Raw genomic sequence first — 57,671 nt, forward strand, 5'->3', positions numbered from 1 at the left:
TTCCGCGCAAGAATTTCTTCTTGTTCCTGAAAGAGTGCGAGTTCCGTTTCAACTATGGGACACCCCGTCAGCAGCTCAATACGCTGCGGGACTGGGTGGGGCTATAACTCTTATCTAGGACAGCCCCAAGGCAAAAGCCAAAACAAAGGCAAAAGCCAAAACAAAGGAAAAGACCAAAACAAAAGCCCGAGCCGTTTGAGGGCTCGGGCCTAATGCAGGCTGCTCAATCGCAACCGCGACCGCATGGTCGCTAGGGTATCGACTCAGGGCTGGACGAGTTCGACGAAACCCAGCATTTCGCCGGCGCGCGGCTGCAGACGCACGACGCGCAGCGAACCGGTGTCGAGCTTCAGTTCGCCGTCGCGGGCGATGTCGTGCCGGTGGACCTTGACGGCATCGACCACGTCGCGCGGATGCAGCTTCGGCCAGGTCTCGACGCTGACGCTGTCGCGGTCGAGCGCGACGATGCGCAGGGCCTGCTCGCCGATGACGAGTTCGCCGCCTTCGACGAGCACCAGCGACTTGCTCGCGGGTGCGTCGATGCCGGGCGCGCTGAATTCGACCAGCGACACGTTGTCGCGCTGGCCGTCGTTGCCGACGTCCTGCACGCGCAGGAAGCCGCCGGCCACCGGGAATACGTCGGAACGCTTGAGCCTGAGTTTGCCGAGCCAGCGCTTGTCCTCGCTCCACACGTCCAGGCGCACGTCCTGGCGGTCGAAGACGTTGACCAGGCCGAGTCGCGTATCGCTGTGGCTGGCGGTGCGGCCCTGGACGATCTGGATGCTGTCGCTCATGCTGGCTCCTGCCTTCTCGGCGGCGTGTGGATGGTCGTGCGCGTCGACGCGGGATAACAGCGCAAGACCCAGTATCGCGGCCGTGACGGCCAGGAAAAGTCTGTTGTTCATCTGCGTGATCGCCTGGATGGGAACGGCCAGGGCATGTAAACACCTGGCCCAGCAACGCGCAAGCCGCACGGGTGTGCGGCTTGCGTGGGGATTCAGCGGCGGCGCTTACTTGGTCGGCGTCGAATTCACTTCGTGGTACAGCTTCTGGTAATCGCTGTACGGCATGTCGACGTCGCTGTGGCCCCAGGGATTGTCGAGCTTGATGCGGGTATTGCCGTCGGCGTCGGTGTAGACGTCCTCGACCCGGTAAGCGTGACCGCCGACCGCACCGTAATCGGCGGCCAGCTTTTTCTGCTCGTCGTTCCAGCCTTCCGAGCCGGCGGTCCAGGCGACCACGGCCTCGCCGTTCTTCAGCTTGTCGCTGAGCTCGCCGGAATCGTATTCGGACGGACTTTCGGTGCTCGAGTCGCGGCCCAGGATGGCTTCTTGCACGTCGGCCGGGCTCTCGCCGTCGTCGTAAGTCTTGTAACCGCCGTCAGCGTACTGCGCGTAAGCCTTCTCGATGATCGCCGGCCACACTTCGCCTTGACCGTCCTTGCCCATGTCGCCGATGTCGGCGGCCTTGCCGTCGAACGGGCCGGCCACGGTCACTTCTTTCTTTTCCCAGCCCGAGCCGATGCCGAGGAAGCCGTTGTCGTACTCGTTGAAGGTGACGGTGTAGGTGCCGTCGCCGTTGTCGCGGATCATGTTCTTGAGCACGTCCGGGTTCTGCGCCGCGATCGACTTGATCGTCGACAGCACCGCGCAACTGCCGTACCCGTCCTGATTGACGTCGTTGGGATCGATGGCGTTGCCGTCGCCCTCGCCCTGCACGAACGGGGTTTCAGTGGCGTTGGCCTTGGCGGCTTTCTCGTGATCGATTTCGGCCGGCAGGTTGACCGGCTGATAGGCGTAGAAATTGGCGTTGCTCAGTTCCATGAGTCTGCTCCGGGGGAAGCTGTCGAGGATTCCGGCGCAGGTTACGTAATGATGAGGGCTCGCAAAACTAGGGCGTACCCCAGTAGGGATGGCCCCAGGATGCCCCGCCGAACGGCGATGAATCGGTGCGTCATGAAGCGATCGTTGCTCCTGCGAATCGCCCGCGCTGCTTGCGATTCGCGGTCGCGCGCCCGAGGCCGCGCGACCGCGTTGCGCATCGGCGAGCGCCGGCGGAACACCGATGCCCGCGATGGAAACTGCGGCCGAACAGGCGGTGTCACCCGTCCTGTCTGCCGCTGCCGATCAGCCGCCGCCCGACTGGCCGCGGCCCTTGGTGGCGGTGGCGACACCCCAAACGGCGTATCCCGATGCCAACAGCCAACCGCCGGCGATGTAGCCGACCACCGCCTCTTGCGTGGTGGCGAGCTTCTGCGCGCTCTGCAGCAGGTTGTTCCAGGAGTTGCTGGCCTTCACCAGCCGGCTCGACTCGCTGGTGATCGCGCTGTTGGCGGGGCTGAGGCTGGTGAAGCCGTTGTACATGCTCACCGCGGCGCCTTCGACCATGCCCTCGGCCGCGCTCAGCAGCACGTCGCTGGCGGTGATCTTCTTGCCGGTGACGGCATCGGTGATCACTTCCGAAACGGCCGAGCCGACGAAGCCGGACGCGGCGCGGGTCAGGGTGCGGAACGCGATCGTCTTGGCCGTGCCCCAGGCGGCGGCATCGCCCATCGCCGCCGGCATCGACGCCAGGCCGTTGAACCCGCCGGTCACCGCGCCGCTGAGCGCACCGACCCCCATCGCCGAGAAAAAGCCCTTGGCGGTGAAGTCGCGTCCGTGCAGGGCGTCGTACTCCAGCCCTTGCATGCCGGCCCCGGAGATGGCGCTGGAGGCCGAATTGACGACCACGCTGAGTGCGTTGCGCGCCACCGCGGTGGCGGTCTTGAGCGGCACCGAGGCATCGACGGCATCGGCGCCGGCGCCGGCGGCGACATCGCTGGCGCCACCGGCGCCGGCCAGGTCGATCTCGGCATCGATCGCTTCCGGCGCGGCGGCGCCGTCGGTCACCACGCTGAGCGCCAGTCCGCCCACGGCGACGGCGACCATGGCCACGCCGATGCCGACCTGGGCCCACAGCGAGATGTTGCCGGTCGGGTCGACGTAGTTGAGCGGGTTGTCGCTGGCGAACAGATAGGGGCTGGCGAACTGGCGCGCCGCGTCCGGGGCGAGGAAGCGCATCAGCGACGGGTCGTACAGCCGCGCGCCGAAGTCGTAGAGGCCGCTGTCGGCGTCGTACTCCTTGCCGGCGAACAACAGGTTCCAGTCGCCGGCACCCGCACTCGACAGCAGCGCCCCGAACGGTGCGTAGTCGAACGCATGTTGCGCGTTGCCGGCGTCGTCGAACACCGCCCAGATGCTTTGCTGATAATCGTTGACCGGATAACGCAGCGTGCCGTCGTGTACCGCCACCAGCCCGCCCGGCCCCCAGACGCAGACTTGCAGGGTGTCGCCGTTCCAGACCATCAGCGGGGCCGAGCCGGCGCCGTAGAAATAGATCCGGCGTGCATCGCCTTGTTGCCGCAGCGCGCAGTGGTTGTTCATGCCGCGTGCGTAGCGGATGGTGTCGAAACCCGGCGAGGCGATGGTCGCGGTCGAGAACAAGCAGGGGTCGTAGCCGATCTCCAGGCCGCGCCACTGCGAGGGCGCGCCGTCGGCGTGATACGCGAAGCTCGCGGCGGGACCGCTGCCGAAGGTCGCCGCGGCCAGCCGGTTATTGCCGGGGCTGCACGGTGTCGACAGCGTTACCACGTCGGCGGTGGAGGCCCAGATATTGCCGTTCGCGTCGATGCTGTCGATGCTCAGGTTGCCGGCGTCGCCCGAGACCACCGTGGCCGTCGCCAGGCGTTGCTGGTCGTCGTAGGCGTAGTTGCTCTGGCGCGTGCCCGTGGCGATCGCGGTGGCCAACTGCGTCGTGCGTTGTTGCACCAGGCGGTCCGGGGTATAGGTGAAGGATTGCGCGAAGGCGACCGCGCCGCCGACGCTGGCCTGGTGCAAGGTCACGCAACCGGGCGAATCGTAGTTCCACAGTTCCGACAGCGCGCCGCGTACGGACGTCTGCAACTGGCCGTTGGCGGTCCAGGTGTAACTGGCGATGGCGTCGGGCGCCTGCGGCGTGCCGATCGAGACGATGCGGCCCAGGTCGTCGTAGACGTAGACGATGGCCGGCAGCGGTGCGCCTTCGGGCAGGTCGATGCGCACCACTTCGTTGAGGTTGTTGTAGCTGAAGCCTACCGTCGCATCCTGGCTCGCGGCGCCGTCGATCTGCAGGCGCGCGGTGATCGCGCGACCGAGCCCGTCGTAGCTCCAGGACTCGACCACGGTGCAGGCGCCGAGGCCGTTGCCGGGGTCCTGATTGAGGGTGGTCGTTTCGACCAATTGCCCGAGTGCATTCGGGTCGCTGCCGTCGCCGTCGTAGCGGTACGTGCGTCCGGGCACGGCGCCGTCGGCCGCGGTGGGCCAAGCCGGGTCGTCCAGGTGCGGGCTCAGTGCAGCCGGGTCCCAGGCTGCTTCGAGCACGCCTTCTTCGAGCACCCGGCCGAGCGCGTCGTAGCGGCGATACAGCAAATACTGTTGGCCGGAATCGAGCGCGGGTTGGACGAAGCGCAGTTGGCCCTTGCCGTTGTAGAGCACCTGGGTCTGGCCGGTGTCGGAGTCCTGATAGCTCGCCACTTGTCCGAGCGGATCGACCACGGTGGTGCGCACATAAGCGCTCGGGTCCGATTGCGGCGCGGAGGTGAATGCGTTCGGCAGTTGCAGCGAGATCGTCGTGGCCGCGGCGCCGGCATCGGCGTAGCCGGGCAGCGCCAGGCTCTGCCCGGCCTGCTGGCCCGACTGCCCCGATTGCACCATCGCGGTCGCGCGTTGGCTGGTGTCGACCAGTTGCCGCGCGCTGTAGCCGCCGGGCGACAGGCTGGTGGTCGCATAGAAACTTCCCGGCGGGACCGGATCGGACGCGGTGCTGGCGCCGTAGGCGGTGCGTATGGTCTGGCGCTGCGATTCGGGAATGCTGAGGATGTCGTGGATGGCGAGTTGCAATCCCGGCTGGCCGCCCTCCACCGCGCGCGAAGTCGCGGCCGCTTCGTAGCGCGAGCCGTAGTAGGGATAGCCTTGATCGTTCGAGCGCACGCCGCCGTCGTCGCTTTGCCCGGCGTAATAATCGGCGACGTCGCCCTGCATGAGCCAACTGTCCGATGTCGCCGTCAGGAACGCGGCCACATCCAGGAACGCGGGGCGATAGGTCAGCATCGGCGCCTGCGCGCCGTTGCCGAAGCTGCCCGGTGCCGCCTTGGTGCCGGCGAGCAGGCGGTCCAGCCCGTCGTACACCGAGGCGGCGACCAGGCTGTCGCCTCCGTTGCGCTGCTGGGTCTGGCGCAGCCGCGCGGCGCCGTCGTTGTACGACAGCAAGGTGCGTGGATCGGCGCCGAATCCGAGTTGGCTGATGCGCAACGCATTGGGGCCGGTGTCGATGGCGAAGCCCTGCGCAGGCGTGGTGGTGGCGGCCGCGCTGAACACCACTTGGCCGTCGACGAAGAACAACGATTGGCCGCCGCCCAGCAGCAACAGCCATTGCCGGCCGAGGCCCGGCGCCGAGGCCAACGACGCGGGTCCGGCACTGCCGTCGGCCAGTGTCCAGGTCCAGCCCGAGACGGCGCTCCAGGCGATGCGTTCGCCGTCGCCGAATTGCAGCGCCGGGCTGCCGGCGGGCGCGGCCAGCGGCTTGAGTTCGATGAAGAGTGCGATCGAGTCGGCCTGGCTTCCGCCTTGCCAGGTCAGGGTCGCGGGCGTGGCGTTCTGTTTCAGCAGAGCGCCGTTGCTGCACTGCCAGTCGGCCGCATCGCTGGGCGCCCAGCGGGTCTGCCAATCGTCGCCGTTGCGGAAGGTTTCGGTAGTGCCGCCCTGGGCGAACTGCAAGGTGAGTTCGCAATTGGGGCTGGCGTCGTCGAACACGTCTTCGGCGTTGCCCAGGCGCGACAGGAAACGCAGGTCCAGTTCCTGCCATTGGCCGTCGGCGCCGACCGCGCCGAGGGTCTGGGCGAAGCGATCGTAGCGGATGAAATCGCAGGCCCCGGCGAGGTTCATGCTCGCGAGCAACAGGCGCGTGGAGGCCTGCCAGGACTGCACGGTAACGTCGCAGCCGACCGGAATCAGCAGCACGCCGTCGAGCAGCACCGTGCCGTTGCCCGGGTTGGCGATCGTCAGGCCGACGCTGTCGCAGTTCTCGGGCAGAACGACGATGTCGCTGACATAGCTCCACGCGCCCTGGGTATCGGGCAGATCGAAGGACGATGAAGTCGCGCCCGCGGTGACGGTGATCGCGCCGCTGCCGCCGTCGTAGCCGGGTGCGGTTAGATAGCGCAGCGCGAACCGGTAGGCGCTGCGGCCTGCGCTCGGCGTCACTGCGGTGGACACGCTGCCGGCGACCGCGAGCGACAGGCTTTGTTCGCCGAGCCAGGCCTGTTGCGGGTCGGCCTGGGTGCCGCTCAACTGCCAACCATCGGTGCCTTCGTAGGTCTGGAAGCCGCACCAGGCGCATTCGCCGGCGACGGCGCCGCGGAATACGGCGACCGGCAGGCCGCTGCCGTCGGCGGAATAAGTGGTGACGCAGGTGACGCCGGAGCCGTCGGCGTTCTGCAACACCGTGCCGTCGGCGGCGCGTGTCTGGATCAGGCTCAGCGACTGCCAGCCCGTCGGTATCTGCCCCGGCGTCCAATCGGCGAACGCAAACGCATCGGCGCCGGCGGTCCAGCCGAAATCGGCGGCTTCCGCGAACGTGCTCACCTCGTCCCACAAGGTCGGCCAGCTCGACAGCGCCATCGCCGAGACCGAAGTGGTGACGCCGGCCTGGGTGGTGCGTTGTTCGACCTTGGAGGTCAGGTCGTTGAGCGTGCAGCTGACTGCATAGGCGTCGCAGGCGTAGCGGTAGTCGATGGTATCGACCTCGCTGTTGCCGGAACCGTCGACGACGCTGGACTGGACGCTGACCGGCTGGCCGGAATACGGCGCGGACAGGCCTGCGGGCACGTACGACGTGATCCGACTGGAGGCCACGCCGTCGGCCAGTTTCTGCTGCGCGGTCTGCACCACGTAGGCGCCGTACAGGGTTCGCACCGGCACGCCCGGGTCGGTCGGGTCGCCGGCACGCTGCACATAGGCGGTCCATTGATTGGTGATCGAGCCGACCTCGCTGCCGTTCGCGTCGATCGCGGTGACGCTGTAGAGCAGGCCGTCGAGCATGCCGTACCAATCGTCGCCGGTGACGATCTGGTTGCCGTTCAAATAGCGGCTGACGACCGAGCCGTTGGCGTTGGCTTGCGCGCTGCCATCGGGATAGACCGTGGACTGGTAGTACTTGACGATGCTGCCGGTGGCGTCGCAGGCGGCGCTGGCCGCATCGAACACATAGGCGGTGGTCGAAGACTCGGACAGGCCGTCGTCGAGGGCGATGCTGCCGACCGGCCAATCCTGGATCGGGCCGAGAATGCCGTTGCCGGCATAGCGATTGAGGTTGACGCTGGTGGCGGCGTCGAGGCTGCCGGCGCTGCCCGGATAAGTGAAGAATGCCATCGGCCCGCCCGGCCAGGTGCCGGCGCCCTGGCCCTGCTGTTGCGCGGTCCACATCGCCTGTTCGCCGAGCACCTGGGCGCCGCCATAGACCGCGCCGTTGCGCAAGACGAAGGCCGAGGCGGCGCTCGCGCTGCCTCCGGGAATGCCCTGGTCGTACAGCGAGCAAGCGACGAAGGTCGGTCCCTGGTTGAGCAGCGACGCCGAATTGAGCACGTACGGGCCCTGGCCCGGCGCCGCGCTGTCGATCAGGGTCTGCAGGTCGGCGATGTTGGTGGCGACGGCGTCGCCCCAATCGGTGGCGACGCCGCGGAAGAACAGCTGGGTGCCGATCGCCAGATAATCCGGACTGCCGGCGCCGACCCAGTTGGCGGTGGCGGCATGGCTGTTCGGAATGCTGAGTCCGCTCACGCTGGCGGGCGTGCCGAACGCGTCGGAGGTGGGGTCGTAACCGAGCACCTGCGCCGAAGGCATGCCGTTGCTCTGCACCAGCACTTGCACCACGTAATCGGGGCCGTAGCCATAGCGCTGTTCGGCGTTGGTGGTGCCGACCGGCACCATCGCACTGTTGATCGCCCAACTGGAGCCGTCGAAGCGGGCCACGTTCGCGGCCACGCACACCATCGAATTGGCGACGGTGGTCGGCGCCCACGAGGTCGGGTGCTGCGCAGAAAAATTATCGGTGCACGAGAACTTGGTCGCCGGCTGGACTAACTGATACTGCTCGTTCCATTGCACCAGCCACAGGTCGTAGTTGTTGCGGGTGGCGCCGGCGACCAGCAGGTGCGAGATCGCCAGCAGCGACGCGTCGCCGGCCAGCGCGATCGAATCGGTGCCGGCGATGGAGAAGCCGAGCGCCAGCGGCGTGGCCGAGTGCCACTGGCCGCTGGCGTCGAGCCAATCCAGATTGACGTTGGCGCCGATGTCCAGGCTGGCGACGTAGTCTTGGCCGCTGGCGAACCAGCGGTAGCTCAAGCCGTTCTGCTGCTGGTAGTTCCAGTTCTGCCCCGGCCAGTACCAGCTGAACCTCACCGTATCGCAGGTCTGTTTGGCGGGGTTGGATTGCACTGCGAAGGCGAAGGAGTCGCCGGCCAGGATCTGCACGCTGCCGTTGCTGTTGTTCCAGCTCCAGGTCGGCGAGTTGAGGCCGCCCGAACCTTGGCCGCCCGTAGCGGCGATCCAGCGGCCGGGGCTCGCCATGTCCTGGCGGAACAAATGCAGATTGGTGGTGGTGCCGGTCAGGTACGAGACGGCGATGAAGTTCTGGCTCGCCTGCACCGACAATCGGTTCGAGGCGGTCTGGCCCTGGCTGCCGTCGAGCAGCAGCGGCGAGCTGCCCTCCGGCGGCCACACCGTCCACTGGCCGTTCCAGGTGTAGACCTGCATCGACAGACTGCCTTGGCCGTCGTTGCACCACAGCACCACGGCGTAGTCGGGGCCGAACCAGACCCGTGCGTTGGAGCCCTTCGGCATCTGCGCCGGCGGGCCGGCGGGCAGGGTGCGGTCGCAGATCGCCAGCGCTTGCTGGCTGTACTCGTAGGTCGCGCTGCCGCCGCTGGGCCAGACGATGCGGTTGAGCGCGCCGAGATTGCCGTCCGCTCCGCCGTCGAGCACGTAGCCGTAGCGATAGCCCGGCAACGAGTCGCCGTCGGCGTTGCTGAGCGTCATCGAGGTGAGCAGGCGCTTGCAGGTGTCGCCGGAGCTGCCGGCGAGGTTGGCCACCTGCGAGCCGGGCGCGGGCTGGTACTCGAACTCGACCGCGAACAACGGCGCACCGCCGGGCTGCAACACATCGATGGAGGCCAGATACAGCGTCTCGTAGCAGTCCTGGAAGCCGTTCGGTTGGTTATTGGGGACGGCCTTGTGCGGGTCGTCGTACTCGCGCGGGCTGGACGGCGTGGCGTCGCTCCACAGTTTCTGCCCGTAGTTGAACACCACGCTGCGGCCGAACACATCGTTGATCAGGCCGAGGTAGCAGGCCTTGGTATAGGGCTTGCCGCCCTCGGCCACGAGCTGTTCGACCTGGTCGAGCAAGCCCGCGGCGTTGCGCTCGAAACAGTTGTAGGCATAGCTGACCGACTCGCCGAAGATGCTGTAGACGCGTTGCAGGTGCCAAGCGCGGGCGAACTGGCTCTGGCCCTGGGCGAGGCTGCTGTTGCCCTGCCATAGCGCGCGGCCGTCGGCGTCGGTCCACTGCACGCCCCATTCGATGCTGTTGCCGGCGCTGGTCGCGTAGCCGGCGCCGGTCGCGGCGACGCCACCGCCGAACGACATGCGCTGGCCCGAATCGTTGGTAACGCACCAGCGCTCGTAGCGCGGGTAATACAGCACCTTCCAGAATCGGTAGCTGGCCAGTTGGTAGGCCTGGCCGCCGTCGGCGGCGACCAGGGCCTCGCCCAGGCTGAGTGCGAACTCCTGCTCCAGTGCATCGTCCTGCAAGGTCCACGCATCGCTGCCGTCGGCCACGACCACGGCCGTGGCGGACAAGGGCAACCCGCGCGAGACGAACTCGTTGCGGATCGCCGCCGGTACGGCCTGGCCGTCCTGGAGCTGCGAGGCCAAGGCCGGGTCCATGGAGAACAACGGCGGTGCGGTCGGGTCGAACACGATCGCGCTGGTATTGCCGCTCACCGACAAGGTGTAGTTGCGTTGGCCCGGGGTGGGGCAGTTGCCGTCGTCCATGCGGATCTGCGCCAACGGCAGCGTCCAGCCCATGCCGAGCACGCCGGTGGGCTGGTCGCGGTTCCAGGTCATCGCCTGTTGATTGACGTTGCTCTGGTACTGCATCGTCAGCTGGATCTGCAGGCCGTCGTTGCTGTTGCGCCCCGGCAGCGAGAACAGGTCCTGGGTGTAGTTCACGTCGCCGCGAAACAGGTTGACGCTGTTCTTGAGCACGCCGACGCTGCTGGCGTCCATCTGGAAGGTGCGGATGCTCGGTGCGCTGGTGCCGGACGGACTGGCCATGGTGTTCTCCCTGAAGGTGCGCGCGGCCAGCGTTCGCGGCGTGGCGCGAGACGGTTTCGGTTACTGCGTGGCGGGCGAGGCGACTGCCGGTGCGCCGCCGGACGGCGCCCTGCAGTGAGCAGGGCGCCCGCAGCGCCGGCCGTACGACAGGTCGTGGCGAACGGCCGCTCGGCGCGCGCGTGGCGCGCCGCGGTGCTTACGAGATGGTGCTGGTGTAGCCGATGATGATGCCGCTGGCGTAGCTGGTGCCGTCGTCCTGGTGATTGCCGCTGTTGTCCTGCATCCAGGCCGAACCGTTGACCTCGGCATAGCCCTGGCCGGTGTTGCCCAGGATCAGGCCGGCGCCGAACGAGCGGACGTTGTGATCGGTGTTGCCGTTGAACTGCACCTGGAAGCCGGTGAGCAGCAACAGGAAGCTGTTGTAGTTGCTGCCGAACGAAATCCGCGCATCGCTGGAGTTGTTCTGCAGGTTCGGCAGGGCGATCGCCTGGATGTTCAGCGAGGAGTCGCAATTGACGATCAGGCCGCCGTCGACGGTCGCGGTCGATACGTTGTTGCCGTGGCCGTCGTACATCGAGGCGGCGGCGGTCACCGATACGTTGCTGGAGGAGGTCGATACGCCGGCGCGCGCAGCGATGTGCAGGATCTGGTGATTCGAATTGCCGTACGACAGATCGAAGCCGGCCAGCGCCGCGGTGTCGATCAGTGTGGACGTGCCCGGGATCGGATAGGGTTGGCTGCTGCTGCCGTTGGCCACGCCGTCGACGTTGGTGAACAGCAGCTGCGAATCGGCCACGCCGGTCCAGGCCAGCGCCACCAGCTCGATATAGGAATCGTCGACGTTCATGCTGTTGCCGCTGGAGTCGACCAGGGTCGCGTCGACGTTGACCGACAACTGTTGTCCGCTGGCGCTCGGCGACAGGCTGATGCTGGCGGTGCGGATCCAGTGGTCGGTGCCGGTGCCGTAGCTGAGGTTGAACGAGCGGATGCCCACCACGTAGGCGGCGATGTTGTTGGCGAACTGGTGAGCGAAGGTCTTGCCTGGGCGCACGGTTCCGGAAGCGATCTCTAAAGCCATGGGACTCTCCTTGGCAGGGGCGGCCCTCTGCGAGGGCGGCGTTCGCGTTGTATGGAAAACAAGCGGTTTCCGCATCGGGATCGGATGCTGCCCGGGCGGCGGGAGACAGGCGCGATCTCCATGCATCGGAAATCGGCGCCGGACGACGGTTGCAACGGCGGTCGGCTGACGGGCCCTCCGCGGGCCGGCGATTGTCAAGGTCAAACGCCGCCGCAACGGCGACGCGGCCATCGTCGCGTTAGCGGGATTCAAAACTGCTGGCGACTGAGCAAAACGAACTTGCGTTCGGTCATGCATTGGACGAATCAGCGGGCCGTTAAGCGATGGAATTCGCGTTCGCAGCAGACGACGAACGGTCGAGTAATCGCAAACGCTCGCATCGATTCTGGTCGATGCGTTCGACGAAAGCAGCGAAAAATTCCGCTGATGCTGAGCGAATGAATCCGCTCGTCATCGGTGCTTCGTGCGCTCGTGTTTTTGGTGCTCGGGCGTACTTGAAGCGGTGTGAACCGAACCGCAGAAGCAAATCTCCGCGTTGAAGAAACGGCGGCCTCATACCTGCGCTGGGCGCTCGCCTCCTTCTGCAAGGGGAATGGGGTGAGCGCTCGTTGTTTGAATGATGCTCGCGCCATGGGTCGCGGCGTTCATGCGTCATGGGAAAGTTCGTCGGAGCGATGCGGGTGGGGCCGACGTCTGGCGTTACCGCAGAAGCACCCCCGCGCTGAAGCAGCGGTCGGCCTCGCGCTTGCGCTGGGCGCTCGCTGCCCCCCCCGTTTCCAAAGTGGGCGATCAAAGTGGGCGGTGGATTGCGCGCTCGTTCGTTGGATGAGCCCTTTGCAGGCATGAGTCGCACGCTGATGTCGCTGCCTATTCAGAGCCACTGCCTATTCAGAAACTTCGGGCTCTGGCTGCCGAGAGGCCTGCCGGCAAGCGCGCTCGCCGCGTCGACGCCGGTGCTTGGCCGGGCTGGGCTCGGTTTTGCGTAATTGAGGTCGTTCAGCTGTGGCCGGGACGTGCGCCCGGTTCGCGGCGCGGGCGCCGCGGCGCCTTCGACCAGGAGAGGCGAGATGGGCTTTCGATTAGAACAAAAGACGTTGAGCAACGGCGAAACGGTCACCTTGGTGCACTGGGAAAACGAGTCGCCGACCAAGCACGGCGAGACCTTGCAGAACCGGGACTGGAAGGACAGCGACACCCGGTCCAGCCTCGGCTTCTACGATTCGACCTCCGAGTACATGCACAACGACTGGGCGCAGCAGAACATGGCGCCGCAGGGCGTGACCGTGCCCGACGCCGGTTCGGTGATGCTGTATCACCATGCCGAGACCGACACCTGGCACAGCGCCGATGCGCTGGATATCGATCATATCGATCAATGGAAGGACCACTTCGATACTTTGAATGTGGCGAGCCACGCCGATGCGCACATGGCGTACAACGACACCAGCAACCTGCGTCTGCTGCCGGCGCCGGTCAACCGCGCGCGCGAAGCCGCTTTCCGTATCCTCGAGGAACACGGCGCCGATTCGAAGCAATGGCAGGGCTGGGTCGAGAAGCGCTTCGGTTTCGATGCCGACGCCGACCGCCCCGGTTTCGACCCCGATAACGACGGCGCCAAGCGCAAGCGCACGACGATGGAGCAGCCCTGGTCGGCCGACGACGGCCGCAAGGGCCTGAGTTTCGACGCTGCCGTGCTGGGCAAGTGGTACGAGTCGAAGCTGCAGGAGTCCCATGTCGATACGGTGAGCTTGAAGAGCCCGACCAGCGGCAAGGTGATCCCGGTGCCGCTGTTCTATTGCGCGGCCTCCGGCCAGTTGTGCACCCGCGACGCGCTCGACATCGACCACGAAGTGCCGTTCGAGCTGTTGGCCAAGAAGATGGAAGAGCACGGCGGGCCCGACGGGCTGAGCAAGGCCGATGCGCTGGATGGCTATAACGAGACCAGCAACCTGCGTCTGGTCGGCCGCAGCGTCAACAGCTCGCACGAATTCGAGATGGACGAGGAAGGCAATTACCGCGACGAGGAAGAGCCCGAGAAGCCGGGCGAGTTCGACGGCTTTCTCGCCAGCGACGACGACGAGGACGAGCTGTCGCCCGAGACGGTGCGCGAGCTGCACGCGTTGGGACGGGACTACAAGGTGCCGCAGACGCGGGTGGACCAGCCGGGCCATGGCGACAACAACCTGTACCAGCAGGCCCTGGGCTGCCTGGAGAATTCGGACGTGGGCCGCGGCATGAGCGAGTCCGAACGCAACAACGCCGCGGGCGCGCTCACCTTGGCGGCGAAGAACTTCAAACTCGCCTGCATCGACGCGGTGGCGACCGACAACCGGGACAAGTCCAAGCTGTTCGCGATCGAAGGCGACCCGCGCAACAGCAACTACGTGTGGATTCCGGTCGAGGGCGCGAAACAGCAGAGCCTGGAACAGAGCACCGTGGGCCTGAACCAGCTGGCCTATCAGCGCGAGCAGCAGGGCCAACAGCAGACCCCGCAGCGGACCCAGAACGCGATGACGATGTAATCGCGCGAGGGTGGGGCGGACCGGCGAGCCTCGATGCAGTCGCATCGAGGCCACGACGCCCCGGCACCCCCGGCAGGGCGCCCGACGGTGCCCTCCGATCCCGCGTTCGTCCCTTCCGCCCCCGCTTTCGTCGCCGGCGGGGCGGTTTCGTCGCATCGGCCGATTCGGACCCGGCGAGGTGCCCTATGCTCCAGCGCGTCGACGAGGGCTGGTCCGGGCAAAGCCCGGCGGCCGCACGAGAGTCTGGCCGGGGAGGCCGATCATCGACGCGAATGCCAGCGATATCCCTGGACGGAGCCGCCACGGCTCGGCCGGGTCGAAGGCCCAGGCCATCAACCGACTGCGAGGATCTGCGTGAGAACTATCGGAAAACTGATCGGCGCCTTCATGCTCGCCGCAACGACGACGCTGTCGGCGTCTGCAGCGTCGAACGACGCGCAGCCTGCGGACAGTCGTTTGCTCGCCACGATCATGGCCTTGGACTGGGCTGCATTCGACGCCTTCAATCACTGCAGCGCTCCGGATAAGCTGCGCAAGCATGGCGATTATTTCTCGCAGGACGTCGAGTTCTACCACGACACCGGAGGCGTCACGTGGTCCCGGCAGGAGATGCTCGCGAATACCGAAAAGTACGTCTGCGGAAAATTCCGGCGCGAACTCATTCCCGGTTCGGTGACGGTCTATCCGATCAAGGATTTCGGCGCCATTGAAATGGGCTCTCACCGGTTCTGCCAGTTTGCCAGCGGCAACTGCGACGGCCTGGCCGACTTCACCATCGTCTGGAGCAAGCAGGGCGGCGATTGGAAGATCACCCGCGTCCTCAGCTATGGCCATCGGTCCAGCAAGTAGCTCGGTTCCGATCCGGCGCCTGCCGCGCTGAGCGACAGCGCGCCTCGCCCTCGCGGTGGTCAGGCTCGCGGCGTCGCCGTTTTCCAGGCGGCGACTGCCGCGGTGGCTGCTTCGTAGCGGTGGTTTCAAGGTGAGAAGCAGCCCGGGTCGTGCGTCGGGCCGGTAGCGAACCAGACAGACGCGCAGGTCTCTCCCGTTCGCATCTCAACCGTTGGCGGTCGGATGCCGTGCCAGCACGGCGTCGAGCAGACTCATGCGCAGGCGGATCATGTCTTCGCCGACCGCGACGACCTTGGCCCGGCGGTGCGGATGGTGCTGCAGCAGGCGGTTGATGATGTCGCGCATCACCAGGGCATGGTCTTCGTCTTCGCTGACGTGCAGGACGAAGAAGTGCAGTTGCTCGTTGCTGTAGCCGGCCGCGCGCAGGCCGTCGAGAATGCCGCCGTACAAGGTCGGCACGATCGCTTCGGCGCCCAGGCACAGGGCCGCCAGGCCGTCGAGCGGATCGGGCGAGCGGCAGTAGTGGAACATGCTTTCGATCAGCGCCGAGGTCTCGGCCAGGATCGGCGCGCTGCGCGGTTGCACGCCAATCTCGGCCAGGCAACGGCGGTACAACTCGGCGTGGGTGACCGCATTGGGCCGGTCGAGGCCGGTTTCCTCGACCAGGTTCATGGCCAGCGCGCGCACGTCCTCGTTGCTCGGCATCCGCGACATCAGCGCGCACAGATAACGGGTGAAGTTTTCCGAGTAGTAGCTGTGCTGGACCAGGAAGGCGCGCAGCATCTCCAGCGCGCGCTCGCCTTCGCGGCAACGGCGCAGGAACGCATGGCGCTCCAGTTCGAGCAGCAGGCCCGGCGGAAACAGGTCGTCCCACAGCGCGGGCGGCGCGTCCGGGCGGGCATGGATGTCTTCGATGACGTGCATGGCGTTCCTTTAGGATCGTTGCGTTGTGTGAGAGGGGCGGTGCACGGGCGGCCAGGCCGCGCCGGTGCGTTTGCGGACGAGGTCGGCATAGGCCGCGCCGAGGCGGCGCGTGATCGGGCCCGGGGCCCATTCGGCCACCGTGCCGCGGGTGTCGACGACACGGCGGATCGGCGCCAGGCCGATCAGGGAATTGGTCATGAAGGCTTCTTCGGCGTCGCCGAGCCGCGTATAGGCCAGCGGGCGTTCGGCGTGGCGCAGGCCCAGTGCGGCGGCGAGCGACAGCACGCAGGCGCGGGCGATGCCGGCGAGCGGGCCCTCGCTCAGGGGCGGGGTGATCAGTTCGCCGTCGAGCACGAAGAACAGGTTGCTGTAGGCGCCTTCGCAGACCTGGCCGCGCGCGTTGCACAGCAGCGCTTCGTCGGCGGCATGCGTCTGCGCTTCGTCGAAGGCCAGGATCGAGCCGAGGTAGTTCGCATGCTTGCATGCGGTCGGCGCTTGATCGGGCAAGGGGTGGATGCGCTCGCTGGCGAACAGGGTCGTGCCTTGCTCATGCACCTGGGCTTCGTACGTGCGCGCCGGCAGGCAGGCGGCGACCCAGGTCGGCCGATGCGCGCCGCTGCAGGACAGGCCGGCGCTGCGGCCGCGGCTCATCCACAGGCGCAGGGTCGAGGACGGTTCCTTGCAGGCGCCGATCACCGCGGCCGCGGCCGTACGCCAGTGCTGTTCGGACGGCGGGTCGAGGTAGCGCAGGGTGCGCGCGCCGTCCTGCAGCCGGCGCAGGTGTTCGTCGAGCAGGAACGGCATGCCGTCGTAGACCGGCAAGGTCTCGAACAGACCGTCGCCATACAGAAAGCCGCGGTCGAACACCGAGACCTTGGCGTGTTCGGCCTCCACCAACTGGCCGTCGAGCCAGATCATCGTTGCCAGCCCCAGGTACGGCGCAGTTCCAGCAGCATCAAGCGGTCCTTGCGCAGGGCGCCGAGGTCGGAGTCGGCCGGGCCGGTGAAGTGCTGCCAGCGCGCGAGCAGGCTCCAGCGATCGTCGAGGCGGTATTCGAGATTGGCGAACCAGGCGCGGCCGCGGCCGTGGGTGGTTTGCAGCAGGCCGACGTCGCCGCTGAGATCGCCTTCCAACGGTGCGCGGGTCAGGCCGAGGTAGAGCGCATCGCTGTTGGCGTGGTTCTGGAACCACACCGCGCGATTGGCGCGCAGTACGAAGTCGGGTTGGGCCGCGGCCGGACGGGTCCGTTCGGCGCGACGGTGCACGTATTGGGCCAGGCCGAGCCAGCCACCGTCGAAATGGCGTTCCAGGCCGAGCACGGCATAGAAGTAATCGCCGAGGCCGGCCGGTGGCGGATTCTCGAAGCGGGTATCGGCGATCTCGCCGCGCAGGCCCCAACGCTCGCCGAGCGAGGCGCTGAAATCGGCGCCGAGCACGCGCACTTCGGCCTGCGCCAGCTGCGGGCCGGCGGCATAGGCGAAGGCAGGCAGGATGGAATAGCCGCGCACCGCGCTGAGCGAGGCATCGAGGCCGTTGCCGGCATAGTCCAGGCGCAGCGCGTTGGTCGAGCCCGGCGCGCGAAGGCGGTCGCCGTGCAACGAAGGCACCGGCTTCCATAACGAGGACGGCAGGATGCTCGCGTGCAGCTTCGGCACGTGCAGCGCGGCCAGCGACCAGCGTTCGTGCAACTGCAGGCGCGCCGAGAGCAGATCGGTGCCGATGCGGTCTTCGTCGATGTCGCTGACCAGGGCGCGCATATTGCGCGGCGACAGGTTGTCGGTCGGGTTGAGCCGGTCGGCGCGGCCCCAGACGACGATCTGCCGCCCTGCGCGCAGTTGCAGCGGGCCGTGGGTGTATTCGACGAAGCCCTGGCGCAGCACCGGCGCGTCGTCGTAGGCGAGCTGACGGCTGCCGCCGGCGGCTTCGATCAGCCCGCGCCAGGCCTCGCCGCGCAGTTCGCTGCGCAGCCGCGCCGCCAGGCCGAGGCGCGAGCCGACGTCGTCGAGGTCGCGGCTGCCGCTGGCGGCCAGCGCGGCGCCGGAGGCGGTGCCGCTCCAGCGCAAACCGTCGGCAGCGTCCTCGGAAACGTCTTCGGTGGCGACTTGCTCTTGTGCGGACTCCGCGTTGGCCTCGGCCGCCACGACGACGTCCACGCCGGTCTGCGCCATCGCCGGTAGCGAAGCGCAGGACGCAGCGGCGACGGCGGCGGCGAGGGTCATACGGCGCATCACTGGCCCAGGCGCGATTCGACGAACAGGTCTTCGCGCAGGGGGCGGTTGCTGTTGACGTTCTTCAGGGTCAACACCGAGCTGCGCCCGCCCTTCGCCGCGACCATCTCGCGGCGGGTGGCGATGAGCTTGCCGGGCTGGTTGGCCACGACGACGTGGCCGGAGATGGTCTGACGCTTGAACTCCTGCCCGGACTTGTCGAAGTAGCGCACCGAGACCGCGGCGAAATCGTGCTTGCGCACGGTCGCGACGACCTTGGAATAGCCGAGCGAGGCTGCGGTCTTGGCATCGCGCGGCACCGACTGGACCACGTAGCAGCTCGCGTTGGCGCAAGGCTCGTCGGCGAGCAGGGCATGGGTGAAATCGGCGCTGTCCTGCGCCATCAGGTCGGCGTAGGCGAAGTCCGAGCCCATGAAGCTGTCTTTCTTGTTCGAGGCCAGGATGCGCCGGGTCTTGCCCATGCTGGGGAAATAGATCCACAGGTCGTCCTGGCTGGCGGCGTTCTCGTGCACCAGCACCGCGGTGCCGGCGACGTCGGCCGGCGCGGCGAAGCGGAACAATCGATGGCTGTCGACGGCGTCGGCCTGCAGCTTGTTGTAGACCACGCCGCCGCGGCTGCGCACGCGCTCGCCCTGGCGGATGCCGAGCTGGCTGTCGGCCTGCCAGTCGGCGACCTTCTCGATCGCGTTGCTGCGTTCGAAGACCTGTTGCGCGCTCGGCTTGGCGCCGTCCTGGGCCGGCGAGGCCAAGGAAACCAGTGTGGCCGCGACGCCGGCGAGCGCCGCACCGGCAAAGCGCAGGGTGAGGGGACGGATCATGGGGTCTCCTGGATCGTGTGGGTCGTCGACGCCGCGGCGGATTCGCGCGGCAACAAATGGCGCAGCAGGCCGACGCGCTCCAGGCCCATCAGCACCGCCGGCGTGAACAGGAACTCGCATAGCGCGCCGGCGCCGATCGCCAGCGCGGTGACGCCGCCGAACTTGGCCAGGCTCTGCACTTCCGACAGCATGTAGATGACGAAGCCGAGCACCAGCACGCTCGACAGCAGCAGCATCGCCAGGCCGGTGCTGGCGAAGGTGTCGCGCAAGGCCGCGGCCATGTCGTGCTTGCGCCGGTAGTGGTCGACCACGGTCTTGACGAAGTGCAGGGTGTCGTCGTCGAGGATGCCGATGGCGATCGCCGACACCAGCAGGGTGAACGGGTCCAGGAACACGCCGCCGAAGCCCATCACCGCCAGGGCGATGCCGACCGGCACCAGGTTGCACAGGGCCATGGTCAGGCCGAGCGTGGCCGAGCGGAACACCAGCACCATCACCGTCAGCACCACGAAGAACGACAGGCCGATGCTGCGGATCTCGTTGCTGGCCAGGTAGTTGGTCAGGCGCGACCACAGCGGCACCACCCCGGTGGTCTCGATCGAGCGGATCTGCGGCGTCTCGCGCAGGATGCGTTCGGCCTCGGCCTGGATGTCGCGGAACAATGGCTGGTACTGCGAGTCGGGCCGGTACTTCATGCGCAGGTTGATGCGCGCCTTGGCGTAGTCGCCGGTGACCAGCCGGGTCAGCTCGTCGGTGCCGGAGGACTCGAACAGGATCAGCGACTCGGCCACCTCGGCGCGCGAGTCCGGGATGCGGTAGGCGGCCTTGTCGCCCTCGTGCAGGGCCTGGCTGATCTCCATCACCACGTCGGCGATGCTGTAGGTCTTCAGCCCGAGCGCGCCATAACGCGCTTCCAGGCGGTCCTGCAGCTCGCGCATGCGCTTGAGCACCGCCGGGTCCTTGATCGATTCGCCGCCGACCCCGGCGCTGTCGACGATCAGCTCCATCGAGGCGGCGCCGCGCAAGGTCTGGTCGACGTAGGTGTAGGAGCGGTAGATGTCGGTGCTGGGCTTGAACAGGCCGACGTAGTAGTAGTCGGTAGTGACGCGGGCGACGCCGAAGCCGGCGATCGCGATCAGCCCGGCCAGCACCAGCAGCAACAGGCGCCAGCGCCGGGTCACGAAGCCGGCCAGCCAGTGCATCCCGCGCACCCGGCCGTCGAGCAAGCGCGCCGCGCGCTGCGCATCCGGCAACAAACGGAAACGGCTCAGCGCCAGCGGGATCAGCAGCCAGCCGATCAGCAAGGACGCGATCAGCCCCGCCGCCATCGAGATGCCGATGCCCTGCACCGGCCGGATCTCCGACCACGAGAACGACAGCAGCGCGCCGGCGGTGGTCAGCACCGACAGCGCGCTGGCGCCGGCGGAGTGGCTGAAGCCTTCGACGATGGCGCCGCGCAGGTCGCCGTGGGCGGCGTATTGGCGATAGATCTCGGCGAGCAGGAAGATGCTGGAGCCGACCCCGACCGAGATCAGGAACGAGGGGATGATCGCGGTGAGCATGCCGATCGGCGCGCCGATCAGGGCGCTGACCGCCATCGCCACCACGATCGACAGGGACGCCACCACCAGCGGCAGCAAGGCTACCGCCCAGGAGCGGAAGATCAGCCAGAACCCGGCCGAAACCAGGATGAAGGACAGCGTGCCGAAGATCGCGCTCTCGCGGTTGATGATGGTGAACACGTCGGCATCGATGATCGGCGCGCCGACCACGCGCATGTTCAAGCGCTTGAATTCCGGCGCCAGCGCACGGATCTTCTCGGCCAGCTCGATCTTGTAGACGATCTCGCCCGGCCGCACCCCGGTCTCGGCGAGGATGCCGAGATGGCGGCCGTCGCCGCTGATCAGGAAGTTGCGGTAGTAGGGATGGGCCAGGGCTTCGCGACGCTTGGCGGCCAGGGCGGAGCCATCCAGTCCTTCGGCGAGGAACGGGCCGACATCGAGGCCGCCGTCGTCGACGCTGGCGATATGCCGCACGTTGGCGATGGTGGTGACCTTGTTGACGTTGTCCATCGCGCCGATGCGCGCGCCGAGCTCGCGCACGCCGGCGATGAAGGCCGGCGTCCACTGCGCCGGCGCATCGATCACCAGGAAGCTGTATTCGTCGCTGCCGAAGTCCGCCTTGTACTGGGTGTATTTGATCAGCGCCGGGTCGTCTTGCATGAAGAACGAGTCGGGCGTGTTGTCGAAGCGCAGTTGGGTCAGGGCCAGGCCGGACAGCGCCAGCAACGCCAGCAGCAGGATCAGGCAGGTGCGCGGGTAGGCGAGGATGCGGAGGATCAGGGGGCGCATGGGGGCTCAGCCGTGGGCGGCGATGGGTTCGGGAAGGGAGCTCGCGCCGGTGATGCGGCTCAGCTCGGCGATCAGCGGATAGACGAAGCGCTCGCGCATCTGCGCCTCGCTCATCTGGCCCTTGTCGTACAGATAGACCAGGCGCAGATGGCCGCGGAAGGCGCTGACCTGCACCATCACCTCGCCCGGCGGGAACAACTGCGGGAACGAGTAATAGGTACGCACCGGGATCGGGCCGAACTGCTCCAGACGGGTGTCGATCGGGCCGACGTTGGTGCAGATCAGGTTGGCCCGGGTCAGCACGTTGGCGGCGAAGCGGATCGTCGCCGCCTTCGGCAGCAGCAGCGAGCTTTGGAACAGCAGGCGGAAGCGGTACAGCTCGGACAGGATCTCGCCGCGCTTCAAGGCGTCCAGGCGCGCGTTGGCCCGCTCGATCACCGCCTCGTCGTCTTCGTTCGGGTCCAGTTCCAGCGTGTAGGGCACCGCCACGCAGTCGTACAGCTTGTGCACGCGCGGGTCGTCGACGAAGCGGCGCAGGCTGAAGTTGTCGACGATGCGCAGCCCGTGCTTGAGGCGCTTGCCCTGGCGGCCGGCATCGGCCTGGGCGGTGCGCAGCAGGGCGAGCAACAACAGTGGATGGATGGTGCTGCCGCGGCGCGCGCCGGCGGCCTTGAGCGCCTCGAGCATCGGCGTCGGCAGCTCGATCATCAGCACATCGGTCTCGCCGCTGCGCTTGCCGGAGATCAGCAGACGCCCGGCCGGCATGACCAGGTCGTGGAAGAAACCGGCCACGCCCTTCCAGGCCAGGCGCAGCGCCTCGGCGCCGCGCAGCTTGGCCAGGAACAGGCGGTCGTGGTTGTGCTCGGGCAACTCGACCACTTCCGGGTCGAGCGGCAGCCCGGCCGAGAGGCGGCCGTAGGCCTCGGCGATGTCGCCGGAGAACAACTGCGCGGCCTTGCCGTCGGTGAAGGTGTGGCTGGTGAGGAACTGCAGGATGTGTTTCTCGGGCGTGCGGATGTAGATGAAGCGGAACGGGTGGCCGTCGCGGGTCGGCACGCGTTCGTTCCAGGCATTGCCGAGCAGCTCCGCGCGCAGCCGCGCCGGGTCGACGTTGATGCTGTTGCGCTGTTCGATCTCGATCGGCAGGCGCTGGGCCAGATGGCGCCAGCCCAGGATCACGCCGCGCTGGTACTGGACCGAGCGCGCGCGTGGGTGACGGTCGATGGTGTGCTCGATCGCGCGCTTGAGCAGGGCGAGGTCGGGCGCCGAGTCCAGTTCGATCCAGTCGCAGGAATTGGCGTTGCAGATCAGGTTGAGCTGAGCGTAGATCTGATTGAAGCGTCCAAGGCGAAAGTCGCGAGAGGTCGTCGGCGCCATGGGCTCAGCCCTCGTTGCCGGAGCGATAGGGGAAGTCGTTCTTCTCCAACTCGATCAGGTCCTGGCGGCCGAGCTCGTTGAACACGTCCTCGACCTCGGCGCGGAACTCGTTGCGCAGGGTCTCGTTGTCCTTGCGCTTGAGGCCGTAGGCGCTGAGCCGCGCGCCACGCGAGGTCGACGGCGGGCCGAAGAAGTTCAGGCCCTTGGCGTACCAGTTGGAGATCTTGATCCGCGCCTCGTTGGTCTCGCCCTTCTCGGCCAGGTAGGTGCGCAGCTCGGCGAAACCGAAGCCGATGTGCCCGCGCTCCTCGCGCAGGATGGTCTGGTTGGCTTCGGCCCAGGGCTTGAAGCTGGCTTCGCAGAAGTTGCCGACCATGAACTTGCCGGCGCGGTCGAGGAACATGTGGTTCAACATGATGTCGATCCACTCGTTGCTTTCGTCGCCGACGCTGAGCGGGCCTTCCAGCGAGGCGTCGTGCATCGGCCGGTGGGCGCGGCCCTCGGCGATGGCGATGGCCTGCTTCTCCGGTACGCCCATGCGCTCGAGCAGGTTGTAGATCAGATAGCTGTGCCGCGCTTCCTCGGCGATGATCTTGGCGAACACGCGGCGGCGCTTGTAGTCGGGCGCGTTGGCGATCCACTCGATGCCTTCGGTGGCGGCCTTTTCTTCGGAATAAGCCTGGATCGCCATCAACCGGATCAACTCATGGCGATATTCTTCCGGCACGTTGGGCAGGTCGGGAAAGTCGATCGAGCCGGGGGCGTAGTCGAACGCCGGGGCGTGGGCGTCGGCGATGGCGGTAACGGTGCTGCTCATGCGGAAGTCCTTGTCGGTGAAGGGATAGGAAGATCAGATCTGGGCGGAGGTTGAAGCAGGGGCGGAGGCGGGCTCCACGGCAGGCATCAAGGCGTAGCGTTCGCGAACGTGGCGCTTGAGCACCTTGCCGGTGAGCCCGCGCGGCAGCTGTTCGCCGGGCGGCAGCACTTCGATGCGCAGGCCGTCGTAGCCGGGCACCTGTTGGCGCAGCCAGGTCTCGAAGGCGCCGGCGTCGGTCGGCTGGCCGGGGCGGCATTCGATGACCGCGCCGGCGCCGGTGCTGCGGTCGGCGCGGCTCAGTTCGACCACCGCCACGTCGGCCACCGCCGGGTGCTTGAGGATGCGTTCCTCCCACTGCAGCGAGTACACGCGGCCGTCGCCGACGCGGATCGAATCCACTTCGCGGTCGAGGTGGTAGTAGCCGCCGCCGCGGGTCTTGACCGCGACGTCGCCGGTCCACCACCAACCGTCGAAATGCACGCCGTGCAAACGGTCGTGGGCGTTCCAATAGCCCTTGAACAAGGTCGGGCCCTTGACCATCAGGCGGCCCGGTTGGCCGACCGGCAATGCGCGGCCGTCTTCGTCGGCGATCATGACCTTGGGGCTGACCATGGTCGGCTTGCCGACATAGCGGTCGTAGCGCTTGGTGAAGGAAAAGCTGGCCTTCATCAAGGCAGCGAAGCCGACCTCGGAGGTGCCGAAGAACTCCAGGTACATCGAACTCAGCAGGCGTTTGCCGAACACCCGCGCCATCGAGCCGTGCGCGGTGAGCTGGCGGATGTGCACTTCGTGGCTGGAGTCGCCGCCGGCCATCCAGGCCTTGACGTGCGACAGGTCGAAGCGCGACAGGCCGGCGTCGCACATGCCCTGGTAGACGTCGGGGAAGGACAGGATCAGCGAGCAGCGCTCGCGCTCGATGATCGACAGCAGTTGCTCGGGGGTTTCCTTCGCCGGCACGTAGCCGGGCACGCCGGCGGCGAGGCAACTGACGATGCTGGCCTGGGTGATGTGGTGGTTGGTCGGCGAGGCCAGCAGGATGCGGTTGTTGCGGGTGATCGGTTGGATCATCAGCTGACCCTTGGTGGCGCGGACCAGGCTGTAGGAGCCGTGCAGCACGCCCTTGGGGAAGCCGGTGGTGCCGGAGGTATGGACGATCATGACGTCGTCGTGCTGGTGCATGCGCACCGGCGCGAAGCCGTCGGCGCGCGGCGCCAGGCATTCGCTCAGGGCTACCTTGCCGGCGCCATCGGCCTGCACGGCGTCGGTGACGATGGCGACGCGGCGGCCCTGCGCGAGGGCATCGGCGTCCAGCCGCGGCAGCCGCTCGCGGTCGATGAACACCAGGCGCGCGCCGGTGTAGTCGAGGTAAGCGTTGAGGTCTTCGCTGCGCATGCCGCCGTTGATCGGCACGGTGATCGCGCCGGCGCGCATGATCGCCAGCGAATAGATCAGGTACTCGACGCCGTTGTCGAGATAGATCGCGACCCGGTCGTAGCGTTTCAGGCCGAGGTCGATCAGGGTCTGCGACAGCCGGTCCGACAGCCGGCGCAATTGTCCGGTGGTGATGGCCCGCCCGCCGACGCCGAAACGTTCCAGCGAGCCGGAGAAGCGCAGCACTTCGAAGTCTTCGCCATAGACGGCGATCGACTTCTCCAGCGCGTTGGCGACGGTCAGGCCGCCATCGAAGATGAACTTCAATCGGGACAGCATGGGGTCTACCTCAGGCGGGGAGGGTTTCGGCGGTGTGCGCAGCGGCCGACTGTTCCTCGGCGCGCCTGCGCAGCGGCGCGCGCTGCAGTTTTCCGGTGCTGGTACGCGGCAACGCGTCGACGAACTCGACCAGGTGCGGATAGCGCCGCGCATCCAGGCGGGTCTTGCACAGGGTGCGCAGTTCCTCGGCGAGGTCCGGCGAGGCCTGGTCGGACACCACCCAGGCCTTGGTGCGCAGGGTGCTGGCGTCCTCGGTGGCGACGCCGTCGGCGCTGGAGGTGATCGCCGCTTCGCGCACCAGCGGATGGCTCAGCAGCACTTCTTCCAGATCCAGCGGCGAGACCCACTGCCCGGCGACCTTGAACATCTCGTCGTGACGGCCGCAGAAGTGGAAGTAACCGTCGCCATCGCGCCAGAACACGTCGTTGGTGCAGTACCAGCCGCCGTGGAACCGGCTGCCGGCGTTGCGGTCCTGGCGCGACACCGACAGCGACGGCCCGCGCAGCCACATCACCCCGCGCTCGCCCTTGCGGCAGGGGCGGCCGTCGTGATGGCGCAGCACCGCATCGAAGCCCGGCACCAACTTGCCGGTCGAGCCCTGGTAGTCGCCGTCGGCGACGTTGCTCAGATAAGTCGAGAAGGCTTCGGTCGAACCCAGGCTGTCGAGCAGGCGGATGCCGTGGCGCTGCAACCAGCGCGTCGCCACCGCCTGCGGCAGGCGTTCGCCGGCGGCGATGCACAGGCGCAGGCTGTTGCGCCCTTCGATCCGGCCCGACAGCGCCTCGTCGTCGAGCAGGTACTGATACACGGTGGGCACCGCGAACATCACGGTCGGGCGCGCGGCGACGATCAGCTCGGCGACCACCGCGGCCGAGATCTTCTGCGGCGCGATCACCGCGGTCGCGCCCTTGAGCAGGGCGATCAACAGGTTCTGCAGGCCGAACGCGAAGCTGGTGCGCGACGCCGAGAACAACACATCGCTGACCCGCAGGTCGAGCAGGTGCGCGGCGTAGCGTTCGGTGGCGACGATCGGGTCCAGGTGCCGGTGTTCGATCAGCTTGGGCTGGCCGACCGAGCCGGAGGTGAACACCGCGAAGGCGTGGTCCAGCGGCCCGGTCGGCGAGGCCAGCAGCGGTTCGCACTCGGCGCCGGTCGGCGCGGCGCAGACCGCTTCCAGCGGCAGTACCGGTGCGGCCGGGTGGATCTCCGCGAAGCGTTGCCGCGCCATGGGGTCGGCGACGACCAGGCTCACCTCGGCCTGTTCGAGCAACCCGGCGATGTCGCGCGCCGGCAACAGCGGATTGATCAGGGTGCAGACTGCGCCGAGGTGCATCACCGCGAGCAAGGTTGCGACGTGCTCGATGCCGTCGTGGGAGATCAGCGCGACCCGCTGTTGATAATGCACCCCGGCCGCCGATAAACGACGCGCGCAGGCGGCGATGCGTTCGGCGAGTTGGACATAGCGGATCTCGCCGCCTTCGTGACGGATCGCGATCTTGTCCGGGTAGGCGCGCGCTGCGCCGGTCAGCAAATGCTCGGTGACGTTGAAGTGCGCCGGCAGCGCACGCTGCTGGGTGAACAGACGCGCCTCCGGCGAAGCGTCGCTGTGCACCCGGCTGCGCTTGAGAAAGGCCTGCAGCCACGACAGCACCGCCTGCCGGTCTACGCCCCGGCCGGCCTGCAGGTCGCCGCCGCAGGCGCCCACGCTGGCGGTGCGCTCGAAGCGCTTGTCGCCGTACAAATAAGGACGGTAGTGGGCGACGCGGCGGGCGAACTCGACTTCGCGCCGCGACAGCGGCTGCTCGGCGAGTTCTTGCGCGCTCGCCATGGTCAGGGGCACGCCGGTGGCCTCGGCGACGCTGGACAGGAAGTCGGCGGTCGGCACGGTGGTGGCCGAGACCAGGTGATAGATGCCCCTGCGGCTGGCCGGGTTGGCGTCGATGGCGAGCATCTCGGCCACGCACACGTCGACCGGCACCAGGTTCAGGTGCGCGTTCTCCGGTGCGGCGAAGCGCAGGCTGCGCGGCGCCGCGGCACCGCGCTGCGACGACCAGAACTCTTCCAGCAGTTCGCAGAACTTGTACAGGCCGCTGTCGCTGGCGCTGAGCCAGGTGCGCGAATGGCCGACGATGATGCTGGGACGCAGGACTCGCCAGGCCAGGCCGGCGGCCTCGGCGCGTGCGACGATGCGGCGCTCGGCCTCGAACTTGCTGCGCTCGTAGGGGTTGGAGAACGTGGCCGGCGCCTGCGGCTCCAGTCGTTCGGCGATGCCGCCGCTGCGGTCGCCGCAGACATAGGCGGTACTGACGTAGTTGTAGTCGCTGCAGCCGGCGGCGATCGCCAGTTCCAGTGCGTGGGTCGCGCCCTGGGTGTTGATGCGTTCGAGTTCGCCGGCTTCGGATTCGGTGAAGCGCACGGTCGCGGCGACGTGCCAGAAGGTGGCGTCGCCGCGGCCGGCGACGGCTTGGGCGATGCGTTCGGCGAGGTCGGGTTCGGGCCGCAAGGGGTTGCCGCTCACCACTTGCAAACGCGTCAGTGCGTCTGCGTGCAAGGCCTGGCCGCAGGTTTGCGCGGCCAGGCGCACCGCGGTGACGACCCGCTGCCGCGCTGCACCGCCATCGCTGCGGGCGATGCAGACGACATGCGCCTCGGGCTGGCCGAGCAGCAGTTCGAGCACGAGGTGAGAGCCCAGGTAGCCGTTGGCCCCGGTGACGATATGACTGCGTTGCATGCTTAAGTCCCTAGCTGCGCGACGGGAACGACGGGTGCGTCGGTGTGCGGCGAACGCTCGCCGGGAATTCGCCAGGCTTCGGCGTCGCCGCCGGCGCAGCGCGCCACCGCGCGCATCGGCGCGCGTGCCTTGACCAGCAGTTCCTCGAATTCGCCGTCGGCATCCGACAGCGCGATCACCGCGCCGCCGACGCCGAGTTCCAGGCTGCCGTCCTGGTGGACCAGGGTGCGGATCACCATGCTCAGGTCGGCGGCACCGTTGAGCGACAGATAGCCGATCGCGCCGGAATAGATGCCGCGCGCCGAGGCTTCGAGGGTGTCGATGATCTCCAGGGTGCGGCGCTTGGGCGCGCCGGTCATCGAGCCGCCCGGGAAGGTGGCCTGGAGCAGGTCGATCACGTCCAGCCCGGCGCGCAGCTGCGCGCGCACCGTCGACACCAGCTGATGCACCGAGGCGTAGCTCTCGACCTGCATTAGCTTGGGCACCCACACCGAGCCGACCTCGCAGACGCGGGCCAGGTCGTTGCGGGTCAGGTCGACGATCATCAGATTCTCGGCGCGGTCCTTCTCGCAGTGCTTGAGTTCGGCCAGGACCGCGCGATCGTCTTCCTCGCGGGCCGAACGCGGGCGAGTGCCCTTGATCGGCTTGATCTCGACCACGCCGTTCGGGCTGAGGCGCAGGAAGCGCTCCGGCGAGGAACTCAGTACGTCGAAGCCGTCGTGGCGCAGCAAGGCCGAATAGGGCGCGGGGTTGATCTGGCGAAGGTGGCGATACAGCTCGACCGGGTCGAGATCGACCTGTGCGCGCAAGCGGTTGGTCAGGCAGACCTCGTAGGTCTCGCCGTCGCCGATCTGCTCGAAGCAGCGGCCGATGCGCTCGCTGTAGGCGGCGCGGTCGAGTTCGAGGTGGAACTCCACCGGCGCCTCGCGCTCGCCATGACGCAACGGCGGCGCGGGCGGCACCGTGTCGAGGCGTGCGGCGATGCGCTCCAGCCAGGCGGCGTCTTCGCTTGCGCGCTCGGCCGGGCCGGTCGCGACCGCATGCCAGCAGCGCTCCAGGTGGTCGTAGGCGAGAAAGCGGCTGACGAAGCGCAGGAACAGGTCCGGTTGGCGCGAGCGATGCGGGCCGCCGACTTCGGTCAAGGCCTTGAGCTCGTAGCCGAAATAACCGACCCAGCCGCCGACGAAATCGAACGGCAGGGTCTCGCCGCCGTGCAGCGCGACCGCGAGGCCGTCGCGGACCTGCCCGAACAAGCGTTCGCCTTCGCCCGCGTCGTCGCCGTCCTGCCCGACCCGATGCACCAGACTGCGCGCGCCGGCCTCGTGGCCGTCGCCCATGAAGCTGAAACGCGAATAGCCGGGGCGCACCGCGCTGGAGTCGAGCCAGAACGCGGCATCGCTGGCGGCGAAGCAATCGAGGAACACCGATTGCGGATCGGCCTCGGCGGCGATGCGCCGCGACTGGATGCGCCAGGCCGTCGCCGGTGCCGGCCGCGCGGTCTCCGGCTCGCTGCCGGCGGCGCTGTCGCCGCTGCGGCGCCTGCGCTTGCGCAAGGTGTGGCTGCGCGCAAGCTCGATGAAGTTGTCGATGATCTGGTGGCCGAATTCGGTGTGGATCGACTCGGGATGGAACTGCACGCCCCACAGCGGGCGGCTGATGTGTTCGAGCGCCATCACCAGGCCGTCGGCGGTGCGCGCGGTGACACGCAGTCCCTCCGGCAAGGGCTCGGCGGCCATCAGCGAGTGATAACGCACCACGTCGAACGGCGAAGGAATGTGCGCGAACAGCGCGCTGCCGTCGTGTTCGACCGCGCTCAGGCGCCCGTGCATCGGCTCCGGCGCATGCACGATGCTGCCGCCGAAGGCGTGCACCATGGCCTGGTGGCCCAGGCAGATGCCGAGCACCGGCACGGTGGCCATGGCCAGCACATCGTTGCTCACGCCCATGTCGGCGGCGCGTTCGGGACGGCCCGGGCCTGGGGAAATCACGATCGCGTCGTAGTCGGCGGCGTCGATCTGCGCCCACTCGATGCGGTCGTTGGCGATCACCGTGGGCGGCGTGCCGTTGGCCTCGCCCAGGTAGTGCGCGATGTTGTGGGTGAAGCTGTCGTAGTTATCGACCAGAAGCACTCTCAACTTTTCCACTGCGCTTGGCTCCTTGCTGATCGGCTGGGGGCGGTTTTCGAAGAGAGTCGGTCGGCGAGCGCGCAGGCGAAGCGGCGCGTCGCGCGATTGGAAGCGTGCGATCGAAAACTGGAAAATTTAGGCGAAAACTCGCCTGTACCGCATTCGCATGCGGCGACAGGCTTGCTGCGTTTAACCCCTGAAACCAGCGACTATGCGCGGGCGCGGCAGTCGGCGATCACGATGGATGCCATGCCGTTGGCCTCGCGCGGTCAGGCGCGATGTCGTGGATGAAGTGGTGGTGTTGCAGAAGCACTCTCGATCGTTCCCTGTGCGTGTCGCTCCTTGTCGATTCACTATCGAGTATCCAAAGCAATCGCGTCAACATGCGTTGTTCGATGCAGTTGACTAAATTGTGTGATCCGAACTGAGGAAACGAATCTGGGTAAAAAAAGGAATATTCGCGTGTTTCATAACTGATCGATCGCTTGTGCGAAAGCCGTGAAAAATACGGTTTTTCATTAGTCGAAGGTCGATATAAGACTTTCGGCGTACGTCCCGCGTGTGACTGTCGTCTTGTGCGTTCGGAGATCGCCGGGCATGAAGAAACGTGAGGGCGGCGTGTTCGAAAGTGATCGATTGCCGGCTTCGCCGTCGGTGTGCGACAGATAGAGGCGTCGATGTTTCAACTTGATGTGGATCGCCTTTTTCGCCGCGAATCTGTGATTGCGTTCATCGCCGGCGAACGATGCCGATCAAGTTTGCGATGCGCCGCGCAGCTTCGCGATCCGGAGGCGTCGAGCGCCAGGCACGAGGTATCCATGTCATTCGCGCAGGTATACGAAAGCCCCGTCGCATCGGCCGATATCGCGCGCTGCGGTCGGTCGCGGCCTGTTATCGGTGTCGATGCGATGAAGTCGGCGATTGCATCGCCGATGCGGTGCGGAAGCCATCGGTTCGGCACAAGTTTCCGTACGCCAAGGTTCGGAGCCGACATCGATGGCGAGGCGCCATCGATGCGGCCGTCATAAGCGAGGCAGGCGATTCGATGGGACAGCAGGCAAACCGCCTCGCTCGCGCAGCGCGAGTGGCGAGCCGCCGGTCTATGCCGTCAGCGCAAACGCACCCGTGTCGAGTGTCGGATGCGCGATCGGGTGGGCGAAGCTAGGCGATGCGCCCTGCGGCCGATACGTGCCGCGTCGACCGGGGCCGGGCCGGTCGGCAGGATCAGTCGGCGCCGTCGAGGCAGTCGGCGTGTTGCTTGAGTGCGCGGCGGGCGTAGTAGGCGAAGGTGACCTGGCTGCGCTTGGGGGTGGAGATCCAGTCGTGGGCTTCGCGCGCCAGCGCCGGCGGCAGCGGCTTGATCTCGCCGGCGGCCATCGCCAGCAACTGCATCTTGGCGGCGCGTTCGAACAACGCGGCAAGTACGCAGGCTTCTTCCACGCTGGCGCAGGCGACGAGCTGGCCGTGGTGGGCGAGCAGGATCGAGCGCTTGTCGCCGAGCGCCCTGGAAATGATCTCGCCTTCTTCGTTGCCGACCGGGATACCCGGCCAGTCCTTGAGGAAGGCGCAGTCGTCGAACAAGGGACAGATGTCCATGTGCGAGACCGTCAGCGGCACTTCCAGCATCGACAGGGCGGCGATGTGCAGCGGATGGGTGTGGATGATGCAGTTAACGTCCGGGCGCGCGCGATAGACCCAGCTGTGGAAGCGGTTGGCCGGATTGGCCATGCCGTCGCCTTCGAGCACGTTCAAGTCTTCGTCGACCAGCAGCAGGTTGCGCTCGCTGATCTCGTCGAACCCCAGGCCGAGCCGCTGGGTGTAATAGGTGCCCGGGGTTTCGGCACGAGCGGTGATCTGGCCGGCCAGGCCGGAATCGTGACCGGCGTCGAACAGTATCCGGCAGGTCAGGGCGAGCTTCTGGCAGGTGCTCCAGGTGTTGTCCGGCAGCAGCTGTTGCATGCTGCGCTGCGCTTTCGCGACCAGTTCGTCCTTGCCTAGCTGCAGGGTGGTGGCCATGGGCTTCCTTGGCGTGCTGCCGTTCGCGTCGCATCGTGCGACATTGGGATGCGGGTTCGAAGATGCGCCGTCGTGCACCCGGGCGCAGAACATACCGAGTGCGGCGTCAGCTGTCACCCGTCGGGCCGGGCGGGGTTCCCTGCTCGCTGAGCTTATAGAGGTAGGCCTGCACCGGACCGCCGTCCTTGCGCTTGGCCGTGGTCAGCACGCGCTCGTAGCCCTCGCCCTCGAATTCATCGAGGCGCGCCCAGTGCTCGGGCAGGCGGTCCGATTCGAACAGCAGGCCTTCGACCTCGGCGCCATCCGGCTCCAGCACGATCCCGGGATAGCCGACCGCGGCCCCCCAGCCCTCTTGCAGCAAGGTGCCGGTCACGCTGGCCGGCTCCCACTTGCCGGGGATGCCGGCGAGGACGTGTTCGTTCGGCCGTCCCGGCGCGAGCGTTCCATAAACGAAAAGTCGGTGGGTCATGGTTCGGTCGGACGTTGGGGAGCGCCAAGCTTCGCACGGCTGCGCCGGTCGGTCGCGTCCGAAGCCCGGGCACTCGAGCGCGCCTTGATCGAGTCGCCGTCGAGGCGAGCGGGTTTGAAGTTCGTTTCACATCGGCTGCCTAAGGTGCGTTCGACTGCAATCGGAAGAGCGGGACGATGCGAACCGGCTATTGGAAAAAACGGAAGACTGCGCTGCTGGCGGCGCTGTGCACGCTGTCGCTGCTGGCCGTTGCCGGCTATGGGTATGTCGCCGGGTTTCGCCTGGACGAACAGCGCTTGGCCGACTCCGCCAGTCGCGCCTCCGATCTGTCGTTCGTTCGCGTGGGCGTGAGCGAATCGCGCGGCCGGGTCCTGGCCGTGTTGACCAGCACTGCCATGATCGGCGCCTCGGGCAAGAAAGCCGGGTTCGAACTGACCGAGCTGTCGCGCGCCTATTACGTGTTCGTCGCGAACGGCTTCGAGGTCGACATCGCCAGCCCGCTCGGCGGCAAGCCGCCGATGCGGCTCGACGACGAACTGGTCGCCGCCGACTACGCCTTTCTCAACGACGCGCAGGCCATCGCCAAGCTGGATCGTTCCCTGACGTTGGCGCAGGTCGATGCATCGCGTTATGCCGCGGTGTACTTCGTCGGCGGAAAAGGCGCGATGTTCGACTTTCCCGGCAATCGCGAAATACAACGCATCGTCGCTGCGGTGCACGCGAATGGCGGTGTCGTCGGCGCGGTCTGTCACGGCCCGGCGGCCTTGCTCGAGGTGCGTCTCGGCAACGGCCGGCGCCTGATCGATGGCAGGCGCATGACCGGCTTCAGCAACGACGAAGAGCTGTTCCTGTTGAAGGATGCACGCAGGCTGTTTCCGTTCCTGCTGCAGGACCGCATCGCCGACCGAGGCGCCCGCTACGTCGAAGGCCCGATCTATCTCGACAACACCGTCGTCGACGGTCGCCTGGTCACCGGTCAGAACCCGTGGTCGACCTGGTCGGTGGCCGAGGCGATGGTCGCTGCGCTGGGCCACGTGCCGGTGTCGCGCGAGCGCACCAGCGAAGAGGTCGGGGTGCGGCTGCTGAACGTCTACTACCGGGAGGGCCGGGCCGCGGCCGATCGCGCCAAGGCGCAGGCGGCGCAAGCGGACCGCCGGATCCTGCTGATGCATGCCTTGGTCGCGGCCATGCAGTACCGATGGCGCGATGCCTTCCATATCCAGCGCCTGGCTCGGCCGTGAGGCTTGCGTCGGTAACGCCTCACTGTGGCCGTGGCAGCGAGACTCCCGGCGCCCGTGCTGCTTCCATCGCGGGGGCTTCGCCTCGCCGATGCGGTTGCCGCCGCGTCCAGAACGCCGAATCGACCCAGCGGGTTTCCATGGCGTAGTAGGCGCATTGTTGTTCGCGATAGACGCGGTGGATTTCGCGTAGATGAGCCGCGTATCGGTCGGGCGCCATGGTGTCGCCGTGCTCGTGAGCGAGCAGTGCTCGTGCGCAATGCTGGCCGGTGTAGAGCGCGTTGCCGATGCCTTTCGACGACAGCGGATCGAAGGCGATGGCGCTGTCGCCGGCGGCGAGCCAGCGGTCTCCCGCAGCGCGATCGAGTTCGGCGCTGCTGGCATCGGCGCCGTGAGCACGGCCATGCGGACGATAGCCGTGTGCCTCGCACAGCTTGCGCAACGGCGTGGTCCGCGACAGTTTTTCCCACAAGCCGTCGCCATCGAGCAAGGCCCGCCGATCGATGAGGTCGGGATCGGTCAGGAACGCGGCGATGCGCTCCCCGCCCGGCAGCAACACGCTGTACCACCATCCGTCCTCCACCGCTTCAACCAGGGTGCGGCCGTCGCAGTCGCTGTCGCGTTCGCTGCGCAAGCGCAGGTAGTAGGCGAGCATGCGGTCGTGCTCGATCCGCGCGGCCCCCAGCGCGCGCGCAAGCGCGGCCGGGCGGCCGCTGGCATCGATCAGCCAGGATGCCCCAATCCTGTCTTCGTCGCCGTTGCGTCGGCGCAGGCGCAAACGATGTGGCGCCCGTTCGCCCCCGCCCGGCGTCGTATCGGGCCGTAACTGAGCGGATTCGACGACTTCGGCGCCCGCATCGCGAGCCGCGGCCCGCAGCAGTGCATCGAATCGAACGCGATCGAGCTGCAATCCATGGCCGTGCAATTGAAAAATGAAGTCGTTCGCGCGGGGTGCTTCGGCGCCCCACGCCGCGATCGTGCCGTGGGCCGGGCGATGCCCGTCGGCGAGCACGCGTTCGAGCAGGCCGAGTTCGCGCAACAAACTCCGTGCCGACGGCGGCAGGCCTTCGCCGATGCGAAACTCGCGTCCGCCGCCGCTATCGGCCAGCAGTACGCGCACGCCGGCACGGGCCAGCACGATCGCGGCGGCGGCGCCCGCCGGGCCGCCGCCGGCGATCGCCACCTCGAAGGCGTTCGTGCGCATGCGCCTCAGCCGCGCGGGCGCCCGCGCGGCACCGGCAGCGGAGCGGCTTTGGCCTCTTCGTGCGAATCGAAGTTGGCGCCGCGCGGCAGCGGTCGTGCTCCAGCGGCCGTCTTCCGGTCCTTGAGCAACGGTGCCGCCCGTGCGGTTTCGATGATGCTGGCGGTGTCGGCGGCCGCGACGTCGGGTCCATAGGACGCCACCATCATCGTCGCAGGGAACTGCGCTTCGCCGCTTACGCCGGGACGCTGTTCGACCAGGCCCATCGAGCCGAAGATCCGCACCATCTGCATCATCTGCTCGGCAGTGGTGCCGTGCAGCGGCTTATTCCAGTTGGTCCGGTCGGTAAAGGCCTCGATACGTCGATTCATCGGCTGCTGCGGATCGATCACGATCGCGTAATCGTCGGTACTGAGCACATGGTTGGGTACCCGGGCGGGCCAGAAGGTCGGCGCGAACGGGTCGTAGTCGGTGTCGTAGCCGGCGCGGCAGAACGCGGTGTCGGCCTGCCAGGGCAGCCCCATCCAGCGATTGATGTCGCCCGGCGATTGCGCATGCAGCGGGCCCTTCGCGGACAGGGCCGTGGCTTGATTCAGAGTGGCGCCGTAGTCTGGCTCGGGCGAACCTTCGGGACGCCGGCGGATGCGGTAAGGCTTGTCGTACAAGCTGAGATGGCGCATCGGCCAGGTCATTTCGCAACCGGGATGGAAGGCGTCGGCGAGGCAGAAGTCGAGCGCGGCGCGATCGAGCATTGCCGGCTGCCCGGCCAAGGGCACCTCGTCGATACTGGCCGGCGGTTTGCGTTCGTGCGTCCAATCGTCCTGGAAGTCGCCGTTCATCCAACGCTGCAGGATGTCGTACTGGGTTCCGCTGATGCTGGCGTTCTGACGCGGGCTCTCGCCTGCGGGGACCTCCATCGCATCGCCGTACAGCCAGGGCCACGGTAACTGGTTGCCATCCGGTGGGTTCGGCGGGCGGAAGCTGTTGAAGACCTGTCGGCGCAGTTCGGCATTCGGATCGTAGTCGCCGGCCGGCGGCAGGGCCGACAACTTCGCGATCAGGTCGGGGCTCTCGAAATCGTAGCGGCCGTTGTGGCCGAACAGCGTCGCGAAGCCCTGGTTGACCCATTGCAGGCCGGACAGGCGGTGCAGGATCGGATAGACGTCGTCGACGAACGAGATGGCAGCGGGGCCCGGCAGCCAGCCGGCCTGCACGAACAGATCGTAGAGCAGGTCGTGCATGGTGCGCTCGGCCTTGACCTGCGGCGCGTAGTTCGGCGGTGCGGTCACTACCCAGGCCGATTCCACCGGGATCGCTTGTCCTTCGATGGTCACCGTTGCCGAGACCGGTCCGTCGCAGGTGTCGTCGTACCAGCCGTCGGCGTTTATGAAGGAGTTTCCGTCGGTCGGGATGAAGATCGGGGTGCCGTTCGGCGATGCCGATACGCCATGGCCGCCGAGGAACAACAGACGGCCGCTGGCGTCGGTCTGCAGTTCGCCGATCTTGACCGGCACGCTGTCGAACTGGCCGACGCAGGCGACCGGCGCGGCGTTGCGCCCGGCGATGCTTTGCATTCCTGCATCGATCACCAGGGTGCCGCGGTTGGCGACCGTTGCATTGCGCAGCGGCAATACGGTGGTCGCGGCTTCGGGGATGTCCATAGCGATCTGCCACTGGTACCACGCCGCCTTGCTGTTGGCGACGTGTACGTCCCAGCGGATATCGGCCCAGTCGCAGGTCAGCTCGCGTACCGCCTCGCCTGCGGAGTTGTAGCCATAGATGCGGAACTGCACCGCCTCGCGTTTGAGCGCGCCGCTGGCATCGCGATAGAAGCCGGACGCCTGCGGCGGCGGGTCGGCGACTTGCGGACCGATATAGAACGCATCCGCGCTGTTGCCGACGCGGGCGATGCCGATGGCCGGGTGGATCGCGGCGCGGACGACGCGCGTGTCCTTGGCTTTCGGATAGTCGACGCCCGGCGCGTACTCGGCAGGGCGCGGCGCGGCCGGCTCGGCGAGCGCGATGCCGTTGACGTTGCGGCGGTTCGCCGCCGAAGTCCGATAGACGACCTTGCGCGCGTCGGCGATGCTGCCCAGCGGCATATGCTCGGGCAATGCGTGCCAGGGGTTGAAGGCCAGATTCTCGCCGTAGCCCGACTGGCCGCGTGCGTTTAGATCCTGTAGCGGCAGTTCAAGCGTGCCCAGTTGGATCGGCGGGCTGGCCTGCTCGCTCCAGCGGACGGTCGCTGCGTCGATCGGCATGTCGCGATCGTTGCTCTGGAACTGGACCAGAAAGCGGAACCGGGCCGGTCCGCGATGCATCCTCGCGTGCAGATCGGCGCGCAGATAGAACGGGTCCTCGTAGTTCGGCGGCGCATCGGGCGCCGGCGCATCCAGGGGCTCTAGCTTGTATTTGACGGCGCGGCCTTCGCCGAAGCGCGACGGCAGCACGCTCCAGTAATCCGTGGTCAGCACGGACTCGACCGTTTTCTCCATGTCCTCGAGTATTCGCGCCGTGGTCGGGTGCGCCTGCAGGTACTCGTCGCCCTGGCCATGCAGCGACTGGCAGGTGAACTCGCACATGTCCTTGGCGGTGTCGACGAAGAATACGTCGTGGTTCTGCAGGATGAAGTCGTGGGTCGTCGCGTCTTGATCGGGTTCCAACAGTTTTCGGCCTTCGACGCCGAACAGCTTGAGGGCGATGCCCGTGGTGCCTTTGAGATCGGGCTGCCCGGGTTGCACGTCGGCAGAGAAGCGCACCCACGCTGGAAATTCGGGCCCCTGGGCGAACACGCCGACACGCAGCGATTCGGGCAGGTCGGGATTCACGACGAATCGACCGTGTGCGGCGCCATGCAGGCGCAGGAACACCGGACGGGTCGCCGGATCGCGGCCGGCGGCCATGCCCCGGCCCTGGTAGTAGTCGACGAACAGTGCGGTGAGCGCGGAAATCGGATCGCTATCGCAGCCGCATGGGCTCGGCGGCAGGATCGGCGGAAGGCGGACCGGCGTCTTGCCGGCGGACTCGCCGCTCGCTGGCGTGGATGCGGATGACGCGGATGTATTCGACATGCCAAGCCCCTGGTTGGTCGTTGTGTGGATTACCCTCAGCTGCTGCGAAGATCCGAGAACGAGACCTGTAGATGCCGACGTCCAGGCATCACTTGGCTCGAACGATTTTCCTTCCTCCGCCGCTGCCGACCAATACAACGCCGGCCGAGTCGGTCACCGGCCAAGCGTCCGCTGCGGGCGACTGTTCGAGTCGATCGTGTGAGCGTCCAGGCGATGCGTACCCGCGCGAAGGCGAGCAGGCGCGCGCAGTCCGACCGCCAGGTCGGTTGCCGAAAATCGGAATGCAAGTCGCAGGCTTCGATGGTGCTGCGCCGATCGACTCGCGACGGCCCGCACAGACGCTGCTGGTGTTTGCTGTTGAGCTGTGCCGGACCGTACCCACGCAGCGGGTGCACGCGCAGTCGGCTGCGCCTGTATAAAGCAGGCGAATGAGTTTTGAATGCTCTCGTCAGCGACGAGGATTGGACGGTCGCGAGCGCGCGACCGTCCAGGCCGGCCGTATTACTTCAGCACCTGCGCCGCCTCGACGATCTCCACGCCCTGCATCTGTCCCAGCAGGTCGTCGAACCAAGGCTTGTGAGTCCTGCCGACGATCGACAGTACGCGCGCGCCCGGGCGTTCGCGGAAGGCCGCGCGGATGTTGGCGACCATGCGCAGGTTGCGGGTTTCCCAGCCGGCCACGTACAACCGGCCGTAATGCTCGGGCGAGGTGTCGCGCAAGGCGGAGCCGAAATCGCCGTCGACCACGACGCGCAAGACGTCCGGACGGTTGACGTAACGGTACAGTCCCAGCATGTCGCCGCTCTTGGCCAAGGCTGCCTCGCGTTCGAGGACCTGGCCCATCGGTGCGGCGGCGGTTTCCCACGCGGCCTGGACCGCCTTTCCGTACGCGGCTTCATCGGCGATGTCGACGTTGTCGCCGGTGTGGTCGTCGGTCGCGTGGACGCGTTGCAGACCCAGGCGCGCGGCCAGGCGCGCACCGATTTGCAGGCTTTCGTCGTTGTACAGCATGGCCTTTTCGAGCGACGCGACCAGGACATCGTCGAGGCCGTCGCCGCTGCGGCGCTCGGTCTGCGGCAGTTGCAGCCATTGCACCAGGGCCGATGCCTTGTCGTTGGCGGCCATGAACACCGCCGCGAGGCGCCGGCGTTGTGCGGATGTGGGCGCCGCCGGCCAGTTTTTCAGCGTCTTGTGCGCTTCGGCGATCGCCGCCGGCGCGTCCAGCCCGGTTGCGGCCTTCGCCGCGTCGGTCTTGCGGCAGTACGGCGCCATTGCTTGCGCACCGTAGATCGCGGGATGACGCGCGGCCAGGTCGCATTGCTCGCCGGAGATCGCCTCGATGGTGATGACCTCGGGCTTGAACGCGGCCAGGCGATCGATCACCGGCGCCAGCGATTCGCGCTTGAAGTCCTTCGGCAAGTCGCTGAGGTGCACCGAGCCCAGCACCAGCACTTGCGTGGTCGGTCCGGGCATGCGTTGGTCGAGCGTGGACAGGTCGACCTGTGCGACGGCATCGCCCCAACCCGACAGGCCGATCAACAAACCGCAGACCGCAAGTGACTTTTGCAAGGGGGACTCCTGAGGGCGAGCGCCGGGGCGGCGAGCCGGCATGGTACTCAGGCGCCGAGGCAGCGACCAGGGACGATCGGCATGGTTGCGCATGCGGGACGATGCGGCGCGACCGGGCCTGCTTGCCACTGTCGCGGACGTTCGTGTATCTATGCGCGTCGACTACATCAGGGAAGGATGCGATGCGTATTTCAGGATGGGCATTGGCGCTCGTCAGCGCTGTGGCGGTCGCCGCGTGCGGCCAGGATCGGGCCGCGGACGCCGCGCCCGCGACGCCGCCGGATCGAGCCGCCTCGACCGCCGCCACGGCCACCGACGGCGAAACCGATGGCGAGGCCGCCGCCGACCGCGCCGCCGCCGACGCCTTCCCGGCGATCCCGCTGATCGTGGTACCCGAGATCGTCGGTGTGACGCCGGCGCAGCGGGCGTTGGAATCGTCGATGCAAGAGATCCTCAATCCGATCGCCGGGATCGGCGTAAGCCCGGCCCGCTGCGACGCCGGCGGCGGCCTGATACGCGACGCCGGCATCACCAGCGTCGACGCGCAAGGCAATCTGAGCCGCAACGGCGACGGCGGCATCTTCCGTATCGCCGCCGACGGCAGCGGCACCGCCAACTTCGAAGGCGGGCTGGTCGTGGTCAACCGCGACGGCAGCGGCAGCATCAACGGCGGCGAAGACGGCGACGACGATGCCGTCGTTCGCGTCGAGGCCGACGGTTCCGGCAGCTACAACGGGCCGGCGGGCATGATTACCCTGGATGCCAAGGGCGCCGGCACCTGGAACGGCGAGGGCAGTCTGATCCGCAACAACGGCGACGGCAGCGGCACCTGGAACGGTCCCCTGGGCCTGGTCACGATCAACAAGGACGGCTCGGGCACCTGGAACGGTCCGCAGGGGCTGATCCGCAACAATGGCGACGGCACCGGCCAGGTCGGCACGCCGGCGCGCAACGTCAAGATGGAACCGCTGGCGAAGGTACCGCCGGCCGGGCGCTTCCCGCCGATCAAGAAGTTCGCCCCGCCGGGCGCGCCCTGCGGCTATCTGATCACCCTCAACGACCGAGTGCTGTTCGACTTCGACAAGTCCGACATCCGCGCCGACGCGGCCAAAGTGCTCGATACGCTTGCCGGCGCGCTCAAGGAGATCGAGTCCGACGGTCTGCAGAGCGGCCTGGAGATTGGCGGCCATACCGATGCCAAGGGCAGCGACGACTACAACCAGTCGCTGTCGGCGCGCCGCGCCGACGCGGTGGTCGAGGCCCTGCAGCACCGCGGCGCCGCCGACGACGCCTCGGCCAAGGGCTACGGCGAGTCCTTGCCGGTAGCGCCCAACGAGATCGGCGGCCAGGACAATCCGGGCGGCCGCCAGCTCAACCGCCGCGTCGAGATTTTCGTGCGCCGCTGAGGCGGCCGGAGCATGGCCGGCCGCATTCTTATCAGTGCTGCCGACCTGTCGTATCCTTCGCGCTTCTTCCAGCGGAGCTAGACAGTGGACTTTGAGACGATCGGAGAAGTGGTGCAGACCGACGAGCTGTCGGACGTCAACCAGCGCTTGCAGGACGGCTGGGTGATTCTCGCGATCGCCACCGGACATCGCGCGGACGGCGAGCCGCGCTTCGCGTATTCGATGGGGCTGCCCTACGAAGACGACGAGGAAGAAGAGGACGAAGACGAGGAAGAAGAAGGCGACGAGTAAACCTCTCGCACTTCTTCGCGTTGCGCTGCGGAGGGCCATCGGCCCTCCGCAGTCGTTTTGGGGCCAGGTCGATCGCAGAAGCGTCCAGGCAATGGCGCCGCGCATCGGTCGGCCGGGACTGAGTCGTGGACATCCGAATACAGGCTTTCGGGGCGGCGTGGTTATGCGTGCAGAACCGCAATGATGGCTTTGTCTTGCGCTTCGGTTTGGCACCATCGAAATACGTGCTGAAAAGGAACCTCTTTCAGGGTGTTCCCTAGGTGCCGGCGGCGTCGAGAAGGACTGGAATCGATCCACTCCCCATCGACGAGGCTTCCCCATGTATCCCGACGGCATACGCCCCAACCGCCTGGCCGTTCCGCCGCAGAGCGAACCCGAGACCGTGCCGAATCGAGCGCCTTCGGTTCCGGGAGACGCGACTGCGCCCGTGCAGGCATCGTCGCCGACCGCAGTCGACCTCGCGGGTCGCGGCTATCATCAGGCGCAAGACAATCTCGATGTATTCAATCGTACTTTCAGCGGCCAGGAGGTCAGGAACGATCCGGTCCTGCTGGAGATGCGCGCCGGCTACGAGCAATCGGTAAAGCAGGCTCGCGTCGGGCTCAAACAGGCGATCGAGACGGAGATCAAGACCGGCTATCAACGCGAATTCGATGCACGGCCTACCGGTGCGGTTTACGACCGGAGCACCATCGACAGCCATGGCCAGGCGATCGCCGGGCGTTACAGCGGCGATCCCCAGACCAAGGCCGATGTCGAGGCGATAGTCGCCGAGATCAGACTCGAGTTCGAGGTGAACTCGACCTTGGATGCGGCGCGCGCGATGGGCGATCCGCGCAAGGCGCTGGACTACCTGCGCAGCGAGACGCCCAAGCTGTCGCCGGAGGCGCAGAAAAGTCTGGCCGGCAACGACGAGGTGCTCGGATGGAAGCGGGAACTCGGAAACCGCGACGGCCAAGCGGTCGCGAGCGCCTGGGACGATTTCAAGGCCACCCAGCCTGGCGCATTGGACTATGAGCAAAAGCGAGCGGCGCTGTTCTGCGCACTGGACGATCTGCGCGCGAACGCGGCGGACCCGGTGTATGCCGAGGCTGCGCTGAAGGGCGTGGGGGCCGACCATCTTGGGGACTTCGTCGGTGGCTTCTACCGGATCGACAGCAGCAACCCGAATATCACGCCCGGCAATTTCGACTTCCTCAAGGGCTACTTCGGCCCGCTCGCGCAGGTGGTGGCGACGGCCGACCGGGCCGGCGTGTTGCCGGCCGATACCAAGAAGGCCTTGTTCGAGTGCGGCCCGGCCGAGCTGGCGCTGTTCCTGCGCTCCTCGCCGCAGACCGAAGGGATGATGAGAGATGCGATGCATAGGCTCATCAACGGCCCGGGTTATACCCCGGCCGGAAACTTCGCGATCCAGCAGCTCATGGTCGGCATGGACCAACACCCCAAGCTGATGCAGGAATTGCTGGCCGATCCGAAATCGAAGGATCTGCTGTTCGACAAAAGCATGTTCGCGCCGAACCGGGGTACCGACTACGAGCAGGATCTGGCGCGCGCCTTGAACGTGGCGCTGACGCCAGGGCAGGGCGATGCCGCGACCCAGCAGAAGGCCTGGACGGCCTTGATCAAGGATTGCGACGACAAGGATTGGCGCTCCTATCCCAAGGGAAGAAAAGACGGCGACGACAAGGACGACAGTTTCCGCGACCAGATCAACAGCCACCCACTGCTGGCGCGGGCCATGGCCGAGCAGTTCAAGAACTACTTGCCGTGGGCTGCGAACCAGCAGGCGCAAAGGTATGCCGGTACGCATCCGATACCGTCGCTGCCCGCCGATGCGCTCAGATTGGACGGCCCCCTGTCGTCCGACCAAATGACGAACTTCGTAGCAGCGCTGAGTTCCGACCCACTCGCTCTGGACAGCCTGCTCAAGGAGGCGACGCGGCTGTTTCAACAAGGCGGCTTGGCGAGCATGACGCCGGACATGTTGAAGTCCCGCGACCAACTGGCATTGCAAGGACGCTTGCAGGTCGATTTCGCACTGTTCTCCCTGCTATTGGGCGGAATTACTCGTGCCGATATCGATGAGCAAGGTCGGCGAGACGCGATGGCCGATGCATTGAAGACCATCGTTATGGGCTATTTGCTGATGACACTTCCACCTCTGATTGCGCCAGTCATCGACGTCGCCTTGTCCCCGGTGACTACCCCTGTGTCCAAGGATTTGGCAGATTTCGTGCAGGACATGGCGAACGGCGAGCAGATCGACGCCGAGAAAATTCGCGATCTGGCTGTCAAAGTCGTCAATGAGTACGTCGAACGAAAGATCGCGGAGATGGTGCCGGATTGGACGGATGGTGAGCGAAAGACACAGCTCAACTACATCATGGGGCAGTTCAAGTCGACTGTATCCGAAAAAGTCAATGATGAATTCTCGAAGGACATGAACTGATCGGTCTCCTCGTCTCATCGGTTGTAGGCCCCATCGGCCGTCAGCCGGTGGGGATACATCGGCAATCGATCGAATCAATCGCCCAGAGCCAGGCTCAACATCTCCTGGCGCTTGGGCTGGTAAGTCTGGATGCCGCTGGCGCCCACCCCAGGCGCAGCGGTTGCCGGCGTTGTAGACGCGCAACCGCAGCGCTGCCGGCGCCGCCGTTTCACAGCAGCTTGACGACTTCCAGCACCACCGGGCCGCCGACCGATTCGACGCCGCTGGTCGTGCAGGCGTCCAACTGGGTCTGCAGCAAGGTCACCGTGCGGACCGTGGCGGCACCGAGGAAGCGGCCGCTAGCGACATGGCCGGATTCGATGCGGACCACTTCGCCGACCGGCCGTTGCGTCACCACGGTGGTGGGCTGGATGACGCTGGTGCTGCCGTCGCTCCAGTGCACGGTCAGCGGCGGCGTCGGCGCCACGCCGGAGAGGATTTCGCAGGAGAGATTGGCGACGCCCGAAGTGCCGTAGCTCGCGCTGGTCACGCCGAGCGGAATGCCGGCGCATGGGGCCAGCAGTCCATTCACCGAGAACGCGATCGGCTGCGGCGTGAAGGTCATTCCGGGGTTGTAGTGCGCGGTTTCGGTGCCCAGGCAGGTCAGGGTGACGGTTTCAGCCCATGCGGCCGAGGGCAGGCCGATCGCGGAGAGGAGCAACAAGGAGGCGAGCACATCGATGCGGATCGGGCGAGTTTTCATGGCGGCTCCTGTGCGGGTATGCGCGATCGTCGAAGCTGTTCGTCGTCGCGCCGTGGCGGGTGCGTCGCTGGGCGTCCGGCGAGGGCGCGGCGCGGCGCCGTGTAATCCTCGACGAGGCGAAGATCTTCATTCCGCGGTTCCGAAAGGCCACTCACTCTCCATCACACTGCGACCCCCATCCGATCCCCGCGCCGATGACGGTGCGATGCGGTAGGCGCGATGCGTGTCGTTCTTGCGCGGTCGCCGAGCCCGGGCCCGCAGTTCGTCCGATGCGGAGCGTTACAGCGAACGAATCAGGATGTTGCGGTAGGCGACTTGGTCGCCGTGATCCTGCAGGCCGATCACCCCGCTGCGCGAAGCGGCGAACTCGGGCCAGTCCTTGAACTTGCTCTGCGCCAGCCGCGCTTTCCAGTCGGGCGAGTCGAGTCGGTAGGCGACCACCTTGACCCCGTTCAACCAGTGCTCGACCTCCGCGCCACGCACGCGGATGCGGGCCTGGTTCCATTCGCCGGCCGGCCGGGCGACGAGTTCGGCCGGCGGATACAGATCGTAGACGGCCGAGGCCCAGCGCTTGCGGCCGTTGCCCGCATCGGGATGGCGCTGGTCGTCGAGCACTTGGTACTCGATCGCACTGCGATAGATCGGCGCCTGGGTTTCGGCGGCGCGATAGAAGATGCCGCTGTTGCCGCCGGGTGCGATTTTCCACTCGATGCGCAACTCGAAGTCGCCGTAGACCCGGTCGCTGACCAGGTCGCCGCCGGGCCCACTGCGCACGATCGCGCCGTCGGCCACGCGCCAGCCGCTGATCGGTTGGCCGCGCCGGCCGTACAGATGCCAGCCTTCGAGGCTGCGGCCATCGAACAAACGCACGAAGCCTTCGTCGCGTTCGATTTTCCCCGGGGCGTCTGCGCCGGGCCGGGCGTCGGCGGGAGGCGCGGCCGACGACGGCAGGGCCGATAAGAGCAGGAGCGCGAGGGCGGAGGCAGACAGTCTCGGCATGATGGGTAAGTCCGGTTGTTGCGGAAGTGTCGGTGGAGCCCCGCTGTCGCTTACGCGCCGGCATCGTGGCAGCAACGCCGGTCCACGGCGATGGTTGGTCAGGGCTCGGCTTTCAGCATGCCCGTCTTCCATGCGCGCGGCGACAGCCCCGTCGAGGCCTTGAACGCACGCGACAGCGCGGCTTCGCTGCCGTAGCCGACATCCATCGCGATCGACTTCAGCGGCCGGCCGCCGAGCAGCGATTGCTGGGCCAGGCCGACGCGCCATTGCTGCAGGTAGGTGCCGGGCGTGCAGCCGACGCTGTCGCGGAAGGCATTGGCGAACACGCTGCGCGACATGCCGGCGCGCGCAGCCAGGGTGTCCAGGGTCCAGTCGTGCTCCGGCGCTTCGTGGATCGCGACCACGGCATGGCGCAGTTGCGGATGCGACAGCCCGGCCAACATGCCGACGCGGGTGCGGCCGCTCTCCATCAGATGGCGCAACACCTGGATCAGCACGACCTCGAACAAACGGTTGACCAGGGCCAGACGGCCGCAACGCCGTTCGAAGGCTTCTTCGAACAACAGGGTCAGCACGGTCTCGCTGCCGTCGATCTCGTCCAGCCCGATGCAGACGAAGGCCGGCAAGGCGGTGGCGATCGGATTGGCCGCGCCGCCTTCGAACTGCAGATTGGCGCAGGCCAGGTCGGCGCCGCGCTCGGCGTCGGTGATGAAGCGGTGCGCCAGCGGGCGAGGGTAGAGCAGCAGGCTCGGCCGTTCGATGCGCAGCCCGGGCTCGCCTTCGTGGATGACCTCGACCGTGCCGTCGCGCACCAGGTGCAGCTGGCCGGCGCCGTGCTCGGGTGTCAGGTCGTTGATGCCGCACAGGGCGCCGGCCTGGAACAGCCGGGCGCTGGCGGAGAAGCGTTCGAGCAGGGCTTCGAGGCGGTCGGTCATGAAAATACGATAGGTAAAGTTTTGTGGACTATACGTTACGTGGAGTCCTGGCTGGGCCGGCAAAGTAGCTCCCACGGGCCAGACGCCCGCCCTTCAACCAGGAGACCGCCATGACCACCCTGCAACGTTCGCTCGCCCTGTCCCTGCTGAGCTTCGGCATCGCCACCTCGGCCCAGGCCGCCACCACCGCGGCCACCGCCACTGCACCGACCCAGCAGGCCGCCGCGCTGCGCCAGTCGTCCAATGTCATCGTCACCCAGGACGGCGTCCAGCTGTACTACAAGGACTGGGGCCCGAAGGACGGCCCGGTGGTCGCCTTCAGCCACGGCTGGCCGCTGAGCTCGGACAGCTGGGAATCGCAGATGCTGTTCCTGGCCGAGCACGGCTACCGCGTGATCGCCCACGACCGCCGCGGCCACGGTCGTTCCAGCCAGCCTTGGGACGGCAACGACATGGACCACTACGCCGCCGACCTCAAGGCGGTGCTCGATACCCTCGACGTTCGCGATGCGGTGCTGGTCGGCTTTTCCACCGGTGGCGGCGAAGTCGCCCGCTACCTCGGCCGTTACGGCGGCGAGCGAGTGCGCAAGGCGGTGCTGGTCAGCGCGGTGCCGCCGCTGATGCTGAAGACCGCAACCAACCCCGGCGGTTTGCCGATCGAAGTGTTCGACGGTCTGCGCAAGGCCTCGCGCGAGAACCGCGCGCAGTTGTACCTCGACATCGCCTCGGGCCCGTTCTACGGCTACAACCGTCCCGGCGCCAAGCCCTCGCCCGGCCTGATCGAATCGTTCCGCTCGCAGGGCATGCAGGCCGGGCACAAGAACACCTACGACTCGATCGCAGCCTTCTCCGCCACCGACTTCACCGAGGACCTCAAGCGCATCGACGTGCCGGTGCTGGTAATCCACGGCGACGACGACCAGATCGTGCCGATCGACGCCTCCGCACACGCCGCGGTCAAGCTGATCAAGAACGCCAAGCTGATCGTGTACCCGGGCGCGCCGCACGGTCTGCCGGATTCGCACAAGGACCGGCTCGACCGCGACCTGCTGGAGTTCGCGGGCAAGTGATCGACCGCGTTCGCCTGCAGTCGTCGGCGAGCGGACGCGACAGCGCAAGGCCCCGGTCGATCCGGGGCCTTGCCTGTTGCGGAAGCGAAACCGCTGCATGGGCGGCTGCCGCAAGCGGCCGGCGACCGAGCGTGGAACTCGTACCGCGACCATGGCCGAACTGTGTTTTTTGTTGGTTCTGCCAGCCGGCGAATCGCAGAAAAAATCCCGGGAACTTAGCGCGGGGAGCGGATACGAGCAGGCAGCGCCGGAGCGCCGGTCGCTTGGGTACGAAACGGCCAGGGCGGCTGCCATCGAACGGCATCGGCGTTGCTTGCGCCGGGCTTTCGTTTTCGGCGCGCGCGAGCTCCGGCCGAGTTCGGTCAGCCGTTGCGGCGAGCCCGCGTCGTTGAGTTCGTCGAGCACGGCGGCCGCATCGTCGGCATGCACCTTGCCCCATCAGCGCTTCAACTTGCTGTCCCAGACCCGCCAGCTGTCTGCGAGGACGGGCTGGCCGAGCTGGCGTCGCTTGCGGCCCCCGTGCCTTATCTCGATGCCGCGGCACTGCAGCACAGGTCTGCCGCCGAGGCGAGAGCAGATCCGGTTTTCGAAACCGTGATGCGATTGGCCAAGTCGAAAACCGGCGCCCGGGAATTTGTCGAAACTGGATGCGGCCCGGCGCGGTTCCGGATTTTTCCATTGGGCGGCCGCCGTAGACAACGGCACCCTGATGCCGCGATTACCGCACCAGGAGAGATCATGAAAGAAGCATGCTTATTGCCGCGCACGGGCAAACCGAGCCTGCGGCTGCTGTTGACGCGCGCCGCATTGTTGGCCGGCGGCTCGCTCGCGCTGGCGGGCTGCCCTCAGCAACAGGCCGCACCGCCCGCTACGGCAGCGCCGCTCGAAAACGCCACGCCCGCCGCGGCGCTGACGGTCGGTTCGGCGCCGCCCGCGGCGGCCTCGCCGCAGGTCGACGCAACCGCCCGCCCGGATTCGTCCGCAGCGGCCCCGACGCGTAGCGCACTCGTCGCCTCGTGCACTCAGGTGCAGCAATACGAAGTTACCTTCGTCCTCGACCGCGCCTATCCCTGCGGCCAGTTCGCCAACGGCGACTACTGGGTCGCGCCGACCGCCGACAGCCTGGGCAAGGTCAAGGTGCTGTCGATCTCGCCGGCCTTCGCCAGCGGTCGCAACGGCTTCGAGGTCAACCCGACCCAGGTCGACCGCCAAGGCTTCGACTCGCGCGCAAGCAACTACCTCCGCTCGCTGGTGCCGGCGCTGCCCTATTCGGCCTCGCCGAACCAATCCATCGTCAAGGCGAAATCGCTCTCCACCTTCAACAAGACCGCGCTCGACACCGCGGTAGTGCTGACGGTGTTGGCCGCGCCTCCGGCCGATGGCGGCAGCACCTCGTTCCGTCCGCCGTACTTCGGCCGCAGCAAGCCGCTGTACTCGACCAACCGGTTGCGCCTGGATCGCTTGCCCTCGCTCGCGCCGCTGGCGTCGGCGCCGGCCTTGAGCGCGTTGTCGGCGAGGTACCAGCGCCTGCAGTTGGATCACCAGTTGCACTGGAGCGCCGACGAGATCCATCCGCTCAAGAACATGCCGGACTACGGGGCTTGGATCGCGACGAACTTCGCCGAGGCGTCGCTGCGCCTGATGGTCGACGGCAATGCGGCCGAGCGCCGCAAGCTGGCAATTAACATGGTGCAGTACGGCATCGACCTCGACGCCGGCATGCAGGGCGGCTTGCATTTCAATGCCGACGGCGGTCACCGTCACGGCCGCAAGTTGGTGTTGGCGTTGTCGGCGCTGCTGCTCGACGATCCGGCGATGGCCGCGCGCGTGCGCGATTTCCAGCAGGGGACCTTCCAGGAAGACGGCCAGCTGTATGTCGGTGCCGCCTCCGGGCAGGTGTTGTTCGGCGGCCTGTGTTCGGCCGAGGACTATTGGGACAACCAGAACACCGGCGGCAACTCGCGCGATTGCCGCGATCCTTATGGCTACATCGACGGCGGCCAGGAACCAGGCGCCTACTATCAGATGTGCTGCACGGCCAAGGGCTATAAGGCCACCGCGCTGGCGCTGCGGCTGATGCCGTCGCTGCGTTGCATCTGGACCGACGACAAGATCCTGCGTTACGCCGACCGTTGGGTGAACCACGGTGCATGGACTCAGCCCGACCCCTACCAGCCCAACGGCAACGGCGCGCTCGACAACAACCCCGCCGACGGCACCGGGCGCTGGCCGGCCCTGCACGGCGCCGCCCGCGACGCGGGCTATTACGGCAGCGAGTTCGCCGATGCGATGTGGACCGCCTACCGCGCGCAGGCCAGCGATACCTATAGCTGCCCCTGATCGAGGTATCTCGGCATAGCGCCTGACGATAGCGGTCGGGTGCGAAACCATCGAAGGGCCGCTCCATTCGTGGAGCGGCCCTTTTTGTTTCGGAGAGCAATTCGATGCCATCGTCCGAGGTTCGCACCGGCCGAGGCGGTAGTCCGGTTGGCGGCGCGGAGGGCTTGGATCCCCGCCTCCGCGGAGATGACGAAAGCGGGAGCGGGCGATGCCTGCGATGCGCACAGCTTGGATCGGCCTGACGGTCGATGTTCCTTTTGCCGCCCGCAAGCACCATGTCAGCCGATGCGCATCTCACTCGACCGTCATCCCCGCGAAGGCGGGGATCCAGAGACTTCAGCGTCATGTCGCGGTGGAGCCGTCCGAGGAGTCGGGCCTCGCTGAGGCGCCGGCGGCCTTGGCTGCGAACTCGCCGTGGGTTTTGCTATGTTGCCGGCACCGGTCGCCCATGCCGCAGCGAAGTCGCAAGGCCGTCGCGGGCAGGCCACCGGTCTTTCAGGGGGGGAGGCGCAGCAGCGCCTTGCCGATACGGAACATCCAGGGGGCAGTATCCAATGAAGCAGTCGATGCAATCGGCCCGTCGCGGGCCGGTAGGTTTCTTTCGTGCGCGGATCGCAGTGGCGGTCGCGCTTGCCGCCCACGGCGCGGTCGCCATGGCCAAGCCGCCGGAGCCTTTGCCGTATCCCTTGGCGCCTGAACTCGCGGTCGAGTTGTACCTGACCCAGACCGAGCTGACGCCGGTCAGCGGCGTCTCCAGTCCGGTCGTGGACCCGGTGATGATGAACGGCTTGGTCGCGAATCACGGCACGGCCGGATTGATCGGCGGCCTGCTCGGCGGCCTGATCGTCGGCGCGATCATCCAGAAAGGCGCGAACGACGGCGCCAAGTGGGGCAACGAGGTCGTTGGCCCCTACGACTACCGGACCTCGATGGAGGCCAGCCTGCGCGCGGCGCTCGTCTCCGGCGGCATCACCTCGTCGCCGATCATCAAGCTGGTGCTGCCCGAACCCAAGCCCGAGCCCAGTACCGAGTCCGGCGCGGCCGCCGCCAAGCCGAAGCCGGTCGGCAAGGACCCGGTGGCGTGCACGAACCCGGTGCTGCGCTTGCGCCCGCTGCGCTGGGCGCCGGTGAACAGCACGCTGGTGACCGGGCTCAATGCCAGCTTCTACGATTGCGTGCCCGGCAAGAAGGGCGGGCTCGAAGAGAAGCTGGGCTGGTCGCGGGGTTACCAGGTGTCGATGGTCGCCGACGCCGAGGCGATGCCGCGCAAGCAGCAGAAGGGCTATATCGAGGGGCTGGATGCGGCGCGCGTGCACCAGTTGCTCGACCATTCCGCGGCCGAAGTCGCGGCGATGTTCGCCTACGAGTTTTCGCAGGAGGGGCGCGTCGAGCGCGAGCAGAAGGTCAGCGTGTGGAACGGTTTCCGCCAGATACGCGCCGGAGAGTACTGGACCTGGAACCGTCATCGCCACGCGATGATGCCGGACATCCTGGGCACCTACCGGCTCAACGACGCTTCGCTCGTCGCCTTCAGCGCCGATGCGGCGGCGCCGGCGGTTGCCGCTGCGCCCGCGACGACCGTCGTCAGCGAAGCCGCTGCAGGCCCTGCGGTGGTGGCCGCTCCTGCAAGTTCCGTGGCCCCCGCGCAGGCGCCTGCGGCTCCCGCGGTTCCTGTCGTACCGGCAGCACCGGCCGCTGCGCCGGCCACGCCCGAAGCCTCGGCTTCGGCCGCCGGTGGCGACGCCGTACAGGGTCGGTAACCGCGATCAGCGCCGGGCTCGGTCGACGATCGAGCCCGGCGCCGCAGCAAGACAAAGGCCCGCAACGCGGGCCCTTGTTTTATGCGGGTCTTGCCACGGCGCGCGATCATTCGCTCGGCGATGCGTATCCGTCCAGGTTGCTGACGATGTTCATGCACTTGCCGGTGGCGTCGCAGGCGGCGTGGGCGAGGTTCTTGTCGTTGCAGTTGCCGTAGGTCTTGGTGGTCTGGCTGGTCGCCGGCAGGTTGCCGTTGGCGACCGGCAGGTAGAACACCGAGGACTGCGCGCCGATCACGTTGCACGAGGGCAATTGGTTCGCGCCCTGGCTGTACTCCTCGACGAAGCTGACGGTCTGGCTCTTGAAGCCGCTCCAGGTGGCCGGGATGTTGATCGTGGCGACGGTGATGCTTTCGCCGGTCATCAGGTCGGTGACCACGCCGCTCACCTTGGTCGAGGCGCGGATCACGTCGACCTTGTACTTGTGGCCGGGCTTCCAGTTCCACTTGATCTGGCACTGCACGCCGCTGCCTTCGTGGGAGAAGTGGCCGCAGCTGGCGCGGCTCGATGCATCCCAGCCGCTGGCGAGCCAGATCGAAAAGTTGAGCCAGCGTTGACCGCTGCGGTTCTGCAAGCCGATGTAGCCGCCGTCGCCGCCGTGGAACCAGAACTGGTTGGCCCAGTAATAGTTCGAACGCGAGCCGCCGTCGTGGTTGACCTGATCGTAGAAGGTGAGCTGGTTGTAGCCGGCGGTGGTCGCCGGCCAATGCGCATCGGTGCTGACGATCCCGCCCACGACCACGGCTTGCGCGGTCGGCCCGATCAACATGCATGCTGCTGCGATCAGCCCGGTCAGAGCTAGCTTCTTCATTGCGGTTCCTCTTGCGGATGGGGCCGCCCGCGAATACGGGTCGGTGCACGGCCTGGGTGCAGCGCGAACCTAGCGTTCCGCGTGGCACGGGGAAATGGCCGATATCGTTGTCATCCGCGCAGGCCGTGGTATCCGATCACGTTCTCGATGATTGCATCGCGATCCGCGTCTGGGATAGCCATGAAAGCATCGCGAAGAATCCGCGGCGACCGCGGATATCGACGCCATCGTCCTGTTTGCGCGGCGATGCAGCGACCGCAGGCACCTTCGTTGAAAGACAACGGTGTCTTCAGCGCCGATGCCTGGCCGAGCCAATCGCAGAGCGCCGCGGTTGCGGGCTGCTGTCGCTGCGATGCATCGGGGCGGTAGTTGGGACGGTGGATTGGGGCCTGGCGATGCTTTAAGACTTCTTAGTCCGTTTCGCAGCGCCGCCTTGCCCGGACAAATCGCAGCGGACCCGTCGGGGCCGGCACGCATGCGGCCGGCGCGCACCCGGAGGCTCGCAGCGAATCGGCACGGCCGATTCGGTACGGCGCCGCGCTCCCCAAGCCGGGCGCGAGCGGGTATCTTCACCGCCCTGCCGCATTCCCAGTGCTCCAATCCCGTCCTTATGGCCAAGAAACAGCTCCGCCGCGACCCCGGTTTCGATGCTTTCGTCCGTGTCCGCGGCGCGCGCGAGCACAACCTCAAGGACATCGACGTCGACATCCCGCGCGATGCGCTGGTGGTGTTTTCCGGCGTGTCGGGTTCGGGCAAGTCCTCGCTCGCCTTCGGTACGCTCTATGCCGAAGCCCAGCGGCGTTATCTGGAATCCCTGTCGCCGTACGCGCGGCGCCTGATCGATCAGGTCGGCGTGCCCGACGTCGATGCGATCGAAGGCCTGCCGCCTGCGGTGGCCCTGCAGCAGCAACGCGGCAGCCCCAACGTACGTTCGACGGTCGGCAGCGTGACCACCTTGTCGAGCTTGCTGCGCATGCTGTGCTCGCGCGCCGGCAGCTATCCGGCCCAGCAGCCGATGCTGTACGCCGAGGATTTCTCGCCGAACACGCCGCAGGGCGCCTGCCCGAACTGCCACGGCCTGGGCTACGTCTATGAAGTGACCGAACAGTCGATGGTGCCGGACCCGTCGCTGAGCATCCGCGAGCGCGCGATCGCCTCGTGGCCGCCGGCCTGGCATGGACAGAACCTGCGCGACATCCTGGTCACCCTGGGCTACGACATCGACAAGCCCTGGCGCGATCTGTCGAAGAAGGATCGCGAGTGGATCCTGTTCACCGAGGAGCAGCCCTCGGTACCGGTGTATGCCGGCTTCAGCGTCGCCGAGACCCGCGCCGCGCTGCGCCGCAAGGCCGAGCCCAGCTACATGGGCACCTACATGGGCGCGCGCAAGTACGTGCTGCATACCTTCGCCAGCACCCAGAGTGCGCTGATGAAGAAGCGCGTGTCGCGCTACATGATCGGCGCGCAGTGCCCGCTCTGCGAGGGCCGGCGTCTGAAACGCGAAGCCTTGTCGGTGACGTTCGCCGGGCTGGACATCGGCAGCCTGTCGCAGTTGTCGCTGGACCGGATCGCCGAGGTGCTGAAGCCCGCGGCGGAAGGTCGCTTCGATGCGCCTGCGAGCGCCGCCACCCGCAGCCGCGCCGCCGGCCGCAGCGCCGAAGCCAAGCGCATCGCCGCCGGCGGGCTGGCGCATGCCGGCAGCTCCGACGTGCGGCGCACACCGAACCTGTCCGAGGAAAAACGCATCGCCGCGCAGCGCATCGCCCACGACCTGGTCGAGCGCATCGGCACCTTGCAGGCCTTGGGGCTCGGCTATCTGGCGATGGACCGGGCCACGCCGAGCCTGTCGCCGGGAGAGTTGCAGCGGCTGCGCCTGGCCACCCAGATCCGATCCAATCTGTTCGGTGTGGTCTACGTGCTCGACGAACCGTCGGCGGGCCTGCATCCGGCCGACAGCGAGGCGCTGCATCGCGCGCTGGACCAACTCAAGGCCGCCGGCAATACCGTGTTCCTGGTCGAGCACGATCTGGAAACCTTGCGCCGCGCTGACTGGCTGGTCGACGTCGGTCCCGACGCCGGACAACACGGCGGACGCATCCTCTACAGCGGCCCGCCCGAGGGGCTGCGCGAGATCGAGGCTTCGCGTACCCGGCCGTATCTGTTCGATCTCGTCGTCGCCCCGCCACGGCCTTCGCGCAAGCCGTCGGGCTGGCTGGAACTGCGCGGCCTGCATCGCAACAATCTGCACGGCCTCGACGCACGCTTTCCTTTGGGCGCGTTCACCGCGGTTACCGGCGTGTCGGGTTCGGGCAAATCGAGCTTGGTCAGCCAGGCCCTGGTCGAATTGGTCGGCGAGCACCTGGGCCATGAGCCGGTGGTCGAAGAGAGCGACAGCGACACGCCGCAACCCGGCCCGCTCGCGCGCGTATCCGGGCGCCTGCATGCCGGCGCCGACGCGATCAAGCGCCTGGTCAACGTCGACCAGAAACCGATCGGCCGTACCCCGCGCTCGAACCTGGCCACCTACACCGGCTTGTTCGATCACGTGCGCAAGCTGTTCGCCGCGACCGCGATGGCGAAGACCCGCCGCTACAATGCCGGGCGGTTTTCCTTCAACGTCGCCCAGGGGCGTTGCGACACCTGCGAGGGCGAGGGCTTCGTCCAGGTCGAATTGCTGTTCATGCCGACCGTGTACGCGCCGTGCCCGACCTGCCACGGCAGCCGTTACAACGCCAAGACCCTCGAAGTCGTCTGGAACGGGCGCAACATCGCCGAAGTGTTGGCGATGACGGTCGACGAAGCGCTCGCCTTCTTCGACGGCGAAGCGACGATCCGGCGCTCGCTGAGCCTGCTGCGCGACATCGGCCTGGGTTATCTGCGCCTGGGACAGCCGGCGACCGAGCTGTCCGGCGGGGAAGCGCAGCGCATCAAGCTGGCGACCGAGCTGCAGCGCAGCCAACACGGCGACACCTTGTACGTGCTCGACGAGCCGACCACCGGCCTGCATGCGGCCGATGTCGACAAGCTCATGGCGCAATTGCACGGCCTGGTCGAAGCCGGCAACACCGTGGTCGTGGTCGAGCACGAAATGCGCGTGGTCGCCGACAGCGATTGGGTCATCGACATCGGCCCCGGCGCGGGCGAGCAGGGCGGGCAGATCGTCGCCAGCGGTACGCCGCAACAGGTCGTGCGGTCGAAGATCAGTCGCACTGCGCCTTATCTGCGGCAAGTGCTGGCGTGATCGGGGGCGGCATCGGCATATCGGGTTGCTGGGCAGGCGCCCGGTTTTCTGTAGGAGCGGCGTGAGCCGCGACCGCGTTGCTTGACGTTGCGACGTTTCTTACCGCAGGGCGGTGAAGCCAAGGCAAGATCTAAAGCTTCCGTCCGCTAACGCGGCCGGGTTACTTTCTTTTGCTGGCCCAAAAGAAAGCTAACCAAAGGGAGGCCTTCCTTGACGAAGCTCCCGTACGAGTACGGTGCTCGCGCCGGGATTTTTCGATAGGACATCCTTGTCCTATCGGGGCATTCCATTTAGAAGCCGGGCGCACGTCCTGTGCGCCGCCCTCCGGGTCTACGATCGCATCGCAAGTTTGGCACTGCGCCAAGCTTTCACGGCAAAGGCAAAGGCAAAGGCAACGGCAACGGCAACAGCAAAGGCAAAGGCAACAGCAACGGCAATTCGGTTGCTCTTGGGTAGGAGCGGCGCGAGCCGCGACCGCGAATCTTGGTTGATGAGAATCTTTCGAAGCCACTTCGATCCAAGGCTTTAGATCTGGCTCTGGCTGTGCGTCATCTCGCCCTCGCGAAGGCAATCGAAGACCCGGAGGGCGGCCTGCAGGGATGCAGGCCGTTTTTCATCGGGACAGGGATGTCCCGTATGAAAAATCCCTGCGGATGCATCGCTCGTGCGGGCTGGTGATTCAAAACAAAGCATTTTTCTTTGGTTAGCTTTCTTTTGTTGCTTTAGACAAAAGAAAGTAACCCGCCGCTTTAGTGGCGGAAGCTTTTAGCGTTTGATCTAGATCTAGATCTAGATCTAGATCTTGATCTTGATCTTGCTTGAGCGATACGCAGCAAGACCCGAAGCATGGCGGTCGCGACTTGCGCCGCTCCACCCTGACGGGCTGCGGCCGGCATCGGCGCGAGATTGATGCGACGCGGTCGCGGCTCGCGCCGCTCCTACCCTGGCGAGGAAATGCCGCTTCGGCGAACGACGACGGCCCCGTGATCTGTGCGTGTCCCGCGGCCACGACTTATGACCGAAGGAAGTCACGTGAAACGTCGCTCCTACAGCGAAGGATGCAAAACAGTCATTTAATCACTAGACGACCGGTCTAATAGGCGCTATCGTGCCATCCCATGAACGCCACCCCCGCCTCCACCGACGTCCGCCGCCACATCCTCGAGGTGGCCCACCCGCTGTTCCTGCGCAAGGGTTTCACCGCGGTCGGGTTGTCGGAAGTGCTGGCCGCGGCGCAGGTGCCGAAGGGCTCGTTCTATCACTACTTCGGGTCCAAGGAAGCCTTCGGCGAAGCGGTGCTCGAGGTCTATTTCGCCGAGTACCTGGGACGTATGGATGCCTTGCTGGCGCAGCCCGGCACCGGGGCGCAGCGGGTGATCGCCTTCTTCAACGACTGGCTCGACTCGCAAACCGGCGAGGAAAGCCAAAGCCGTTGCCCGGTGGTCAAGCTCGGCGCCGAGGTCTGCGATCTGTCGGAAAGCATGCGCGCGGCGCTGGCGCGCGGTACGCGCGGGGTCATCGATCGGCTGGCGCAAGGTATCGAAGCCGGGCGCGTGGACGGCTCACTCGCCAATCTCGCCGACGCATCGGACTCGCAGGCGACCGCGGTCGCGCTTTATCAGAGCTGGCTCGGCGCCAGTCTGCTGGCCAAGATCGCCCGCGACCGCAGCAGCCTGGACATGGCCATGACCGGCACGCGCGAGCGGCTCGGCCTGGCCCAAGACGCCTGAGGCGGGAGCGTGCCTGCGCTCCCGCCTTTGTTTTGCCTGCTCTATAGACGACCGGTCTATTTGTTGCGGGCCGGCCGCCACCCTACAACCAACCCCACCGCTAAAGGAATGCACTCATGTCGCAACGCGATACCGTCAACCGCCGCATCGTCCTGGTGAACCGCCCGAGCGGCCTGCCGACGACGCAGGACGTCCGCTTCGAAGAAACCGCCGTACCGACGCCCGACGAAGGCCAGGTGCTGCTGCGCACGCTGTACCTGTCGCTCGATCCCTACATGCGCAATCTGATGGACGAAGCCGGGACCAGTTATGCGCCGCCGGTGGCGCTGGGCGCGCCGA

General features: G+C 67.0%; 35 protein-coding genes and 1 pseudogene (1 of these 36 running past the window's edge). 13 read left to right on the plus strand and 23 right to left on the minus strand.

The genetic code is table 11. The features are described 5' to 3' along the window. A pseudogene (locus ACTOWK_RS09525) lies at positions 1–107 on the plus strand (IS1595 family transposase); the annotation flags it as partial. Positions 108–263: 156 nt separating this feature from the next. Here the strand turns inward: ACTOWK_RS09525 and ACTOWK_RS09530 are convergent. From ACTOWK_RS09530 to ACTOWK_RS09545, 4 genes are all read right to left on the minus strand, one after another. Beyond that, positions 264–794: a hypothetical protein gene (locus ACTOWK_RS09530; protein ID WP_441329931.1), complete on the minus strand. Its 531-nt coding sequence runs from the start codon at positions 792–794 to the stop codon at positions 264–266. 216 nt (positions 795–1,010) lie between these two features. Then, positions 1,011–1,823, minus strand: a complete 813-nt coding sequence (locus ACTOWK_RS09535; protein WP_441329932.1) for a C2 family cysteine protease — start codon at positions 1,821–1,823, stop codon at positions 1,011–1,013. A gap of 303 nt (positions 1,824–2,126) precedes the next feature. Then, positions 2,127–10,406, minus strand: a complete 8,280-nt coding sequence (locus tag ACTOWK_RS09540) for an RHS repeat domain-containing protein (protein WP_441329933.1) — start codon at positions 10,404–10,406, stop codon at positions 2,127–2,129. A 196-nt stretch (positions 10,407–10,602) separates the two neighbouring features. Further along, complete coding sequence (locus ACTOWK_RS09545) at positions 10,603–11,484, minus strand: hypothetical protein (protein ID WP_441329934.1); 882 nt, start codon at positions 11,482–11,484, stop codon at positions 10,603–10,605. A 1,067-nt stretch (positions 11,485–12,551) separates the two neighbouring features. Here ACTOWK_RS09545 and ACTOWK_RS09550 point away from each other — a divergent pair. Further along, entirely contained in the window at positions 12,552–14,006 is a 1,455-nt protein-coding gene (locus ACTOWK_RS09550; RefSeq protein ID WP_441329935.1) for an XVIPCD domain-containing protein, read from the plus strand. 387 nt (positions 14,007–14,393) lie between these two features. Continuing rightward, entirely contained in the window at positions 14,394–14,855 is a 462-nt protein-coding gene (locus ACTOWK_RS09555; protein ID WP_441329936.1) for a nuclear transport factor 2 family protein, read from the plus strand. Between the two features lie 204 nt (positions 14,856–15,059). Here the strand turns inward: ACTOWK_RS09555 and ACTOWK_RS09560 are convergent, their stop codons facing one another. The 12 genes from ACTOWK_RS09560 to ACTOWK_RS09615 form a co-directional block, all read right to left on the minus strand. Beyond that, a complete protein-coding gene (locus ACTOWK_RS09560; protein WP_441329937.1) occupies positions 15,060–15,779 on the minus strand; it encodes a TenA family transcriptional regulator in 720 nt (239 codons plus the stop codon). A gap of 9 nt (positions 15,780–15,788) precedes the next feature. Continuing rightward, entirely contained in the window at positions 15,789–16,697 is a 909-nt protein-coding gene (locus tag ACTOWK_RS09565; protein ID WP_441329938.1) for an aminotransferase class IV, read from the minus strand. After that, on the minus strand, positions 16,694–17,998 hold the full coding sequence (locus ACTOWK_RS09570; RefSeq protein WP_441329939.1) for a DUF1302 family protein: 1,305 nt from the start codon (positions 17,996–17,998) through the stop codon (positions 16,694–16,696). The genes ACTOWK_RS09565 and ACTOWK_RS09570 overlap by 4 nt, the downstream gene beginning before the upstream one ends. Before the next feature lie 8 nt (positions 17,999–18,006). Beyond that, positions 18,007–18,825, minus strand: coding sequence for an outer membrane lipoprotein-sorting protein (locus ACTOWK_RS09575; protein ID WP_441329940.1), 819 nt, complete (start codon positions 18,823–18,825; stop codon positions 18,007–18,009). Further along, a complete protein-coding gene (locus tag ACTOWK_RS09580; protein ID WP_441329941.1) occupies positions 18,822–21,176 on the minus strand; it encodes an efflux RND transporter permease subunit in 2,355 nt (784 codons plus the stop codon). Before ACTOWK_RS09580 ends, ACTOWK_RS09575 begins: the two co-directional genes overlap by 4 nt. 6 nt (positions 21,177–21,182) lie before the next feature. After that, complete coding sequence (locus ACTOWK_RS09585) at positions 21,183–22,553, minus strand: hypothetical protein (protein ID WP_441329942.1); 1,371 nt, start codon at positions 22,551–22,553, stop codon at positions 21,183–21,185. Positions 22,554–22,557: 4 nt separating this feature from the next. Beyond that, positions 22,558–23,370 (minus strand): Phenylacetic acid catabolic protein, encoded by an 813-nt coding sequence (locus ACTOWK_RS09590; protein ID WP_441329943.1) that lies wholly within the window; start codon positions 23,368–23,370, stop codon positions 22,558–22,560. Between the two features lie 33 nt (positions 23,371–23,403). Further along, positions 23,404–25,080 carry a class I adenylate-forming enzyme family protein gene (locus ACTOWK_RS09595; RefSeq protein WP_441329944.1) on the minus strand — a complete coding sequence of 559 codons (1,677 nt, stop codon included), beginning with the start codon at positions 25,078–25,080 and terminating at the stop codon, positions 23,404–23,406. 10 nt (positions 25,081–25,090) lie between these two features. Further along, entirely contained in the window at positions 25,091–27,811 is a 2,721-nt protein-coding gene (locus tag ACTOWK_RS09600) for an AMP-binding protein (protein ID WP_441329945.1), read from the minus strand. 2 nt (positions 27,812–27,813) lie between these two features. Next, positions 27,814–29,955, minus strand: a complete 2,142-nt coding sequence (gene pabB / locus ACTOWK_RS09605; protein WP_441329946.1) for an aminodeoxychorismate synthase component I — start codon at positions 29,953–29,955, stop codon at positions 27,814–27,816. A 1,206-nt stretch (positions 29,956–31,161) separates the two neighbouring features. Then, positions 31,162–31,953 carry an aldolase gene (locus ACTOWK_RS09610; protein WP_441329947.1) on the minus strand — a complete coding sequence of 264 codons (792 nt, stop codon included), beginning with the start codon at positions 31,951–31,953 and terminating at the stop codon, positions 31,162–31,164. A 106-nt stretch (positions 31,954–32,059) separates the two neighbouring features. Next, the gene (locus ACTOWK_RS09615; protein WP_441329948.1) at positions 32,060–32,422 is read right to left on the minus strand and encodes a gamma-glutamylcyclotransferase family protein; all 363 of its coding nucleotides are present in this window, start codon (positions 32,420–32,422) and stop codon (positions 32,060–32,062) included. A 176-nt stretch (positions 32,423–32,598) separates the two neighbouring features. Here ACTOWK_RS09615 and ACTOWK_RS09620 point away from each other — a divergent pair, with 176 nt between their 5' ends. Continuing rightward, positions 32,599–33,663: a type 1 glutamine amidotransferase domain-containing protein gene (locus ACTOWK_RS09620; RefSeq protein WP_441329949.1), complete on the plus strand. Its 1,065-nt coding sequence runs from the start codon at positions 32,599–32,601 to the stop codon at positions 33,661–33,663. 19 nt (positions 33,664–33,682) lie between these two features. Here the strand turns inward: ACTOWK_RS09620 and ACTOWK_RS09625 are convergent, their stop codons facing one another. The 3 genes from ACTOWK_RS09625 to ACTOWK_RS09635 form a co-directional block, all read right to left on the minus strand. Further along, positions 33,683–34,864 carry an NAD(P)/FAD-dependent oxidoreductase gene (locus ACTOWK_RS09625; protein ID WP_441329950.1) on the minus strand — a complete coding sequence of 394 codons (1,182 nt, stop codon included), beginning with the start codon at positions 34,862–34,864 and terminating at the stop codon, positions 33,683–33,685. 5 nt (positions 34,865–34,869) lie between these two features. Beyond that, positions 34,870–37,932: a LodA/GoxA family CTQ-dependent oxidase gene (locus tag ACTOWK_RS09630; RefSeq protein WP_441329951.1), complete on the minus strand. Its 3,063-nt coding sequence runs from the start codon at positions 37,930–37,932 to the stop codon at positions 34,870–34,872. A 501-nt stretch (positions 37,933–38,433) separates the two neighbouring features. Beyond that, positions 38,434–39,543 carry a DUF5694 domain-containing protein gene (locus tag ACTOWK_RS09635; protein WP_441329952.1) on the minus strand — a complete coding sequence of 370 codons (1,110 nt, stop codon included), beginning with the start codon at positions 39,541–39,543 and terminating at the stop codon, positions 38,434–38,436. 140 nt (positions 39,544–39,683) lie between these two features. Between ACTOWK_RS09635 and ACTOWK_RS09640 the strand changes: the two genes are divergently transcribed. The 3 genes from ACTOWK_RS09640 (at position 39,684) to ACTOWK_RS09650 (ending at position 43,647) form a co-directional block, all read left to right on the plus strand. Then, on the plus strand, positions 39,684–40,907 hold the full coding sequence (locus ACTOWK_RS09640) for an OmpA family protein (protein WP_441329953.1): 1,224 nt from the start codon (positions 39,684–39,686) through the stop codon (positions 40,905–40,907). A gap of 84 nt (positions 40,908–40,991) precedes the next feature. After that, complete coding sequence (locus tag ACTOWK_RS09645) at positions 40,992–41,198, plus strand: hypothetical protein (RefSeq protein WP_144436486.1); 207 nt, start codon at positions 40,992–40,994, stop codon at positions 41,196–41,198. Between the two features lie 319 nt (positions 41,199–41,517). Further along, entirely contained in the window at positions 41,518–43,647 is a 2,130-nt protein-coding gene (locus tag ACTOWK_RS09650) for a hypothetical protein (RefSeq protein WP_441329954.1), read from the plus strand. A gap of 208 nt (positions 43,648–43,855) precedes the next feature. Here the strand turns inward: ACTOWK_RS09650 and ACTOWK_RS09655 are convergent, their stop codons facing one another. The 3 genes from ACTOWK_RS09655 to ACTOWK_RS09665 form a co-directional block, all read right to left on the minus strand. Continuing rightward, the gene (locus tag ACTOWK_RS09655; RefSeq protein WP_441329955.1) at positions 43,856–44,389 is read right to left on the minus strand and encodes a hypothetical protein; all 534 of its coding nucleotides are present in this window, start codon (positions 44,387–44,389) and stop codon (positions 43,856–43,858) included. Positions 44,390–44,668: 279 nt separating this feature from the next. Then, positions 44,669–45,259, minus strand: a complete 591-nt coding sequence (locus ACTOWK_RS09660; protein ID WP_441329956.1) for a 3-keto-disaccharide hydrolase — start codon at positions 45,257–45,259, stop codon at positions 44,669–44,671. Positions 45,260–45,486: 227 nt separating this feature from the next. Further along, positions 45,487–46,323, minus strand: a complete 837-nt coding sequence (locus tag ACTOWK_RS09665) for a cupin domain-containing protein (RefSeq protein ID WP_441329957.1) — start codon at positions 46,321–46,323, stop codon at positions 45,487–45,489. A gap of 110 nt (positions 46,324–46,433) precedes the next feature. Between ACTOWK_RS09665 and ACTOWK_RS09670 the strand changes: the two genes are divergently transcribed. The 3 genes from ACTOWK_RS09670 (at position 46,434) to ACTOWK_RS09680 (ending at position 51,493) form a co-directional block, all read left to right on the plus strand. Continuing rightward, complete coding sequence (locus ACTOWK_RS09670) at positions 46,434–47,393, plus strand: alpha/beta fold hydrolase (RefSeq protein WP_441329958.1); 960 nt, start codon at positions 46,434–46,436, stop codon at positions 47,391–47,393. Positions 47,394–48,131: 738 nt separating this feature from the next. Further along, positions 48,132–49,733 carry a hypothetical protein gene (locus tag ACTOWK_RS09675; RefSeq protein ID WP_441329959.1) on the plus strand — a complete coding sequence of 534 codons (1,602 nt, stop codon included), beginning with the start codon at positions 48,132–48,134 and terminating at the stop codon, positions 49,731–49,733. Positions 49,734–50,299: 566 nt separating this feature from the next. Beyond that, complete coding sequence (locus ACTOWK_RS09680) at positions 50,300–51,493, plus strand: hypothetical protein (RefSeq protein WP_441329960.1); 1,194 nt, start codon at positions 50,300–50,302, stop codon at positions 51,491–51,493. 106 nt (positions 51,494–51,599) lie between these two features. On the opposite strand, the gene ACTOWK_RS09685 is transcribed toward ACTOWK_RS09680, so the two are convergent. Next, complete coding sequence (locus ACTOWK_RS09685; RefSeq protein ID WP_441329961.1) at positions 51,600–52,361, minus strand: DUF3472 domain-containing protein; 762 nt, start codon at positions 52,359–52,361, stop codon at positions 51,600–51,602. A 610-nt stretch (positions 52,362–52,971) separates the two neighbouring features. On the opposite strand from ACTOWK_RS09685, the gene ACTOWK_RS09690 reads away from it, so the two are divergent. The 3 genes from ACTOWK_RS09690 to ACTOWK_RS09700 all read left to right on the plus strand — a co-directional run. Beyond that, complete coding sequence (locus tag ACTOWK_RS09690; protein WP_441329962.1) at positions 52,972–55,602, plus strand: excinuclease ABC subunit A; 2,631 nt, start codon at positions 52,972–52,974, stop codon at positions 55,600–55,602. A gap of 1,118 nt (positions 55,603–56,720) precedes the next feature. Then, positions 56,721–57,332, plus strand: coding sequence for a TetR/AcrR family transcriptional regulator (locus tag ACTOWK_RS09695; protein WP_441329963.1), 612 nt, complete (start codon positions 56,721–56,723; stop codon positions 57,330–57,332). Between the two features lie 116 nt (positions 57,333–57,448). Further along, positions 57,449–57,671 carry the 5' portion of an NADP-dependent oxidoreductase gene (locus ACTOWK_RS09700; RefSeq protein WP_441329964.1) on the plus strand. The gene runs 812 nt beyond the window's last position, so the window shows 223 of its 1,035 coding nt (coding positions 1–223); its start codon is at positions 57,449–57,451; its stop codon lies off the right edge, out of view.

The sequence above is a fragment of the Lysobacter sp. CA196 genome, assembly GCF_052078695.1.
Lineage (GTDB): Bacteria > Pseudomonadota > Gammaproteobacteria > Xanthomonadales > Xanthomonadaceae > Lysobacter.

Bases quoted from the DNA above. Each gene is read 5' to 3' on its own strand.
- ACTOWK_RS09530 (WP_441329931.1), bottom strand. From the start codon at position 794: ATGAGCGACAGCATCCAGATCGTCCAGGGCCGCACCGCCAGCCACAGC.
- ACTOWK_RS09535 (WP_441329932.1), bottom strand. From the start codon at position 1,823: ATGGAACTGAGCAACGCCAATTTCTACGCCTATCAGCCGGTCAACCTG.
- ACTOWK_RS09540 (WP_441329933.1), bottom strand. From the start codon at position 10,406: ATGGCCAGTCCGTCCGGCACCAGCGCACCGAGCATCCGCACCTTCCAG.
- ACTOWK_RS09545 (WP_441329934.1), bottom strand. From the start codon at position 11,484: ATGGCTTTAGAGATCGCTTCCGGAACCGTGCGCCCAGGCAAGACCTTC.
- ACTOWK_RS09550 (WP_441329935.1), top strand. From the start codon at position 12,552: ATGGGCTTTCGATTAGAACAAAAGACGTTGAGCAACGGCGAAACGGTC.
- ACTOWK_RS09555 (WP_441329936.1), top strand. From the start codon at position 14,394: ATGCTCGCCGCAACGACGACGCTGTCGGCGTCTGCAGCGTCGAACGAC.
- ACTOWK_RS09560 (WP_441329937.1), bottom strand. From the start codon at position 15,779: ATGCACGTCATCGAAGACATCCATGCCCGCCCGGACGCGCCGCCCGCG.
- ACTOWK_RS09565 (WP_441329938.1), bottom strand. From the start codon at position 16,697: ATGATCTGGCTCGACGGCCAGTTGGTGGAGGCCGAACACGCCAAGGTC.
- ACTOWK_RS09570 (WP_441329939.1), bottom strand. From the start codon at position 17,998: ATGACCCTCGCCGCCGCCGTCGCCGCTGCGTCCTGCGCTTCGCTACCG.
- ACTOWK_RS09575 (WP_441329940.1), bottom strand. From the start codon at position 18,825: ATGATCCGTCCCCTCACCCTGCGCTTTGCCGGTGCGGCGCTCGCCGGC.
- ACTOWK_RS09580 (WP_441329941.1), bottom strand. From the start codon at position 21,176: ATGCGCCCCCTGATCCTCCGCATCCTCGCCTACCCGCGCACCTGCCTG.
- ACTOWK_RS09585 (WP_441329942.1), bottom strand. From the start codon at position 22,553: ATGGCGCCGACGACCTCTCGCGACTTTCGCCTTGGACGCTTCAATCAG.
- ACTOWK_RS09590 (WP_441329943.1), bottom strand. From the start codon at position 23,370: ATGAGCAGCACCGTTACCGCCATCGCCGACGCCCACGCCCCGGCGTTC.
- ACTOWK_RS09595 (WP_441329944.1), bottom strand. From the start codon at position 25,080: ATGCTGTCCCGATTGAAGTTCATCTTCGATGGCGGCCTGACCGTCGCC.
- ACTOWK_RS09600 (WP_441329945.1), bottom strand. From the start codon at position 27,811: ATGCAACGCAGTCATATCGTCACCGGGGCCAACGGCTACCTGGGCTCT.
- ACTOWK_RS09610 (WP_441329947.1), bottom strand. From the start codon at position 31,953: ATGGCCACCACCCTGCAGCTAGGCAAGGACGAACTGGTCGCGAAAGCG.
- ACTOWK_RS09615 (WP_441329948.1), bottom strand. From the start codon at position 32,422: ATGACCCACCGACTTTTCGTTTATGGAACGCTCGCGCCGGGACGGCCG.
- ACTOWK_RS09620 (WP_441329949.1), top strand. From the start codon at position 32,599: ATGCGAACCGGCTATTGGAAAAAACGGAAGACTGCGCTGCTGGCGGCG.
- ACTOWK_RS09625 (WP_441329950.1), bottom strand. From the start codon at position 34,864: ATGCGCACGAACGCCTTCGAGGTGGCGATCGCCGGCGGCGGCCCGGCG.
- ACTOWK_RS09630 (WP_441329951.1), bottom strand. From the start codon at position 37,932: ATGTCGAATACATCCGCGTCATCCGCATCCACGCCAGCGAGCGGCGAG.
- ACTOWK_RS09635 (WP_441329952.1), bottom strand. From the start codon at position 39,543: ATGCCGGCTCGCCGCCCCGGCGCTCGCCCTCAGGAGTCCCCCTTGCAA.
- ACTOWK_RS09640 (WP_441329953.1), top strand. From the start codon at position 39,684: ATGCGTATTTCAGGATGGGCATTGGCGCTCGTCAGCGCTGTGGCGGTC.
- ACTOWK_RS09650 (WP_441329954.1), top strand. From the start codon at position 41,518: ATGTATCCCGACGGCATACGCCCCAACCGCCTGGCCGTTCCGCCGCAG.
- ACTOWK_RS09655 (WP_441329955.1), bottom strand. From the start codon at position 44,389: ATGAAAACTCGCCCGATCCGCATCGATGTGCTCGCCTCCTTGTTGCTC.
- ACTOWK_RS09665 (WP_441329957.1), bottom strand. From the start codon at position 46,323: ATGACCGACCGCCTCGAAGCCCTGCTCGAACGCTTCTCCGCCAGCGCC.
- ACTOWK_RS09670 (WP_441329958.1), top strand. From the start codon at position 46,434: ATGACCACCCTGCAACGTTCGCTCGCCCTGTCCCTGCTGAGCTTCGGC.
- ACTOWK_RS09675 (WP_441329959.1), top strand. From the start codon at position 48,132: ATGAAAGAAGCATGCTTATTGCCGCGCACGGGCAAACCGAGCCTGCGG.
- ACTOWK_RS09680 (WP_441329960.1), top strand. From the start codon at position 50,300: ATGCAATCGGCCCGTCGCGGGCCGGTAGGTTTCTTTCGTGCGCGGATC.
- ACTOWK_RS09685 (WP_441329961.1), bottom strand. From the start codon at position 52,361: ATGAAGAAGCTAGCTCTGACCGGGCTGATCGCAGCAGCATGCATGTTG.
- ACTOWK_RS09690 (WP_441329962.1), top strand. From the start codon at position 52,972: ATGGCCAAGAAACAGCTCCGCCGCGACCCCGGTTTCGATGCTTTCGTC.
- ACTOWK_RS09695 (WP_441329963.1), top strand. From the start codon at position 56,721: ATGAACGCCACCCCCGCCTCCACCGACGTCCGCCGCCACATCCTCGAG.